The sequence below is a fragment of the Calidithermus chliarophilus DSM 9957 genome, assembly GCF_000430045.1.
Lineage (GTDB): Bacteria > Deinococcota > Deinococci > Deinococcales > Thermaceae > Calidithermus > Calidithermus chliarophilus.
Map to the genome: position 1 here is coordinate 134,961 of NZ_KE387023.1, position 55,647 is coordinate 190,607.

51 protein-coding genes, 1 tRNA gene and 1 pseudogene (1 of these 53 cut by a window edge) are annotated in these 55,647 nt (G+C 69.4%); 30 read left to right on the forward strand and 23 right to left on the reverse strand.

What is annotated here, in order from left to right; genetic code table 11:
* Positions 1-202 precede the first annotated feature (202 nt).
* From MEICH_RS26720 to moaA, 12 genes are all read right to left on the reverse strand, one after another.
* The gene (locus MEICH_RS26720; protein WP_051303817.1) at positions 203-2,485 is read right to left on the reverse strand and encodes a PEGA domain-containing protein; all 2,283 of its coding nucleotides are present in this window, start codon (positions 2,483-2,485) and stop codon (positions 203-205) included.
* 16 nt (positions 2,486-2,501) lie between these two features.
* Positions 2,502-3,284, reverse strand: coding sequence for a hypothetical protein (locus MEICH_RS0100750; protein ID WP_157202539.1), 783 nt, complete (start codon positions 3,282-3,284; stop codon positions 2,502-2,504).
* Positions 3,265-4,572, reverse strand: coding sequence for a CHASE2 domain-containing protein (locus tag MEICH_RS0100755; RefSeq protein WP_027891038.1), 1,308 nt, complete (start codon positions 4,570-4,572; stop codon positions 3,265-3,267). The genes MEICH_RS0100750 and MEICH_RS0100755 overlap by 20 nt, the downstream gene beginning before the upstream one ends.
* Positions 4,573-4,578: 6 nt before the next feature.
* Positions 4,579-6,030, reverse strand: coding sequence for a caspase family protein (locus tag MEICH_RS0100760; protein ID WP_169730615.1), 1,452 nt, complete (start codon positions 6,028-6,030; stop codon positions 4,579-4,581).
* 80 nt (positions 6,031-6,110) lie between these two features.
* Entirely contained in the window at positions 6,111-8,465 is a 2,355-nt protein-coding gene (locus tag MEICH_RS0100765; RefSeq protein WP_084542111.1) for a caspase family protein, read from the reverse strand.
* A 431-nt stretch (positions 8,466-8,896) separates the two neighbouring features.
* Entirely contained in the window at positions 8,897-10,405 is a 1,509-nt protein-coding gene (locus MEICH_RS0100770; RefSeq protein WP_027891041.1) for an AMP-binding protein, read from the reverse strand.
* A complete protein-coding gene (locus MEICH_RS0100775) occupies positions 10,402-11,307 on the reverse strand; it encodes a GNAT family N-acetyltransferase (RefSeq protein WP_027891042.1) in 906 nt (301 codons plus the stop codon). The genes MEICH_RS0100770 and MEICH_RS0100775 overlap by 4 nt, the downstream gene beginning before the upstream one ends.
* 16 nt (positions 11,308-11,323) lie before the next feature.
* Positions 11,324-12,232 (reverse strand): diacylglycerol/polyprenol kinase family protein, encoded by a 909-nt coding sequence (locus MEICH_RS22900; protein ID WP_051303818.1) that lies wholly within the window; start codon positions 12,230-12,232, stop codon positions 11,324-11,326.
* A 325-nt stretch (positions 12,233-12,557) separates the two neighbouring features.
* Positions 12,558-13,667 (reverse strand): BtaA family protein, encoded by a 1,110-nt coding sequence (locus MEICH_RS0100785; protein WP_027891043.1) that lies wholly within the window; start codon positions 13,665-13,667, stop codon positions 12,558-12,560.
* A complete protein-coding gene (locus tag MEICH_RS0100790; protein WP_027891044.1) occupies positions 13,664-16,141 on the reverse strand; it encodes a PEP/pyruvate-binding domain-containing protein in 2,478 nt (825 codons plus the stop codon). Before MEICH_RS0100790 ends, MEICH_RS0100785 begins: the two co-directional genes overlap by 4 nt.
* Positions 16,138-16,965 (reverse strand): UbiA prenyltransferase family protein, encoded by an 828-nt coding sequence (locus MEICH_RS30395; protein ID WP_027891045.1) that lies wholly within the window; start codon positions 16,963-16,965, stop codon positions 16,138-16,140. Before MEICH_RS30395 ends, MEICH_RS0100790 begins: the two co-directional genes overlap by 4 nt.
* Before the next feature lie 69 nt (positions 16,966-17,034).
* Complete coding sequence (moaA, locus tag MEICH_RS0100800; RefSeq protein ID WP_027891046.1) at positions 17,035-18,009, reverse strand: GTP 3',8-cyclase MoaA; 975 nt, start codon at positions 18,007-18,009, stop codon at positions 17,035-17,037.
* 347 nt (positions 18,010-18,356) lie between these two features.
* Between moaA and MEICH_RS0100805 the strand changes: the two genes are divergently transcribed.
* A complete protein-coding gene (locus MEICH_RS0100805; protein WP_027891047.1) occupies positions 18,357-18,755 on the forward strand; it encodes a thiol-disulfide oxidoreductase DCC family protein in 399 nt (132 codons plus the stop codon).
* A 217-nt stretch (positions 18,756-18,972) separates the two neighbouring features.
* On the opposite strand, the gene MEICH_RS0100810 is transcribed toward MEICH_RS0100805, so the two are convergent.
* Together MEICH_RS0100810 and MEICH_RS0100815 are read right to left on the reverse strand one after the other, a co-directional pair.
* Entirely contained in the window at positions 18,973-19,659 is a 687-nt protein-coding gene (locus tag MEICH_RS0100810) for a hypothetical protein (protein WP_027891048.1), read from the reverse strand.
* Between the two features lie 248 nt (positions 19,660-19,907).
* Positions 19,908-21,773 carry a peptidylprolyl isomerase gene (locus MEICH_RS0100815; protein ID WP_027891049.1) on the reverse strand — a complete coding sequence of 622 codons (1,866 nt, stop codon included), beginning with the start codon at positions 21,771-21,773 and terminating at the stop codon, positions 19,908-19,910.
* Positions 21,774-21,814: 41 nt separating this feature from the next.
* On the opposite strand from MEICH_RS0100815, the gene MEICH_RS0100820 reads away from it, so the two are divergent.
* From MEICH_RS0100820 to MEICH_RS0100835, 4 genes are all read left to right on the forward strand, one after another.
* Positions 21,815-21,891 (forward strand) — tRNA-Arg (locus MEICH_RS0100820).
* Positions 21,892-22,129: 238 nt separating this feature from the next.
* On the forward strand, positions 22,130-23,287 hold the full coding sequence (locus tag MEICH_RS0100825; protein WP_027891050.1) for an MFS transporter: 1,158 nt from the start codon (positions 22,130-22,132) through the stop codon (positions 23,285-23,287).
* The gene (locus MEICH_RS0100830) at positions 23,287-23,805 is read left to right on the forward strand and encodes a GNAT family N-acetyltransferase (RefSeq protein ID WP_027891051.1); all 519 of its coding nucleotides are present in this window, start codon (positions 23,287-23,289) and stop codon (positions 23,803-23,805) included. The genes MEICH_RS0100825 and MEICH_RS0100830 overlap by 1 nt, the downstream gene beginning before the upstream one ends.
* Positions 23,806-23,922: 117 nt before the next feature.
* A complete protein-coding gene (locus MEICH_RS0100835) occupies positions 23,923-24,360 on the forward strand; it encodes a CBS domain-containing protein (RefSeq protein ID WP_027891052.1) in 438 nt (145 codons plus the stop codon).
* A gap of 40 nt (positions 24,361-24,400) precedes the next feature.
* On the opposite strand, the gene MEICH_RS0100840 is transcribed toward MEICH_RS0100835, so the two are convergent.
* The 5 genes from MEICH_RS0100840 to MEICH_RS0100860 all read right to left on the reverse strand — a co-directional run bounded on the left by MEICH_RS0100840 (position 24,401) and on the right by MEICH_RS0100860 (position 28,576).
* The gene (locus MEICH_RS0100840; RefSeq protein WP_027891053.1) at positions 24,401-24,754 is read right to left on the reverse strand and encodes a phage holin family protein; all 354 of its coding nucleotides are present in this window, start codon (positions 24,752-24,754) and stop codon (positions 24,401-24,403) included.
* A gap of 127 nt (positions 24,755-24,881) precedes the next feature.
* The gene (locus MEICH_RS0100845; RefSeq protein WP_027891054.1) at positions 24,882-26,303 is read right to left on the reverse strand and encodes an alpha/beta hydrolase; all 1,422 of its coding nucleotides are present in this window, start codon (positions 26,301-26,303) and stop codon (positions 24,882-24,884) included.
* 144 nt (positions 26,304-26,447) lie between these two features.
* Positions 26,448-27,110 carry an HAD family hydrolase gene (locus MEICH_RS0100850; protein ID WP_027891055.1) on the reverse strand — a complete coding sequence of 221 codons (663 nt, stop codon included), beginning with the start codon at positions 27,108-27,110 and terminating at the stop codon, positions 26,448-26,450.
* On the reverse strand, positions 27,091-28,158 hold the full coding sequence (locus MEICH_RS0100855) for an MFS transporter (protein ID WP_027891056.1): 1,068 nt from the start codon (positions 28,156-28,158) through the stop codon (positions 27,091-27,093). Before MEICH_RS0100855 ends, MEICH_RS0100850 begins: the two co-directional genes overlap by 20 nt.
* A gap of 43 nt (positions 28,159-28,201) precedes the next feature.
* Positions 28,202-28,576, reverse strand: a complete 375-nt coding sequence (locus MEICH_RS0100860; protein ID WP_051304184.1) for a helix-turn-helix domain-containing protein — start codon at positions 28,574-28,576, stop codon at positions 28,202-28,204.
* Positions 28,577-28,681: 105 nt separating this feature from the next.
* On the opposite strand from MEICH_RS0100860, the pseudogene MEICH_RS22905 reads away from it, so the two are divergent.
* A pseudogene (locus tag MEICH_RS22905) lies at positions 28,682-29,728 on the forward strand (YifB family Mg chelatase-like AAA ATPase); the annotation flags it as partial.
* Here MEICH_RS22905 and MEICH_RS29905 read toward each other — a convergent pair.
* Both MEICH_RS29905 and MEICH_RS27605 read right to left on the reverse strand, forming a co-directional pair.
* Positions 29,676-31,214, reverse strand: a complete 1,539-nt coding sequence (locus MEICH_RS29905; protein WP_084542115.1) for a recombinase family protein — start codon at positions 31,212-31,214, stop codon at positions 29,676-29,678. The pseudogene MEICH_RS22905 and the gene MEICH_RS29905 overlap by 53 nt on opposite strands.
* Entirely contained in the window at positions 31,211-31,924 is a 714-nt protein-coding gene (locus MEICH_RS27605) for a helix-turn-helix domain-containing protein (protein WP_018465416.1), read from the reverse strand. Before MEICH_RS27605 ends, MEICH_RS29905 begins: the two co-directional genes overlap by 4 nt.
* 89 nt (positions 31,925-32,013) lie before the next feature.
* On the opposite strand from MEICH_RS27605, the gene MEICH_RS27610 reads away from it, so the two are divergent.
* The 10 genes from MEICH_RS27610 to MEICH_RS0100925 all read left to right on the forward strand — a co-directional run bounded on the left by MEICH_RS27610 (position 32,014) and on the right by MEICH_RS0100925 (position 39,783).
* Positions 32,014-32,256 carry a helix-turn-helix transcriptional regulator gene (locus tag MEICH_RS27610; protein ID WP_084542116.1) on the forward strand — a complete coding sequence of 81 codons (243 nt, stop codon included), beginning with the start codon at positions 32,014-32,016 and terminating at the stop codon, positions 32,254-32,256.
* Positions 32,257-32,452: 196 nt separating this feature from the next.
* A complete protein-coding gene (locus tag MEICH_RS0100885; protein ID WP_027891060.1) occupies positions 32,453-32,863 on the forward strand; it encodes a hypothetical protein in 411 nt (136 codons plus the stop codon).
* Positions 32,823-33,779, forward strand: a complete 957-nt coding sequence (locus MEICH_RS0100890; RefSeq protein ID WP_027891061.1) for a toprim domain-containing protein — start codon at positions 32,823-32,825, stop codon at positions 33,777-33,779. Before MEICH_RS0100885 ends, MEICH_RS0100890 begins: the two co-directional genes overlap by 41 nt.
* A 71-nt stretch (positions 33,780-33,850) precedes the next feature.
* Positions 33,851-35,860 carry a DUF927 domain-containing protein gene (locus tag MEICH_RS22910; protein WP_245587581.1) on the forward strand — a complete coding sequence of 670 codons (2,010 nt, stop codon included), beginning with the start codon at positions 33,851-33,853 and terminating at the stop codon, positions 35,858-35,860.
* A gap of 49 nt (positions 35,861-35,909) precedes the next feature.
* Entirely contained in the window at positions 35,910-36,194 is a 285-nt protein-coding gene (locus MEICH_RS26725; protein WP_245587582.1) for a hypothetical protein, read from the forward strand.
* Complete coding sequence (locus tag MEICH_RS0100905; RefSeq protein WP_245587583.1) at positions 36,188-36,541, forward strand: hypothetical protein; 354 nt, start codon at positions 36,188-36,190, stop codon at positions 36,539-36,541. Before MEICH_RS26725 ends, MEICH_RS0100905 begins: the two co-directional genes overlap by 7 nt.
* Complete coding sequence (locus MEICH_RS0100910; protein WP_084542117.1) at positions 36,525-36,755, forward strand: hypothetical protein; 231 nt, start codon at positions 36,525-36,527, stop codon at positions 36,753-36,755. The genes MEICH_RS0100905 and MEICH_RS0100910 overlap by 17 nt, the downstream gene beginning before the upstream one ends.
* Positions 36,756-36,759: 4 nt before the next feature.
* Positions 36,760-38,325 (forward strand): hypothetical protein, encoded by a 1,566-nt coding sequence (locus MEICH_RS0100915; protein ID WP_027891064.1) that lies wholly within the window; start codon positions 36,760-36,762, stop codon positions 38,323-38,325.
* A 37-nt stretch (positions 38,326-38,362) separates the two neighbouring features.
* Positions 38,363-39,187 carry a hypothetical protein gene (locus MEICH_RS0100920; RefSeq protein WP_027891065.1) on the forward strand — a complete coding sequence of 275 codons (825 nt, stop codon included), beginning with the start codon at positions 38,363-38,365 and terminating at the stop codon, positions 39,185-39,187.
* Between the two features lie 77 nt (positions 39,188-39,264).
* Positions 39,265-39,783, forward strand: coding sequence for a hypothetical protein (locus tag MEICH_RS0100925; RefSeq protein ID WP_027891066.1), 519 nt, complete (start codon positions 39,265-39,267; stop codon positions 39,781-39,783).
* A gap of 403 nt (positions 39,784-40,186) precedes the next feature.
* Here the strand turns inward: MEICH_RS0100925 and MEICH_RS0100930 are convergent, their stop codons facing one another.
* Together MEICH_RS0100930 and MEICH_RS29910 are read right to left on the reverse strand one after the other, a co-directional pair.
* On the reverse strand, positions 40,187-40,774 hold the full coding sequence (locus MEICH_RS0100930) for a hypothetical protein (RefSeq protein WP_027891067.1): 588 nt from the start codon (positions 40,772-40,774) through the stop codon (positions 40,187-40,189).
* A complete protein-coding gene (locus tag MEICH_RS29910) occupies positions 40,737-41,225 on the reverse strand; it encodes a TraB/TrbI/VirB10 family type IV secretion system protein (protein WP_245587584.1) in 489 nt (162 codons plus the stop codon). The genes MEICH_RS0100930 and MEICH_RS29910 overlap by 38 nt, the downstream gene beginning before the upstream one ends.
* A gap of 1,395 nt (positions 41,226-42,620) precedes the next feature.
* On the opposite strand from MEICH_RS29910, the gene MEICH_RS0100940 reads away from it, so the two are divergent.
* The 14 genes in view from MEICH_RS0100940 to MEICH_RS0101005 are tightly spaced (at most 18 nt apart) and all read left to right on the forward strand, a layout consistent with a single transcriptional unit that may run on beyond the window.
* Positions 42,621-42,962 carry a TrbC/VirB2 family protein gene (locus tag MEICH_RS0100940; RefSeq protein ID WP_027891069.1) on the forward strand — a complete coding sequence of 114 codons (342 nt, stop codon included), beginning with the start codon at positions 42,621-42,623 and terminating at the stop codon, positions 42,960-42,962.
* A 9-nt stretch (positions 42,963-42,971) separates the two neighbouring features.
* A complete protein-coding gene (locus MEICH_RS0100945) occupies positions 42,972-43,280 on the forward strand; it encodes a hypothetical protein (protein WP_027891070.1) in 309 nt (102 codons plus the stop codon).
* Positions 43,270-45,795, forward strand: coding sequence for a TraG/VirB4 family ATPase (locus MEICH_RS0100950; protein ID WP_036218101.1), 2,526 nt, complete (start codon positions 43,270-43,272; stop codon positions 45,793-45,795). The genes MEICH_RS0100945 and MEICH_RS0100950 overlap by 11 nt, the downstream gene beginning before the upstream one ends.
* 2 nt (positions 45,796-45,797) lie before the next feature.
* Positions 45,798-47,165, forward strand: coding sequence for a hypothetical protein (locus MEICH_RS0100955; RefSeq protein ID WP_027891072.1), 1,368 nt, complete (start codon positions 45,798-45,800; stop codon positions 47,163-47,165).
* A gap of 9 nt (positions 47,166-47,174) precedes the next feature.
* The gene (locus MEICH_RS0100960) at positions 47,175-48,605 is read left to right on the forward strand and encodes a hypothetical protein (RefSeq protein WP_245587585.1); all 1,431 of its coding nucleotides are present in this window, start codon (positions 47,175-47,177) and stop codon (positions 48,603-48,605) included.
* A gap of 14 nt (positions 48,606-48,619) precedes the next feature.
* Positions 48,620-48,859, forward strand: coding sequence for a hypothetical protein (locus MEICH_RS0100965; protein ID WP_245587586.1), 240 nt, complete (start codon positions 48,620-48,622; stop codon positions 48,857-48,859).
* A 4-nt stretch (positions 48,860-48,863) separates the two neighbouring features.
* Positions 48,864-51,191, forward strand: coding sequence for a type IV secretory system conjugative DNA transfer family protein (locus MEICH_RS0100970; RefSeq protein WP_027891075.1), 2,328 nt, complete (start codon positions 48,864-48,866; stop codon positions 51,189-51,191).
* Positions 51,181-51,390, forward strand: a complete 210-nt coding sequence (locus MEICH_RS0100975; RefSeq protein WP_027891076.1) for a hypothetical protein — start codon at positions 51,181-51,183, stop codon at positions 51,388-51,390. Before MEICH_RS0100970 ends, MEICH_RS0100975 begins: the two co-directional genes overlap by 11 nt.
* Complete coding sequence (locus MEICH_RS0100980) at positions 51,377-51,922, forward strand: phospholipase D-like domain-containing protein (protein WP_027891077.1); 546 nt, start codon at positions 51,377-51,379, stop codon at positions 51,920-51,922. The genes MEICH_RS0100975 and MEICH_RS0100980 overlap by 14 nt, the downstream gene beginning before the upstream one ends.
* 2 nt (positions 51,923-51,924) lie before the next feature.
* Positions 51,925-52,185 carry a hypothetical protein gene (locus MEICH_RS22920; RefSeq protein WP_051303819.1) on the forward strand — a complete coding sequence of 87 codons (261 nt, stop codon included), beginning with the start codon at positions 51,925-51,927 and terminating at the stop codon, positions 52,183-52,185.
* An 18-nt stretch (positions 52,186-52,203) separates the two neighbouring features.
* The gene (locus MEICH_RS0100990) at positions 52,204-52,668 is read left to right on the forward strand and encodes a lytic transglycosylase domain-containing protein (RefSeq protein WP_027891078.1); all 465 of its coding nucleotides are present in this window, start codon (positions 52,204-52,206) and stop codon (positions 52,666-52,668) included.
* Positions 52,668-53,597, forward strand: coding sequence for an AAA family ATPase (locus MEICH_RS0100995; protein WP_245587587.1), 930 nt, complete (start codon positions 52,668-52,670; stop codon positions 53,595-53,597). The genes MEICH_RS0100990 and MEICH_RS0100995 overlap by 1 nt, the downstream gene beginning before the upstream one ends.
* Entirely contained in the window at positions 53,597-55,219 is a 1,623-nt protein-coding gene (locus MEICH_RS0101000; protein ID WP_027891080.1) for a hypothetical protein, read from the forward strand. Before MEICH_RS0100995 ends, MEICH_RS0101000 begins: the two co-directional genes overlap by 1 nt.
* Positions 55,220-55,222: 3 nt before the next feature.
* On the forward strand, positions 55,223-55,647 hold the 5' portion of the coding sequence (locus MEICH_RS0101005) for a hypothetical protein (protein WP_027891081.1). Its footprint extends 172 nt past the window's final position; 425 of the gene's 597 nt are visible here — the first part of the coding sequence; the start codon lies at positions 55,223-55,225; the stop codon falls past the right edge of the window.

Here is a 55,647-nt window from a genome sequence, read left to right on the forward strand (position 1 = left end):
TGCGCCACCCCGCCCACCCCCTCCCGCGTGAGCCGCACACCCCGGCCGGGGCACGGCAGCAACCACCGAGCGGGTGTCCACTGGGGCGTGGGGCTGTAGTTGGCCTGCGGGGCGGGGCACAACCCCAGCGGATGATTTATCCCAACAAGGCGTTTGGCGTTCAGCTATCGGCGTTCGGCTATCGGCTATCGACCATCGACATTCACCTCACCCGCACCAGCGCAAAACTCGTCCCCGAGAACTGCTGCTGCGGCGTCTGCTTTCCGTCCGTGAGCTGCTGCACGCGGCGCACCACGTAGTCGAAGAGGCGGGCGGGGGTGACTTCGCCCCTCGAGTCCACGGCGTCGGCGGCCTTGCCGCTCAGGGCCTCGACGAGGGCGAGGGTGAAGGCCCCGTTGCCCCAGCGCTCGTCCTCGAGGGCGAACTCGCTGCCCGAGCTCGCGGCCATGATCATGCGGTCGCCCAGGGCGCTGGCGTTGAGGCCCTGGACCAAGGAGTTGGGGCTGCTGCTCTTGACGTCGCGCACGCCGATGGCGCCGCCCGAGTAGCAGGTGTCGATGAAGACCATGATGCGGCCCTGCACCCCGCGCATGAAGAACTCGAGGTCGCGCTGGGGGAGCGCGGTGGCCGAGAGGCGGTCGTACTTGGAGTCGTGCATGGGGATGTAGTAGTCGGGGCCGTCGTTGAAGCCGTGGCCGGAGAAGAAGAGGATGGTGGTGTCGTTCTTGCTCGAGGTCTTGCGGAAGGTGTCGAGGGCGAACTTGACGTCCTCGAGGCGGGCCTTCTCGTTGGTGAAGAGCTGGACCTCCACCTCGTCGTAGAGGCGGCCCTTCTGGCTCTGGAACAGCCGGGTGAAGTCGGCGGCGTCCTTGGCCGAGTAGCGCAGCGGCCGGATCACCGGGTCGCTGTAGCGGTCGATCCCCACCGCCAGGACGCGCAGGCGGCGGGCGACGGCCTGGGGCTGGGCGCGGGGTTTGTAGGTGACCTGCAGGGGCTGGGGCTCGCTGGGGGCGCCGCCCTTGGGGGTGACGATCACCGTCAGGAACACCACGCCCTCGGGGGTGCCGGGGGGCAGCCGCACGGTCACGTTGACGGTGCTGGCGGCCTGGGGGGCGATGTTGCGGGCCTCGAGCTTGGTCAGGGGCTGGCCGCCGGCGTCGAGCACCTCGATGTCGAGCGGGGCGCCCGAAGGGTTGAGGATGCGCAGGCTGAGGCTGAACTCCAGGCCCTCCACCTCGCTGCGGGGGGCGGGGGCCACCACCCGCACCACCGGGGCCTGGGCCACGGGCGCGGGGCCAGAGGCGGCGGCCTGGAGGGCGAGGCTGACGGTGCTGGTCTTGCCGGGCTGGAGCGCGACGGTCTGGGTCTTGGTCTGGTAGCCGGGGGCGCTCACCACCACGGTGGCGCTGGGGGTGTTCAGGCTGACCTTGAGCCCGCCCGGCGGGATGGCCCCGTAGGCCTGGCCGTTGACCGTGGCGGTGGCCCCGGGGGTGGGGCTCTGCACCACCAGCGTGGCGGGCTGGGGGGCCGCCGCCTGCAACGCCGCCGTGACCTGGGCGGTCTGGCCGGCCTGCACGGTGACGGTGGTCTTGTAGAGCCGGTAGCCGTCGCGGCGCACCTCGAGCGAGTACTTCCCGGGCTTGAGCTGGAGGGTGAGCGGGGTGGTGCCCACCGCCTTGCCGTCGAGGAGGACCTGGGCCCCGCTGGGGCTGGAGCGCACCGCCAGGGTGCCGGGGCGCTCGAGGCGGGCGAGGGTGGGGGCGAGGCGGGTGGTCTCCCCGGCCTTGACGGTGACGGCGACCTTGTAGGTCTGGTGGCCCTCGAGCCGCACCTCGACCTCGGCGCGGCCCGCCGCCAGGCTGAGGGTGAGGGGGGTGGTGCCGGCGAACTTGCCGTTGACGAAGACCTGCGCCCCCCTGGGCGTGGACTCCACCACCAACTTGCCGGTGGCGGCCTGGGGGGCGGGCGGGCCCCGGGCGGCAACGTACTCGGCCCCGCCCAGGCCGTAGTCGGCCTCGCCGAGCCCGGCGGCCAGGATCAGCACGCCCAGCGCCTCGCCGAGCTCCTGGGCGCCGCTGACCATCACCTCGCCGCGCTCGACGTCGGCGATCTCTTCCAGCGCGATGGGCCGGCGCGTGGCGAGCACCAGGATGGCGCTCTCCCCCTCGGGCTCGCCGACGGTGATGGCCCAGCTCGCCCCCTTGGGCGGGATCTGGAAGGTCTGGTTGGCCCGGGCGAGGTTGCGCTTGTCGAGGGCGTTGGGCAGGACGAGGTCGATGCTCTCGTCGGAGTTGACGTTGAAGACGTAGAGGTAGGCGTCCTTGGCGACGCGCACGAAGATCTGGCCGTTCTCCCCGATGCGGTAGGTGGGGACGGGCACCGCCGCGGTGGCCTTGTCGAGGCTGACCTGCACCGCCAGCCCCCCGAACTGCGCCAGGGCCAGGCCCCACCCCAGGCCCAGCAGCAGGACTAGCCAGCGTCTCATCCCCGCCTCCTCCGCCTCACGGCGCCGACCCGCCGAAGGCCGCGCGGATCTGGGCCTCGATCACCGCGGCCAGCTCGCGCTCCCCGGCGGCCAGCAGGTAGCTGTAGGCCGCGGGCGCGAAGCCGACCTGTTCGCTGAGCAGCAGCCGCAGGCCCTGCTCGCGGGGCTTCTGGGCGATGCCGTCGGCCTCGAGCGCCACCCACACCACGGGGGCGGCGTAGACCACCCCGCCGGGGCCCGCGACCTCGAGGCGCTGGGCGAAGCGCAGGGCGCTGGTGGGGAGGGTGAACACCCCCGTGGCCGCCTCCTGGCTGAAAAGCTCCTCGCCGCCCGCGCCCAGCAGCCGCACCCGCCGCCCGCCCGCGACGGGCAGGCGCAGCTCGGGCAGGGCGTAGTCGGTGGGCAGGTAGAGCGCGGGGGCGTCGCCGTTGCCCCGGCTGGTGGCCGGCTTGGCGAAGGCCCGCGCCGCCTCGTCCTTGCAGATGCCCACGTCCTTGCACGCCTCCGTCAGCCGCTGCCACAGGCTGGGGGAGGGGGCCAGTTGGAAGCAGGCGGTGGCCGCGCCCAGGTTGTACACCCGCACCCCGTAGGTCAGGCGGGCCTCGCCCCGCTCCACGCACAGCCGGTCGCCCGGCTGCAGGTCGAGGGTCAGGGGGCTGCCCCCGGCGCGCTCGTAGGTCTGGGCCACGCCGCCCTTGCGCTCGAGCCGGGCCTTGCCGTTGAGCTCGAGCTTGACCTGTGCCCCCAGCGCCAGGCCCAACACCGCCATCAACGCGACACTAATCCGCCGGTGCGTCATGCCCTTTCGCCCCCCTCCACACCTTGAGCCCCAGCAGGGCGAAGTGCATCGCCACGACCGGGAAGAGATAGTCGAGGAAATAGCCGAAGCGGTTGACGATGAACGCCCCCACCCAAAACAGCAGCCACACGATGATGGTGGGCTCCAAGAGCCCGTTGATCACCTTGCGGAACCTCGAGCGGCCCAGCAGCCCGTCGGTGATGGCGTAGGTGAGGAAGAGCGCGACGAAGACCAGGGTGGGGACCATGAACACCAGCAGCCAGCGGTTGAGCCCGGCGCTGAAGTGGCCGTAGGTGACCAGCGTCATGAGGGCGTTGACGTGGATGTCGATGCCCTGCAGCCCCGAGGAGGCCGCCCGCACCGGCACGAAGTGCTGGTCGGAGTCCAGCGGCCAGGTGCGGCCCAGCAGGAAGACGGCGCCCTCGGTGCTCTCGCTGCGCACCAGCCCCCCGCGCAGGAATTCGGCGGCGCTGATCACGGCGAGGCCCTTCCACAGCTGCTCCCCCTGGACGCCGCTGCCGAAGCGCCGGATCTCGCGGAAGACGATGCGCTCGCCCACCCCGAAGGGCCCCACGCTCAGGCGGCGGCAGGCCTCGAGGTCCTCCGGGCGGCTCAGGTCGCGCCCGACGCCCAGGCAGTACAGCGCCAGCGCCGCCGGCAGCGGCTGGCCGGGCTCGGCCTTGGGCACCCAGCGGGTCACGCCGTCGCTGTCGTAGAGCACGAAGGCGTTGACCGGGAAGATCTGCGGGTTGAGGCGGCCCATGGGCCGGCCCAGCACGCTGGGCTCGGGCACCTCGGCGTCGGAGAGGACCTCCGGGGAGCGGCCGTCGGCCAGCAGCAGCGGGTAGGGGAAGCGGGCGAGCACCCGCAGCAAGCGCTCGTCGCCCTCCGAGAGCGCGGCCTGCTCGTTGGAGCCGAAGGAGAGGTCGAAGTCGACGAGCACCCCGGCCGGGCGGTACTCCGCCACGCGCAGGAGCAGGTCGGCCATGCGGCCGCGGTGGAAGAGGTAGCCCTGCACCCTGAGCGCCTCGAGGCTCTGCCGGTCCACCTCGACGAGCACCACCGGGGGGAAGGCCTGGCGCGGGGGCGGGGCGTCCCAGCGGTAGACCACGCGGGTGAGCTGGTCGAGCGGGGCGTTCTGCTCGACGTCGACCAAGAACCCCAGCGGCCCCAGCAGGTCGTAGCGGTGGATGAGCTGCAGCGCCCCCATCACCAGCAGGATCAGCGCGGTGCGGTGCAGGGCCTTGCGGGCGACGGGGCTTTGCCAGAAGCGGGACAGCGGGCGCATCCGGACCTACTTCACCACTTCCACCACCACCTCGGCGGCGCCGTGCTCGAGCGCCGCCTGGCGGTTGCGGTCGGGGTCGGCGGCGGGGGGAGGGGGGTTCTGGGCGGCCGGGGGGGCCGCCACGCCGATGTTGCGGCTCATGGTGGCGGCGAGGTCGGGGAGCTGGCGGCCGGTGAAGTCGAGGGTCTTGAACTGGCCGCTGAGGCTGCCCGGCCCGGAGCGGTAGAGGTTGAGCGGGGCGGTGGTGACGATGGCGAGCACGCGGCTCGTGCCCGCCGGCTCGACGGCGCGGAAGTTGAAGCTGCCCACCTTGCGCCCCGGCACCTCGACGAGCTCGTTCTCCTCGACGCGGTTGTCGGAGTTGAACTCGTTGGGGAAGATCACCGTGAGCTTGCCGTCGGCGCCGAGGTCGATGAGGTTGAGGTAGCCGGCCTTGGAGCTCACCAGCCGGAAGCTCACCTCCTCCCCCAGCTTGTAGGTGCGGCTGGGCTTGTTGGCCGCGATTTCCACGCGGAACTGGCTGTTGCGCAGGATGCGGTCGAGGAGTTCGGCGGGGGTGGCGGCCTGTTCGACCGCGCCGGTGTAGGGCTGGGCCGGGGTGGCGGGCTGGTCCAGCTTGCCGAAGGCGTAGATGTCCTTGGCCAGCCAGGCCGGGGGGCCGTCGAGCTGGGGGGTGTGGGGCAGGTAGCGCTGCAAGCGGCTCACCGCCAGGCGGATGGCGTCGGCGCTGCGGTCGCGCAGTTGCAGGAAGGAGAGGTTGGCCCCCTGCTGCATCACCAGGTTGTAGAGCGCCTGGGTGAAGGCGCTGCCCTGCCCCACCGCCAGCGCCCCCAGCGCCACCTCGTTCTGCGCGGCGGCGCTGAGGCTGATGACGCGGGGGCCGGCCTTGTCCTGTTCGACGCCGATGGAGCGCACGTTGGCGGGCTTGGCGCAATTGGGCTGCTGGGCGGGCTTGGGCCACAGCTTGCCCTCGATCTCCCCGAACAGGGCCGACTTGGTGGCGGTGCCGCTGAAGCAGCTATCCAGGATCACCCAGATCTCGCTGGCCGCCACCTTCTGCAGCAGCCCGTCTATCTCGTCGTCGCTGACCACCCGCCCGTCCTGCCCCACGATGGCCTCGTCGCAGCCGTCGTCCTCGTCGCCGTTGAGGTCGCGCAGTTGGGTGCCGTGGCCGCTGAAGTAGAAGATGGCGCGGTCGCCGGCCTTGGTGCCCCTCACCAGCCACTCGTCGGCGGCCTTGAGGATGCCCTCGCGGGTGGCCTCGCGGTCCTTGAGCAGCCGGACCTGCGCGGGCTGGAAGCCGAGCTTGAGGGCCACCTGGCGCATGAGCTCGAGGTCGCGGTCGGGGCCGGGGAGGGGCTTCTCGTACTCGCGGATGCCGATGATCAGGGCCCGGTCCTCGGCCAGGGCCGCACTCGCCAACGCCAGCGCCAACACCGCCAATGCCCATCGCCTCATACGCCCAGCCTCCTGTAATGCGCTCGTGCAGCCCATTGTGGGCCGCCCACGGTTAATCCGGCGTTACACGTTCGCTGCCATTATCGCACCCGGGCCACCGGGAAGTCCTCCCCCACGAAGCGCTGCTGGGGGATCTGCTGGTTCTGGGTCAGCTCGCGCACCCGGCGGCTGACGTAGGCGAAGAGCTGGCTCGAGGTCACCATCCCGCTGCTGTCGGCGGCGCCGCCCTCGAGCGCCTCCAGCAGCGCCTTGGTGAAGGCCCCGTTGCCCCAGTCGGGCTTCTCGAGCGCCGGCTGCCCGCCCCGCGAGGCCGCCATCACCAGCCGGTCGCCCGAGCCGGCCGCCAGGCTCTGCACGAAGCGGTCGGGGTCGGGGTTGTTGCTGCGCCCGCCCACCACCGCCCCCGAGTAGCAGGTGTCGATGAAGACCATCACCCGGCCGCGGGCCTTGCTCACGAAGTCCTCCACGTCCGACTGGCGCAGCGAGTCGCTCTCGAGGTCGCTCAGGCGGCTGTTGTACATGGGGATGAGGTAGACCTGCCCGTCGTTGAAGCCGTGGCCGGAGAAGAAGAGCACGGTGGTGTCGGCCTCGCCGGCGTTTCGGCGGAACTCGCCCAGCGTGCTCTTGACCTTCGACAGCAGGGCGTCCTTGCCCAGCAGCCGCACCACCTGCACCTCGTCGTAGGCGCGGCCCTTCTGCCGCTCGAAGACCCGCGCGAGGTCGGAGGCGTCCTTCTCGGCGAGGCCCAGGGGGCGGATGTTGGGGTCTTCGTACTTGTTGATCCCCACCACCATCACCCGCAGCCGCTTGAGCACGGCCTGGGGCTGGGAGGGGCGGGCGGGCTGGTAGTTGACGGTGGCGTAGAGGGTCTGGGGGACGCCGCCCCTGGGCGTGACCACGATGGTGAGCTGCACGACCCCCGGCGGGGTGTCGGGCGGCAGGCGGAAGTTGTAGGTGCGGGTCTCGGAGGCCGCCACCCCCACGTTGCGGGCCTCGATCTTGGTGAGGGTTCGCCCGGTGCTCGCGTCGACGAGCTCGATGTCGAGGGGCACCCCCGAGGGGTTGGCGATGCGCAGCACCACCGAGAAGTCGAGGCTGTCGATCTCGCGGCTGGGCGGGGAGATGAGGGCCACGGTGGGGGCCGCGGCGACGGGGGGCGGGCCGGGCTGGGGTTGCGGTTGGGGTTGCGGTTGGGGCTGCGGCTGGGCGGCGGCCGCCTGGGTCAGGCGGGCCTCCACGGCCTGGACCCCGCCCGCCGGGACCGTCACGCTCACCTCCTCGCTCGCGTAGCCCTGTAGCCGCAGGGTGAAGCGGTAGGTGCCGGGCTCGAGGCCCTCCAGCGTCAGGGGGGTGGTGCCCAGCACCTTGCCGTCGCGCAGCACGGTAGCCCCGCTGGGGGTGCTGGTGATGCGGACCCCGCCCTTCTGCGGCTCGGGCGGGCCGGCCTGCACCGCGCCGGCCCGGAACACCGCCGTAGGGGCCACCCAGGTGAAAACCTGCGTGCCGGAGGCGGCCACCAGCCCCGTCCCCGAGGGCAGGAAGGCCAGGGCGGCCACGTCGCGCGGGTCGCCCCAGGCCGGGAGCAGCTTGCGGCTGGCGACCTCGAGCAACTGCACCCCTGCCCCCCGCACCGCCACCCCCACGTAGGCCCCGCCCGGCGCGAAGGCGAGGGCCTGCACCCCGCCGGGGGCCCGCGCCGCGCTGTTCTGGCTGAAGGCGTTGGCCGGGTGGAGGTAGACCAGCCCGTTCTCCAGGCTGTAGGCCAGCCGCTGCCCTGCCGGGTCGAAGGCCACCCCAGAAACCGGGACCCCCTCGCTCTTGGAGGCCAGGGAAGCCCCCTTGGCCGCGTCCCACAGCCGCACCGTTCCGTCCCTCGAGCCCGACAGCAGCACGCTGCTCCCCGGCTTGAAGGCCAGGCCGCGCACCTCGCCGCTGTGGCCCTGGAGCTGCGCGACGGCCTCGGCCCCGCCCTGCCGGAGCTGGAACACCTGGATGCGCCCGTTGTCGGTGCCCACCGCCAGCAGGCCGCCGCTGGCCGCCAGCGAGCGCACCCGCCCCTGGGTCCGCAGCACCTGCTGCTCGGAGGCGCTCCTGGTCTCGAGCACGCGCACGCTCTGGTCGTCGGAGCCGGTGAAGAGCAGGCTCCCGTCGGGGCTGAAGGCCACCGCCGTCACCGAGTCGGCGTGCGCCCCGATGGTCTTCTGCAGCTTGCCCGAGACCCCCGCCCACAGCTTGCCGGTCTCGTCCACCGAGCCCGTGGCGATGAGCCCGTCGGCGCTCACCGCCAGCGCCAGTACCGGGCGCAGGTGGGCCCCCCACGACCCCGCCTTGAACACCCCCAGGTTCAGGGCAGCATTCTGCGCCCGGGACGAGGGCAACCCCCAGGCCAACACGGCTACGGCGAATAAAAAGCCCAATACCCCTGCGCCACGCATCCCGGACCTCCGACCCGGTCTCCGAACCCACGCCCCGCGAAATGCCGAACCCCTTAAGTGTAGTGCAATTCACCCCCTGCAGCGATTCCGGCGCCGCAGCCGGGTGCTACCCGCAATAGGCGGTCGTCCGTGACAAGCGGTCAGCGGTCAGCGAAAGGCTAGTGGCTCGTGGCGACCCCTCCCCAACCCTCCCCGCACGCGGGGAGGGGGTATCCCCCCCAGCCCCCCTTGTTAAGGGGGGTGAAGAAAAGGCGTTTAGCGTTTGGCGTTTGGCGTTTAGCGTTTAGCGTTTGGCGTTTGGCGTTTGGCGTTTGGCGTTTGGCGTTTGGCGTTTGGCGTTTGGCGTTCGGCGTTTTGCGTTTGGCGTTTGGCGTACGACGTAGGACGTACAACGCACGACCCGCGCCCGGCTATCGGCCACCGACCATCGACTATCGACGTTCCCGGCACATCTCCCGCAGCTTCGGATAGTCCACCTTGGTGGCGAGCCTCGAGTCCAGCGGGATCCGTGCGACCGAGCGCACCTCGTGCAGGCCGGCCCACTCGAGCGCCCCCGCCAGGCCCGCCTCGTCCGGCGTGCCGCGCCACTCCACGAACAGCACCCGCCGCTCCCCGCAGCCCGCCAGCGCCGCCCGCTCCACGCCGGGGAAGAACTGGGCCGCCACCTCCACGGCGAAGGGGTAGAGGTCGCCCGCGCGGGCCGAGCAGCGCCCCAGCAGCCACAGCCGACCCTGCGCGTCGAAGTAGCCCGCGTCGCCGGTGCGGTGCCAGACGGTGCCGGTGGCCGGGTCGCGCCACTTGGTCTCGGCGTCGCCCACGCCCCCCACGTAGCCCTCCAGCACGTGGCCCCCGCTCACCACGATCTCGCCGGGCTCCCCCGGCGGCAGGGCGCCGGCCAGGAGTTCGGCCTCGCAGGCGTAGGGCAGCGGCTGGCCGAAGCGGTCGGGGAGCACCCGCAGCCGCACCTGGGGCACCGGGAGTCCGGCGACCAGGCCCCCGCCCCGGCGCATGTGCCCGAGGTCGGCCTCCCCGACCCCCGCCCAGTCCTGGTGGGCCATCGGCTCGGCTTCGGTGGAGCCGTAGACCAGCGTGGGCCGGGCCTGGGGGGCGGCTTCGCGCAGGCGCTCGAGCACCTGCGGCCACACCGGCCCCCCGCCGATGAACACCCGCCGGAAGGGCAGCCGCCGGCCCCGCGCCAGGGCCCCCCGCACCAGCTTGTCGAGGTAGGCGGGCGTGGCGGCCAGCACCTCGGCGGGGTGGGCCTCGAGCTGCCGCAGCACCCGCTCGGGCCGCAGCCTGGGGGGCTGGGTGGCGTGGGGCAGCAGCGCGGTCCCGCCCGAGGCCAGCACGGTGAGGGCCACGATGGGCAGGGTGCACAGCTCGAGCTCGCCCTTCGCCCCCAACAGGTCCTGCAGCGCCGCGTGCTGGGCCAGCAGGAAGCCGTGGGTGCGCTCGGCGGCCTTGGGCTTGCCGGTGGAGCCTGAGGTGAAGGTGACGAGCGCGGGGGCGGAGGGCTCGAGGGGGAGGAGCCCAGGGGCATCCCCCCTGGCCGGGCGGGTCGCCAGCAGCTTGAGCGGCACCCGGCGGAAGCCCGGCGAGAGCGGCCACAGCAGGAAGGCTTTGGGGACCCCGATCAGGGCCCTGGGCCGGGCCAGCCCCAGGGCGTGTTCGAAGGCGGGCCGCCCCAGGCCGGGGTCCACGAACACCACCACCGCCCCCAGCGACCACAGCGCGGCCAGGGTCAGGTAGAGCTGCCCGCTCATCGGCACCAGCACCAGCACCCGGTCGCCCTGGCCGATGCCCCTCGCCCGCAGGTGCGCCGCCAGCCCCGCCGCCCGCGCCACGAGCTCCCCGTAGCTCAGCGTGCCCCCCTCCTCGAGGATGGCGGGCTTGTCGGGGTGGGCACGGGCGCGCTCGAGCAGCAGTTCGACGAGGTTCATAGTTCGCGTGCGAACAGCGCGTAGCGCCGGATCACCCGCCCGTGGCCCTGCAGGTTGGTCGAGCGGTTGGACTCCCACATCAGCGCGTGGATCACGCGCCGGAAGCCCGCCCCGAAGGCCTGGCGGTAGAAGCACTCGGCCAGCCAGCGCCCCAGGCCCGCGTACTCCCGCCCCGGCGCGATGGCGAGGGTCTTGGCGAGGAGGGTTCCAGGCTGGGTGGGGTCGGGCAGGCTCAGCAGGAAGCCCACCGTGCGGCCCCCGTCCTCGGCGATCCAGACCCACTCCGGCGGCACCCTGCTCACCAGCGGGCGGTAGAGGGCCTCGAAGGAGGGCCAGTCCAGCGGGCTGAACAGCGGGTTACCCACGAAAGCCGCGTTGGAGAGGGCGTGGATGCCGCGCAGATCGGCCTCGAGCGTCTGGGGCGCGGGGTGGCGCAGGCCGAGCCGGGCGAAGCGGGCCTCGAGCTCCGCCGCCCGGGGGTCGGGGACGTGGACGGTGTGCAGCGTCGAGCGGTAGGTCTGCCAGGCCGTGAAGCCCGCCTCCCGCGCCCAGCCGGCGTACTCGAGCGGGTTGCGCGGCTCGAGCAGGAAGGGCGGCTCGTCCGAGGTCTCGACCACCCAGCGGTAGCCGAACCAGGTGCTCCCGTCCAGCGGGGCCACCGCCCGCACGCAGCCCTGCTGCCTCAGGCGCTCGCAGGCCGCCCGCAGCAGGCGCACCCCGCTCTCCCGGCCTACTGCGGCGAAATGCCCGATGGCCCCCAGCCCGCCCTGGCCCCACAAGCCGGCCCGGGCCACCAACACCCCCTCCTGCACCACGCCCAGGTAAGCCGGGGCCGGAGGAAGGGGCTCGAAGGGCGGCAAACCGGGGTGCGGCGGGTAATCCAGGCCTGAAACGATCTGCATGGCGCGTCTCCTGCGTTCAACCTTTGGCCCCGGGCTTGCGCATGGGCGCGGGCCAGCGGAAGGTCCAGCCGTACCACCAGCCCCACAGCCCCGCCAGCGCCCCCAGCCCCAGCATCCCCGGCCAGCCCAGCCACACCAGCCCCAGCAAAGCCCCCAGGATCAGCGCCACCCGCGCCGGGGCGTTGCGCTCGGAGCGGGTCATGGTCCAGGCCACCAGGCCCGCCAGCACCACCGCCAGCAAGGCCATGAGGGCCAGCTCGCCCAGCCCCGGCTGCTGCTGCAAGACGCCCAGGCTGATCACCGGGACCAGCAGGTTATCCAGCCCCTCCACCGAGACCCCCTCCATCAGCGTGCTCACGCTGGCGACGAGCAGCGCGTAGAGGCTGGCCTCGAGCACGCCCTTCTCGAAGAGCAGGTAGCCGTAGCCCAGCCCGAAGGCCACCAGGAAGAACATCAGGCTGCCCTCGAGGCTCTTGTACCGCCCCTCGGTGCCGTAGCGCACACGCCCGTACGCCACCCCCACCAGCGCCGCCAGCCCGTCGGCGAAGGTCAGCACCAGCAGCGGCAGGTAGTACTCGACCGGGTTGTGGGCGAAGGCGAAGAGCAGCGCGATGCTCAGCAGGAAGTACACCTCGCCCCACCCCTGCCGCTCCACCGAGCTCAGCACGCTCCCCAGCACCGCCCTCGCCGAGCGCAGGAAGCGCAGCGCCACCATGGTCAGGACCGCCACGCCACACACCCACAGCACGGGCTCGAGGTTGCCCCACCCGAACAACCGGGGAAAGGCCAGCGCGATCACCCCCACCCCGATGTGCATGACCTTGCGCGCCACCTCCGCGTGCGGCTGCACCCGCCGCTGCCAGAGCTTGACCCCCACCAGCAAAGCCCCCAGCGCGAGCATGACGGCGAAGGCGGTCCAGGTCATGGGCGGCCTCTGGCGGCGAGGGACAGCCGAACGCCGGACGCCCGACGCCGATAGCCGAACGCCGATAGCCGAACGCCAAACGCCTTGTTGGGATAAATCATCCACTGGGGTTGTACCCAGCCCGACAGCCGACTACAGCCCCACTTCCCCGTGGAAGGGCGCCCGACCCGCGGGCCCGTCCCCGGCCGTGAATCGGTGGCTTGCTCGTGGGGGGTGGTGGGGGTGTCGGGGGTGGCAGGGGGGCGGGGGGCGAACCCCGCCCCCATACACCCCTGACGGCGGAGCGATCCCCGCCAAACCAAAGCACCAAGCCCCGCCCTCTCCCTCATTTCCGCTCCTCAATCACCAACCGGGAGTAGAAGAACGCCTTGTCCTGCCGGTGCAACCGCTCGGCCTCCTCGAGCCTCGGCTCCAGCAGGTGCGCCAACGACTCCGGCCGGCTGCGCGGCACGATCATGTTCCAGTACACCAGCCGCCCGCCCGGCCTCAGGTGCGCCGCCAGCGCCCCCAGCAGAGCCTCGGTCGCCTCCTCCGACATGTACTCGAAGACGTCGGAGAGGTTGGCCCGGTCGAAGCCCTCGGGGTGCTGGGCGAGGTAGTCCTCGAGGCTCAGCCGCTCCCAGCTCAGCCGGTCGAGGTTGGCCCGGATGGTGGCGAAGTGCTCGGGCCGCAGGTACAGCGGCAAAACCGAGTCGTGGCGGCCGAGCAGGATCCAGTGGAGGTAGGGGTTGTGGGCGGGCTCGAGCTCGGTGAGGGCGTGGCGGGCGCGGGCCTTGACCTGCGCCGAGACGCTGCCCTCGGCGTGGTAGAAGAAGGCCGGGTCGCGCCCCAGGCGGCCCATCACGAAGCGCGAGAAGAAGAGCTTCATGAGCAGCCGGTAGCGCCCTGTGTTGAAGTGCCGCTCGAAGAAGGCCACCCGCTCAGCCTCGGGCTTGGGCGTGAGCAGCTCGCGCACCCTGGCCCCTGAGAGCAGGAAGGGCAGCACGAAGCGGCGGAAGAGCGCGAAGTAGCGCTCGAACTTGCCCAGCCTGCCGATGCCCTCCTCCACCGGCTGCGCGTCCCAGAAGCGCCGGGCCTCCGGCGAGAGCAAGGGGCGGCAGCGCTGGTAGAGCCCTCGCCGCCGCGCGCTGGGCACCGAGCCGACGAGCTCGAGCAGCTCGGGGTGTTCGAGCGCCCGGAAAGCCGCCACCCGCAGCTCGAGGCAGTGAATCTGCGGCGCGCTCAGGTCGAGGGCCACCACGCTGGCGGGGTTCTGGGTGAGCATCGCCAGGGCGTTGTCGCCCGCCGAGGCGATGGAGAGGCAGCGGTCGCCGGGCCGGATCCGGAGGGCCTCGAGCAGCACGTCGGCGTCCTCCCAGACCTGGGCGTAGCGGATGCGCGAGAAGTCGGCCTTGGCCTGCACCTCGCTGCGGGGCCGCCCTAAGCGGCGGATCACGGGCTCACCTCCGCCTTCAACAGCCGCACCGTGCCCGCGCTGCCGTCGAGCTCGACCTCGTCGCCGTCGCGCAGCCAGCGGGTGGCCCCGCCCAGGCCCACCACGCAGGGGATGCCCAGCTCCCGCGCCACGATGGCCGAGTGCGACAGCAGGCTGCCCCGCTCGACGATCAGGCCCCGCGCCAGCGGCAGGACCAGGATCCAGCCGGGGTCGGTGCGGGGAGCGACCAGGATGGCGGGTTCTTCGAGCCGCGCCGCGCGGGGGTCGAGGATCACCCGCACCCTGCCCCGCACGCGCCCCGGCGAGCAGGCCAGGCCCTCGCGGAGGTCGGCCGCCTGCCCCTCGGCCTCCTGGCCCACCGGCTCGGCCTCGTACACGCTCCCCAGGCTGCGGAAGCGGCCGGGCGGCTCGCCCGCGGCCCGGTGGCGCTCGAACTCGGCCTTGCGCAGCGCGACCAGGCCCCGCAGGTCGAGGCTGACGGCGGTGCCCTCGGCGTAGCCCAGGATCTCTTCGACCGTCAGGTAGAACACGTCGCCCTCGTGCTCGAGCCGCCCCATCTCCCGCAAGCGCTGCCCCATCGCCCGGAACAGGCGGCGGGCCTCGCCGAAGACCCGGGTGCGCTCGAAGCGCAGGTTCTCCCGGCCCCGCACCCGCGCCCGCGCCTCGCGCAGCACGTAGGCGAAGATCCGGCGCCGCCACCCCGAGAGCTGCCCCAGCGCCCGCGCCTCGGCGGCCCGGCGGCGGGCCTCGGCCTCGCGGAGGGGGGGCTCGGGGGTGCGGGCCAGCTGCGCGACCGTCCGGGCCAGCAGTTCGGGCTGGTCGGTGAGGGTGGGGCTTTCGAGCTTGAGCTCGTCCAGGCAGCGGTCGCCGAAGCGCTCGAGGTAGGCCCGGAACTCGCGCCCCAGCTCGGGGTGCTCGTGCAGCGCGGAGGCGGGGTCGGCCTCGAGGCGGCCGATCAGCCCCGGGTTCCCCCGCACCAGCGCGGCCATGGCCTGCAAGCGCTGGGCGGGCTCCGCGCTGACCATGCCCCCCTCCCCCGCCACCAGGTCGTTGTGCAACGCGCCCTCCTCGCCCAGCCAGCGCTGGCCCAGGCGGCGCAGCAGGCCGTAGAAGACCATGCAGAAGAAGTCGTTGATCAGGGGCGCGTCCCAGCGGTTGAGCAGGCTGGCCTCGAGCCGCCGGTAGCGCCGGGCCAGGCCCACGAAGTCCAGGCGCGAGAGGTCGGCCTTGTCGAGCGCGGCCTCCAGGCGGGCGTAGAAGGCCCGCTCGTAGCGGGGGAGCAGGAGGTAGCTGGTGAGGAGCCCCAGCACGGTCCGGGCCAGGTAGAGCGCGTCCTGGGCCCTCGAGCGGCTCACCTCCACCCGCAGGCCCTCGGGCATCCCCTCGGCCACGCCCATCATCTGCTCCATGAAGCCCCGGTTGACCGAGAAGCCCGGCAGCAGGGCCAGCGCCTTGTACCAGTGGCTGAGGTTGTAGTACACCCGCCCCTTCACCAGCCCGATCATGCCGTCGAAGACGTGGCCGTTGGCCTCGATGAGGCCCTGCGGCACCCCGAACAGGCGCACCAGGCGGCGGTAGACCTGCCGGTAGGCCCGGCTGGCGAAGGAGAAGGTGAGGGGGGTGGTCACGCCGCTGTAGCTCTCGATGATGTTGGAGTTGTCCCACCAAGTGGGCTCGCCCGCCTCTGGTTGCGCCGCGGGCAGCGTGGTGATGGGGCGCGACTGGAGCAGGTAGAGCCTGCCGCCCTGCATCGCCCACTCGATGTCCTGGGGGCTGCCGAAGTGGGCCTCGCAGCGCAACGCCAGCGCGGCGACCTCGAGCGCCCCCTCCCGGCTGAGCAAAGCCCCCTCGGGCATCTCTACCGCCCCGTCCTGCACGCGGTAGGTCTGGCCCTCCGCCTCGCCCGAGACCAGCTTGTCGCCCAGCCCCGCCACCGCCGCGATCACGCAGGCCCTCGAGCCGTCCAGCGGGTCGCGGCTGAAGCAGACCCCGGCCACCTCCGCCGGCACCATGGCCTGCACCAGCACCGCCGGGGGCTTACCGCCCGGCGGCAGGCCCCGCGCCTCGCGGTAGGCCCGGCTGCGCTCGCCGAAGCCCGAAGCCCACACCTTCACCACGAACTCGGGCACCTGCTCGCGGGGCACGCTCAGGAAGGACTCGAACTGCCCGGCGAAGGAGTGCCCCGGTGCGTCCTCGTCGGCGGCGGAGGAGCGCACCGCGTAGGACCCGGCCTCGGGGAGGGCCCCCAGCAGCGCCTTCGCCAGGCCGGGCTCGAGCCGCAGGCCCTCGAACAGCGCTTCGAACCGCCCGGCCTCGAGGAGCTCGAGCTGCCGCGGGCCCAGGCTGCGGGCGAAGGCCTCGGGCGTCACGACCACGAAGGGCGGGACGGGGAAGCCCTCGAGCCGGCTCAGGGCCCAGGCCTTGCCGCCTAAGCTCGAGCGTTCTGCGGGGGAATCCGGGGGAATGAGCTTCATAAGCGGAGTGCCAGCGCGAGATACAGCACGACCACCCACAGCGCGGAGATAGCACTGATTGTAGACAGCCCGCGCTCAGGACGCTGGTATATCTGCAAAATCGCTAGCAAAAGACCGGCCAGCGCGAAAAAGGGCCAAGCTCGCCCGCTGGCCCAGGCCGCCGCCATCGCCCCCGCCGTCGCCACCCCGGCCCACACCGCCAGTGCCCGCCGCCAGCCCCACAGGGCGCTGTAGGTCTGGACCCCGGCCTCTTCCTCCTGAGGCAGCCGGATCTTGCGGCCCAGCTCCATCAGCGCCCCGGCGCAGAGGCTCAGTGCCACCAGCCCCGGCACCCCTTCGGCCCGCAGGCCGCCCCACAGCCCCACGAAGACCTGCATCAGCGGCACGACGAGCAGGTGGCTCAGCAGGTAGGCCACCGGGCGGGCCACCAGCCAGCGGTGGGCGAAGAACTCCTTGCCCATCAGCGCCATGTAGGCCCACACCAGCGCCAGCATGGGCAGCGCCGACGGCATGAGCCAGGCGCACAGCAGGGCTTGCAACGCCGCGGCCCCCAGGCCCAGCCAGGCCAGCTCGCCCAGGCGGATCAGGCCCCGCGCCACCGGGCGGTAGGGGCGGTGGGCCAGGTCGTCGCGGTAGTCCTTGAACTCGTCGAGGACGCGCAGTTGCAGGTAGAGCAGCAGGCTGACGAGGCTCACGGCGAGGTAGGGCAGCCAGCCGGGGAAATCGCCCGCGTAGCGCAGCACGCAAAAGCTGGTGACGAGCACCAGCGGCGCGTACTGGGCCAGGGGGAAGCGCTCGCGTTGGTAAGTGAGCCAGCGCTGCATTGGAGGTGATTATGAGGGGTCGGGGTACAGCGGGGCTACAGGAAAATTACTCAGCACGCCCGGGCCGTTTCAGCCGCCGATGCCCACCATCACCCGCTCGCGCAGCGTCGGCAGGGTGTTGCCGAAGGCGGGCTTGCGGTCGGTGGCGATGAGGATGGCGTCCACGAGGGCCTCGAGCGGGTTGGGCGCTTCGAAGGCCCAAGCGATGTCCATCTCGAGGTCGGTGAGCAGGCAGGGCCGCAGCTTCTTGTCGGAGGTCAGGCGCAGGCGCGAGCAGTTGGAGCAGAAGGGCTCCATCACCGGGTTGATGAAGCCGACCGTGCCCACCGCGCCGGGGATCCGGTAGAGCCGCGCCGGGGCGCTGGGGTCGTCCTCGAGCTTCTCCAGCGGGCCGAAGTGCCGCTCGATGACGGTCTTGGTCTCGCTCCCGGCGATGAAGCGCTGCCGGTAGAGTTCGGGGTTGGAGTTATCGAGGTGCATGTACTCGAGGAAGCGCACGTGCAGCGGCTTGTCCAGCGAAAGCAAGGCCAGGGGGATCACCTCGCCCTCGTTCATGCCCCTGATCATCACCGCGTTGAGCTTGACGGGCCCCAAGCCCAGCTCAAAGGCGGTCTCGATGGCCTCCCAGACGCGCCGGACGTCGCCCCCGCGGGTCATGGTGCGGAAGACCTCGGGGGTCACCGAGTCCATGGAGAGGTTCATGCGCTTGAGGCCAGCGTCCTTGAGCTCCTTGGCCTTGCGCTTGAAGAGCATGCCGTTGGTGGTGATGGCGATGTCCTCGATGCCCAGCTCGCGGGCCGCCGCGATCATCTCGGGCAGCTCCTTGCGCACCAGCGGCTCCCCGCCGGTAAAGCGCACCGACTCGAGGCCCAGCAGCCGCATGGCCCCCAGGAAGTTGCGCACGTCCTCGACGCTAATGGTGCCGGGCGGCTCGGTCATCTCCCAATCCAGCGGGTGACAGTACAGGCAGTGCAGGTTGCAACGCGGCGTCACCGACAGGCGCAAATCCTTGATGAGGCGGCCATAGTTATCGAATAGTTTCATGCCGGTCGCTCCCTGGGTCGTGTCGCATGATACTGCAACACGCTCAGCTTAGGGGGTTGGGGGGGTTACAAATATCCCGTGAGGGGGTTGATGGTCGATGGTCGATGGTCGATAGCTGATAGCCGATAGCCAAACGCAAAACGCGGGTCGTACGTCGTACGCAAGACGCAAAACGCAAGGCGCCTTGTTCCCCCCTTAGCAAGGGGGGCTAGGGGGGATATTCCTTCCCCGCCCGCGGGCAGGGCCGGGGAGGTTGAACCACGAGCCGCGAGCCACGAGCCTCAGGCTTCCCACCCTCTACCCCTCGAGCCACTTTTCCACGCCCCAAACCGCGCTAAGCTCGAGCCATGGAGACCATCGTGCTCTTCGACGGGGTGTGCAACCTCTGCAACGGCACGGTGCGGTTCATCCTCGAGCGCGACCCGCGGGGGCGGTTCCGCTTCGCTGCGCAGCAGTCGGAGGCGGGGCAGGAGCTCTTGCGCGAGCACGGGCTGCTCGAGCGGGGCGGCCTGGCCGACAGCGTGGTGGTGCTGGAAGGGGGGCGGGTGTACCTCGAGTCCGACGCGGCCTTGCACATCCTCCGCCGGCTGGGCGGGGTCTGGCGGCTGGCTTATGCCCTGTGGGTCATCCCCAAGCCGCTGCGGGACAGGGTGTACCGGCTCGTCGCCCGGCACCGCTACCGCATCTTCGGCAGGCGGGAGCAGTGCATGGTGCCTACGCCCGAGCTGAAACGGCGCTTTTTGTAGGGTTTATACCGGATTCAAAAAGATAATCATCCGATCCGAAGAGCCCCAGAGGCTATCTTTTTGAACCCTAGAGCACACCCCTCCCCGGCGGCCGGCGAAGAAAGCGTATCCCTTCCAAGGGGCGCTACCGCCCTCCGCCACGCGGATAACTTCGGTCGGCCGCCCCGCCAAGGCGGGGCGGCGTCACCGAACGGTGACGGACCAACCGAATCTGGTATTATTTATCCTTGGGCTCAGGGCCGCCCAGGCGGCTCTTGAGGAAGAGCATGAGGTCCTCGAGCTGCGCCCGCAGGGCCCGCTGTTCGCGGATGAGGGCCTCGATGCGGTCTTCGGGGGCGCTGAAGGTGAGGGTTTTGTACAGCAGGGTGGTGTTGCCGCACTTGGGGCAGGGCAGCCCGGAGGCCGAGACGCCGGGGGCGTAGAAGAGGCGGGTGTTGTCGCGGGGGCACAGCAGGTACTTCGCCCCCACCGCCTCGCCCTTGCGGATGGCCTCGGCGAGGTCGCGGGCCTCGTTGCGGCTGAAGCCCAGGAAGAAGTCCCCGCCGATCTCCTCCACCCCGCCCACCATCTCGCGGGTGGCGGTGAGGTCGGCCTTGAAGCCGCGGGGGGCCACCCAACTGATGCCGTTCCACTTGAAGTGGCGCAGGTGGCGGCGGCGGCTCTTGTCCTCCACCTCGACGATGAGGGTGACCTCGGGGTCTTTGGGGTAGTAGAAGAAGCGCACGGCGTTGACCCCCTCGAGCCCGTTGTCCTTGGGCAGGCTGTAGGAGAGGGGGCCGTCGCTGCGGCCGGGGAAGCCGACGAGCTCTTGCAGGTCGTAGAGGGTCAGGCCGGGGTGCTCGAGGTCGCCCTCGAGGATCGCCCGGACCTTCTCAAAAGCCCGGTCCAGCCCGGCATCCACCATGAGGCCAGTCTAGCATGGGCTCTAGGGGGCCTGATACTGGATTCGGTCAGCCCGGCGCCGGACGGCGGCGGGCTTGCAGGGCCGAAGGGAGTGCTCTGGGATCCCAAAAGATAGCCTCCGGGGCTCTTTGGTTCGGGTGATCATCTTTCTGGACCTGTTTTTGAACCCGGTATGAAAGGACGAAACACCCCGGGGGCGACGAAAAAGGGCGGCCCGGAGGCCGCCCAAAGGGTCGCCGAGCGAAGCGCTCAGGGCTTGGCGGGCGTGGCGGGCTTCTCTTCGGGTTTAGGGGCGGTCTGGCCGCCGGGCTGCTTGGGGTCGGCGGGCTTTTCTTCCTTCTTGGCCGGGGGCGGGGTGAGCTGCTTGAGCACCTCCTGCAGCTTGTTCTCCACCTTGGCCGTCTTCTTCAGGCTCTCGACCCACTTGCTGCCCGCCTCGACCTTCTTGGTGCGGATCACGTTGTCGCGGGCCTCCTGGGCCACCTCGGCGAAGGGCTTGACCCGTTCGGGGGTGCGGGCCTTGATCAGGAGAACCTGGAAGCTGCCGTCCTCGAGCTTGACCACCTCGCTGACCTCGCCCAGGCTGCTCTTGGGGAAGGTGGCCTTGGTCTCGAAGACCAGTTTGTTGGAGACGGGGGGCAGGGTGCCGGAGGTCACCACGCCGTAGTCCTGCACGTTGCCGCCCTGGGCCTTGGCGAGGTCCTCGAGCTTGCCGCCCTTGAGCGCCGCCGCGCGGAAGGCCTTGGCCTTGGCCTCCTGGTCCTTGGTGAAGTTGACGACGGTGACGGTGGCGGTGGCGGGCTCGGTGAAGAGGATCTTGTTCTCGTTGTAGTACTTGCGGGCTTCCTCGTCGGTGGCGGTGACGCCGCGTGCCTGGTAGCTCTCGGCCTGCTGCACGATGGAGTCCTTGGTGCCGAAGAAGGGCTGGCCCATCTTCTTGGCCTCGGCCAGCACCACCTCGCGGGTGATGAGCTGGTCGAGGGTCTGCGGCAGGAAGAACTGAACGGCCAGGTCGCCCAGGCCCTGCGCGACGAAGTTGGGGAACTGCGGGTTGGCGAAGGCCGGCTGCAGCACCTGCGAGAGCTTGATCTCGCTGTCGCCCACCTTAGCCACCACGGGGTCGCTGAGCTTGATGCTGGAGCCCTTGGCCGGCTCGACCTTGGCCTTGGCCCGCACCTCCTCGATGTAGCGCTCGAGCGCCCCCTCCTTGAGCAGGTTCTTCACGTCCTCGGTCACGCGGTCCTTGACCTCCTCGAAGGAGGACTCGCCCGCCGGGAGGTACTGCTCGACCTTGACGATGTAGTAGCGGCCCGCCGACTCGACGGGCTGGGTGATGCCGCCCTGCTTGAGCTTGAACACGGCCTCGCCCACGGCGGTCGGGAAGATCACCTTGGTCACCGGCTTGGGCTCGCTCTTGCCGGTCTCGGCGCCCAGCGCGCCCGACTGGTCGGCGCCCACCTTCGAGTTCTTCTTGGCCAGCTCGGCGAAGTCGGCGCCGGCCTTGGCCTCCTCGTAGAGCTTCTGGGCGGTGGCCTTGTCGTCGACGACGATCTGGCGGGCGATGACCCGCTCGTCGTTGCGGTAGGTGGTCTTGTTGAGCTCGTAGAAGAGCTTGAGCTGCTCCTCGGTGGGCTTAATGTCGCCCTGCACCTGCTCGATGCGCTTGTTGATGCGGATCTGGTCGCGCAGCTCGTTGCGCACCTGGGTCTCGGTGTAGCCGATGCGCTGCAGGGTCTCCTGCCACTGCTTGTCGCTGGTGATGCCCAGTTGTTGCTTGATGCGCTCGAGCTCCTTACGCAGCTCGTTGCTGGAGACGCGGATGCGCGAGGCGTCCTGGGTCACGGCCTGGTAGAGCACGAGGTTGTTGTAGAAGTTCTGCTCGGCCAGGACCTTGAGCACGCCCTCCTGGTCGGCGGTAGCCGAGAGCACCTGATCGCTGGAGCGGAAGCGCACCAGCTCGGTCTCGTAGATCGGCTTGCCGTTGACGGTGAGCTCGACCTTGCCCTTAGCCTGTTGCTGGCCCTGCGGGGTGAACAGCAGGATGGCCCCGATGGCGAAAGCCACCACGAGCAATCCGAAGATGACGGCGACGACCCTTTTACTGATTCCAAACACTTGACTGCCTCCTTGAGCGGTGCTACCCTACATTTCTGCGTGCGCCCGTAGCTCAGCTGGATAGAGCGTTGGCCTCCGGAGCCAAAGGTCACAGGTTCGAGTCCTGTCGGGCGCGCCACTTCTTTTTAATCGCCCTTGCTTAGGTCCGGATTAGCGTGGTCGAGCGAGGCCGCATGCAGTACCGCAACCTCCGGGATTGTAGCACAAACCCTCGGGGCCTGATGCCGCCCCCCGAGCGCGAGGAATTGCCTCCTTGAACGGGCAATTCCTCCGTGCCAATTTCACCCGGGGCCGCCAGCCTAGAATAGTCCCTTGTTGACAATCCGCCTCCCCCACCGGGGGGTATGCTCGGCGGCATGTTGCCCTTGCTGCTCTCCTGGCTTCACGCCACCAACGACCTCTTCGGGGCCTTCCTCACCCCGCTGCTGCCCAAGCTGCAGGCCGCCTTCGGGGTGAGCTACGGGACGGTGTCGGTGCTGGTGGCGGTGTACTCCCTCACCAGCAGCCTGCTGCAGCCCGTGGCGGGCCTCATCGCCGACCGCTTCGACCGCCGCCTGCTGGCCGCGCTGGGCCCGGTGCTGGTGGCGCTGGGCGGGGGCCTGATGGGCTTCTTCCCCACCCCTTTGGCCCTGGCGGTGGCTTTGGGCGTCTCGGGGCTGGGCTCAGCGCTGTTCCACGCCGCCGGCGCGGCGCTGGTGGGGCAGTACGCCAGCCCGGAGCGGCGGGGCTTCTGGCTGAGCACCTTCGGCTCAGGGGGCTACCTGGGCCTCTCGCTCGGGCCCATCGTCTCGCTGGGGGTGGTCAACGCGGGCGGGCTCCAGGCGCTGGCCTGGCTGATCCCCGTCGTGCTGGTCCCGGCCTTCCTGCTGCTGCGGCAGGCCCCGCCCGCCGCCGTGAAGGGCAAGCCCTCGAGCTTCACCGACCTGGCGCGGGTCTTCCGCGGCCAGGTGGCCCGGCTGTGGGCGGTCTCGACGCTGCGCAGCATCACCTTCATGAGCTTCTCCACCACCATCCCCTTCTGGTTCGCCCAGCGCGGGCTCTCCGACGCCCAGACCGCGCTGGCGCTGTCGGTGTACAGCTTCTCGGCCACCGCCGGAGCCTTCTTAGGCGGCACCCTCTCCGACCGCTTCGGGCGGCGCAACGTGCTGGTGGGAACCATGGCCTTCGCCATCCCGCTCTACGTGGGGCTGCTCAGCCTCCCGCCCGAGAGCCTGTTCTACGTGCCGCTGCTGGCCGTGACCGGCGCCCTGATGAACGCGGGGATCCCGGTGGCGGTGGTGATGGCGCAGGAGCACGAGCCCACCCAGATGGCCACCGTCTCCGGGCTGCTGATGGGCTTCACCTGGGGCTTCGCCGGGCTGCTGTACGGGGTGGTGGGGCCGATCATCGAGCGGGTGGGGGTCATCCCGAGCCTCGCCGCGCTGGGCCTGCTGCTGGTGCCCGCGCTCACCCTCTCGCTGGCGGTGCGGGAGGCGAAACCCCGCGGCACCCCGGCGCGGAGCCCCAACGCCTGATGGTCGTCCTCGAGACCCGCCGCCTGCTCCTGCGGCACCTCGAGCCCCGCGACGCGCCCGCCCTGCTCGCGGTCTTCGGCAACCCCGAGGTGATGCGCTTCAGCGACCACGGGGTGCGCGACCTGCCCTGGGTCGAGGGCTGGCTGGCGGGGTGCCTCGAGAGCTACCGCCAGCGGGGCTTCGGCCCGTACGCGGTGGTCGGGCGGGAGAGCGGCGAGGTGGTCGGGTACTGCGGGCTCACCCATCACCCCGACCTGGGGGGAAGGCCCGAGGTGGCGCTGGGCTACCGCCTGGCGCGCTCGAGGTGGGGACGGGGCTACGCCAGCGAGGCGGTCACGGCGCTCCTGGCCTACGCGCTCCATACCCTACGGCTGCGGCGCGTGGTCGCCCAGATCGACCCGCACAACCTGGCCTCGGTCCGCGTGGCCGAGAAGGCAGGGATGCGCTACGAGCGCGACCTGCTGCTCGAGGGCTACACCCACCCCGACCGCCTCTACGTCGTCACCGCCCCGTCCTGAGCCCCGCCGCCCCAGGCTTTGCTAAACTGGGAAGCACCAAAAGCCTGAGATCGCGCGTCGTCCCAGAGGCCACGGCCTCCCGTCGCCCGCCCCGCTCAGGCAGAGGAGGTTTTGGGTATGACCTCGAGCGTGCGGCAACTCATCCTGGCCAAAGGCAACCGGGTCCACACCATCAGCCCCGACGCTACCGTGTTCGAGGCGCTCGAGCGCATGGCGATGTACGACATCGGGGCGCTGGTGGTGATGGAGGACGAGCGGGTGGTGGGCATCTTCTCCGAGCGCGACTACGCCCGCAAGGTGGTGCTGGTGGGCCGGGTCTCGCGCGAGACCAAGGTGCGGGAGATCATGACCGACGAGGTCATCACGGTCAGCCCCGACACCACCGTGGGCGAGTGCATGGCGCTCATGACCGGCAAGCGCATCCGCCACCTGCCGGTGCTCGAGGGGGGGAACCTGGTGGGCCTGATCTCCATCGGCGACGTGGTCAAGGCCATCATGAGCGAGCAGGAGTTGATGATCGCCGAGCTCGAGTCCTACATCACGGGCTCGCGTTAGGCCTGAAAGACCGCGCCGGAGGGTCCGGGGTGCCCGCAGGCTACCGCTTGTCCCCGAAGACCAGGTTGAGGAAGTAGCTCACGACCGTCAGGAGCACCGCCCCGACTAAGGCCGAGATGAACCCCCCGACGTCGAGCGAGGTGAAGGCCGCGACGATCATCAGCACCACGGCGTTGATCACCAGCGTGAACAGCCCCAGCGTCAGGAGGTTGATGGGCAGCGTCAGCAGCAGCAGGATGGGCCGGATAAAGGTGTTGACCAGGCCCAGCACCAGCCCTGCCAGCAGGTAATCCCCCAGGCCGCTGCCCGGGGCGAACCTCACCCCGCCGTACACCGAGCTGACGACCCACAAGGCCACCGTGTTGACGATCAGGCGAATCAGGAGGTTGCGCATGGATCTTAGGGTAATACGGGGTGGCGGGGCGGGCGCAATGGGTGTCGGGTAAAGGCTGATGGGGAGGGGGATCGGGTGTCGGGCAGCCCGTGGCCCGTGCAAAGCCTGGGCCATAGCCCGGATAGCCCTAAGGCACCTTGAACCACGGCCTGAGTTGCTCCGTACAGGCGGCATCGGGCCGGGCAGACGGGTCGCTCAGGAAAGCCCTGATGACAGAGTGCCCGCACTCGCTGCCCAGTCCTGCCCCGTGCGACTGGCCCGGCAACTCGAAGGCGTAGGCGTTGGACAGTCCCTCGGCAGCCAGCGCGAGCCAGCGTGGGGGGGTCACCGGGTCGAACTGGCCCGCTAGCAGCAGGGTAGGCACGTCGCTTTTCACCGGGCTGTTCTCCTCGCCGCTCGGCTGGGTCAGGCCCCAGGCCCGGCACGCGGCGAAGCCCCGCTCGCTCGAGACGCCGGGCCTAGTGCCCAGTGAGCCCCGCCAGCGGGGGAACTCGGCATAAGCCGCCCGCAGTCCCTCGAGGCTGCTGTAGGCCATCTCGCCCCGGCACTCGTGGGCGAAGAAGGCCCCGACAGTGATGACCCCAGAAACGATCTGAAGAAACCGCCAGACGGTCGAACGGGCCAGGGCCGCCGTCTGGCCCTCGCGCAGGGCGTAGACCAGGCTCGGCAGCTCGGCGATGGTCAGGGGGCTATAGAGGGAGAGGAGGACGAGTGACTGGAATCCGCCACCGTCGATTTGGACGGTAGAACTGCCATAGGGCACGGTGAGGGGCTGGCGGTTGAGCCGGTCATAGACCTCGGCGTGGGCCTGCTCGAGGTCGGGGTAGGCCGCCTGGCACCGCGCGTCGGCACGACAGGCGGCCAGCACGCCCAGGAAAGCCTCCTCGACGGCACGGACGGTCTCGACGGGGCGGTCTACCTGCGGCGGGATCACCGCGTCGAGCACCACCGCCCGCAGGGCACCGGGGAAGCGGCGCATGACCTCGAGCGCCAGCCGGGTGCCGTAGGAGCCCCCGACCAGGTTGATCTTCCCATAGCCCAGCGCCCGGCGGACATCCTCCACGTCGGCGGCGCTCTCGGTGGCGTTGTAGGCGGAAAGGTCGACGCCCGCCGCGCGCAGCCGCCGCCCGCAGGCCTCGAGGGCCCGCAACGCCTCCTCCGCCTCCTCGCCGCCGGGGAAGCTCGGGCTCGAGCCCGCGTATTCTTCGGTACAGTCCAGGGCAGGCTGCGACCGCCCCACCCCGCGCTGGTCGAAGGTCACGAAGTCGCGGTCGTCGAACAACCCTGCCAGGACGGTGTACATCGCGGCATGCTCCCCCGGCCCGCCCGCCAGGAAAAACACCGGATCGGGCGCCTTTCCAGGGGAGCGGTTCTCCACCACGTAAACGGACAGCCGGATGGTCCGGACAGGGTTGGCCCGGTTCTCCGGAACCCGCACGTAGCCGCAACGCGTAGCCCGGATCCCCTTTGGGCAAGGGACGGCCTCGAAGGCGGGGGCTTGGGCGAGGGCTCCGGTTGCCAGGATCACGAACAGCAGGGTCAACCACATCCGGTTCGGCATGATGAGTCCTCTCGGGCGGCGCAGCACTGCACACGCCGCCACCGGCCCGGCGTGGGATGGAGTATGTCCAGCAGCCGGCTATTTAGAGAGGAATTCTAGTCGAATTCTAGAAGAAAATAAAGGGGGTCTAAATTACCCGCTCGGCACATCACCACAGAGTTTTTCCAGGCACTCCCACAGCCGCCCGTCGCTGAAGTCCCGGATCAGCAGGAAAGCCCCGGCCTCCTCGAGCCCCCTCGGGTCGTGGCCGGTGGTCAGGCCCACGGTGGGGATGCCCGCGCCCACGGCCGAGCGCACGCCGGAGGGGGAGTCCTCGAAGGCCAGGGCCTCGGCGGGAGCCAGCCCCAGCCGCTCGAGGGCGGTGCGGTAGGGCAGGGGGTCGGGCTTGCCGGTGGGCAGTTCTTCGGCCAGCACCACGAGGTCGAACTCGAGGGACAGGGCCCGCAGCAGGAAGTCGACGTTGCGGCGCGGGGCGTTGGTCACCAGGCCCCGCGCCACCCCGCGCTCGCCGGCCCACCGCCACAGCTCGGGCAGCCCGGGCAGGCCCTCGAGGCCCTGCGCCAGCTCGCGGAAGCGGTGCTCCTTGGCCTCGACCAGCGCGGCGCGCTCGGCCTCGGGGAGGTGGGGCAGCAGCCGCGCCGCGATCTCGGGGTTGAGGCCGCCGCTGATGTGCTCCTGGTAGAAGGCGTGGTCGCCCTCGATGCCGTAGGGGCGGAGGGACTCGAGCCAAGCCCGCTCGTGCAGGCGGTCGGTGTCGGCCAAGGTGCCGTCGAGGTCAAAGAGCAGTGCGCGCATCGAGCCTCCTCAGGCGCTGGGTGAGGGCCAGCAGGGCCAGCCCCACCAGCAGCAGGCCCCAGGGGATCCCCGCCACGGGCAGCAGGGCGAACAGCGCAGGCACCAGGGTGCTCCCGCTGGCCCCGGCGTAGAGCGCGTAGGCCACCGCGGCGTTGCCCACCCGGCCCTGCCCCAGGGCCATCAAGGTGGTGAACACCGGGCCGATGAGGAAGCCCGCCAGGGGAAAGAGCAGCGGCAGGGGCGGCAGGAAGTACAGCAGGGCCACCCCCACCGCCCCGCAGACCAGCCAGGTGAGGTGGCGCAGGGGGTCGCGGGCCACCCAGTAGGCCATGAGCAGCCGGCCCGCCGTGAAGGCCACCCAGTAGGCCGAGAGCAGGGCCCCGGCCAGGGCCGTGGGGTAGCCCAGCTCGGTCAGGTAGGCCCCGGAGAAGGTGGCGAAGCCCTGCTCGAGCCCCGCGTACAACCCGATGGCGAGCACCAGCAGCCACAGCCAGCCGTTCCCGGGGTGCCCCCCATCCGGCGCCGGGGGGCTGCTGGCGGGGGCCTTCCACACCAGCGCCGCGCCCAGGAAGGCCAGCACGGCGAAGGCCGTCAGCACCTCCCGCCAGGGGAAGAAGCTCACCAGGAAGGGCGTGGCGATGGCGCCCACCCCGAAGGCCGCGTTGACCTGGCTCAGCACGATCATGCGCCGCTCGGGGTAGAGGTCGCCGGGCAGGCTGTTGCCGCTGAGGTTGATCGCGCCCACGCCCAGCCCCAGCGGGAAGGCCGCCCAGAGGACGGCGTCGAAGCTCTGCGCCGAGGCCACGCCCAAAAGCCCCAGCCCCGCCAGCACCATCGCCATCGGGAACCAGGGGTGCCGCACCGGGGTGAGGCGGGCCAGGGTCAGGCCCAGCAGCAGCCCGCCCAGGTACAGGTTGAAGTAGAGCGAGAGCCTCGAGCCCGGGTCGAAGACCTCCTGCCACTGCGGCAGCAGGCCGCCCGGGCTCGCGGCGATGATGCCCGAAAGGAGCAGGGAGAGGGCACTTCCGAGGGTCAGCCGAAGGCGCATCCCGCCATTCTACTGAGCCCGCGCGCCCCATCAAGGACCGCGCTTACTTCTCGAGCCACTCCCGCAGATAATCGGCCACCATCGCGCTGGGGTTCCGCCCCTCCCGCAGCGCCTGCATCTTCTCGAGCAGCCGCTCCTTCTCCTCCAGGCTCAGCGGCAGCCACATCGCCACGTGCTCCCGGCCGTTCTCCACCTTGTACTCCCCGCCGAACTTGTCGAGCTGCACCACGCCTTCCTTCACGCCGTCCTCCTTCGCCGGAGCCCTGAGCCACTCCAGCAGCGCCGAACGCAGGAAACGCCACTCCCGCCCCACCTTGCGCCCCGGCAGGCTGCCCGAGCGCGCGAGCTGGTACACCAGCGTCTCGCTGACCTTGAGCAGGGCCGCGGCTTCCTCGAGGGTCAGCACTTCGTCATCCATCATCAAAACCCCCTTTTCGGCAATTAAATTGCACTATCCGATATTATCTGTCAATATCCTCACAGAGCGACAGGGCGGCATCTTTCGGATAAACTCTGGAATCGGATGCTTGCCCAAGTACGAACCTATAGCCTTTACGGCCTCGAGGCCGTTCCCGTCACCGTCGAGGTGGACGTATCCGCGGGGATGCCCAGCTACACCGTCGTCGGCCTGCCCGACAAGGCCGTGGAAGAGTCGCGCGAGCGGGTGCGGGCGGCGCTGAAGAACGCGGGGCTCCCCTACCCGCAGGGGCGGGTGGTGGTCAACCTGGCCCCCGCCGAGCAGCGCAAGGAGGGCAGCCACTACGACCTGCCCATCGCCTTGGGGCTGCTGTGCGCCCAGGGGGTGGTGCCGCAGGCCAGCCTCGAGGGCGTCGCGGCGGCCGGCGAGGTGGGGCTCGACGGGGAGCTGCGCCCGGTGCCCGGCGCGGTCAACCTGGCCCTGGGCGCCCTGGCCGAGGGCTTCAGGCTGCTGATGCCCGCCGCGTCGGCCCGGGAGGCGGCCCTGATCGAGGGCGTCGAGGTCTATGGCCCCCAGAGCCTGCGGCAGGTGGTCGAATTCCTCACCGGGGAGCGCCCCCTTGAGCCCACCCCGCCCCCCGACGCCGTGGAGTCGCTCGAGGCCGTCCCCGACCTGCTCGACGTCAAGGGGCAGGCCAAGGCCAAACGGGCGCTCGAGATCGCCGCCGCCGGGGGCCACCACCTGCTGATGGTCGGCACGCCGGGCTCGGGCAAGACCATGCTCGCCAAGCGGATGCCCGGCCTGCTGCCGCCGCTGGGGCGGGAGGAGGCGCTCGAGGTCACCCGCATCCACTCGGCCGCGGGCAAGCTCGTGGGCGGGGGGCTCATCCGCACGCCCCCCTACCGCGCGCCCCACGCCACCATCTCCGACGTCGGGCTCATCGGCGGGGGCTCGGTCCCCAAGCCGGGCGAGATCTCGCTGGCCCACCGGGGCGTGCTGTTCATGGACGAGTTCCCCGAGTTCTCGCGCGACGCGCTGGAAGTCCTGCGCCAGCCCCTCGAGGACGCGGTCGTCACGGTGTCGCGGGCCAGGGCCAGCTTCACCTTCCCGGCCCGGTTCCTGCTCCTGGCCGCGATGAACCCCTGCCCGTGTGAGGTGCAATCTGCCCAAACCGGTAACGCACCTCTACCTGAACCTCACCCCTGCCCGGGCGCACCGTCACCACCTCTACAAGCTCCCGTGCCACCGCCTGCCTCTCTTCCGGGGTGAGCATGTCTATCCTCTCCCGCAGGTGAGAGGCCAGCTCCTCGAGGGTAGCCAGGGACTCCTGGCGTCTATGCTCTTCGATCACCTGCCGACGGGCCTCGTCCAGAGCCGCCTGGACTTCTTTGACCCGGGTGTCCAGCTCCTCGAGGCGGCCATAGTAGCTCTCCTTGTCCACACCTCCCTCCAGGTACAGGTCCAGCAGCCGGGCGCGGGCATCGAGGAGGGAGCGCAGGCGTTTCTCCAGCAGCGCGGCCTCGTTCTCCTCGCGAGACTCCCCTTTCAGAAAAGCCTGAAGCGCCTCACCGGGGTTGAGCAGAAACGAGCGGATGTCACGCCAGATGGCCTCCTCCAGGTCTTTCCGGCGCACGTGGGGAGCGGTGCAGCGCATGGAGGGGATAGGTGAGGCCTGGCGGCTAACCCGCCCCACGCAGGCGTAGTAATCCGTTGAACCGACGTAAGCGCGTCCGCAGGTTCCACAGCGGATGAGCCCCTTGAGCATGTACACGCTGCGGGCGTTGCGGGCGGCGAAGAGGGCGTTGCGGGAGAGCTGTTCCTGCACGGCCTCGAAGAGAGCAGGTTCCACGATGGGCGGCACGGCGACCTTCACCAGTTCCGGCTGGGTTTTGCGGGTTCGCTTGCCATAGGTGTACTCGCCAATATAGGTGCGGTTCTTGAGCAGCCGTAGCACCCCGCCCCCTCGCCAGACTCCGGCGGTGCGCTTACCCCGTACCCCGCGACCGTCTCGCCGGTATTTGGGGGGGATGCCCAGGCGGTTGAGCTCCCTGGCCACCCGCTCGGTGCTCCAGCCCCGTTCGGCCACCCAGGTGAACATCTGCTGCACCACCACCGCCTCCTCGGGGTGGGGGCTGAGGCGGCCACCTTCGACCGTGTAGCCATAGGGCACGATACCCCCCAGGTACTTCCCGCTCTGGGCGGCCTTGCGCAGTCCCAGGCGGCTGCGCTCGGCAAAGGTGTCCCGCTCCCACTCAGCGAACACGGCCATGATCCCCAGCACCGCCTTGCCGATGGGGGTGGTGGTGTTGATGTTCGGCTCGGAGTAGCTCATGAGCCCCACCCCGCAGGCCTCCAGGCGCTCGATGAGGTCGTAGGCCAGGCGCACCTTGCGGGCCAGGCGGTCAAGCCGGTAGACCAGCACCACACTGAAACGCCCTTCCCGTGCGTCGGTGAGCAGGCGGGCCAGGCCGGGCCGGTCCTCCTGGGCTCCTGAGTAGCCGGGGTCAGTATAGGTGTCAGCGACCTCGTACCCCAGCGCCCCTGCCCAGCGCTCCAGGACCTCGCGCTGGGCCTCGAGGGAGTAGCGCTCGACCTGCTCCTCGGTGGAGACGCGGGTGTAGAGGGCACAGCGCTTCATAACGAGCGAAACTCCCCGTGGACGACGCCCACTGGGACGGGATATATGGCGGCTTTCTTACCGGCGGGGAGCTGGAGGGCGCCGTCCGGCAGGAGCCAATACACCTCTCCTACCCCACTGACCGGCCGTACCAGACAGGGCTCAGTGGGCAGGCGGTACAGTAGAGGCCGCCGGGTACCCTCGATAAGGCTGAGCAGGACGATGCCCCGCTCTCTGGCAGGCCTACGCTCTACTACCAAAACCGAGCCCTCTTTGATTGATAAATCCTCGCTACAGAGGGCATCCCGCCCCAGCTTGGCCAGGAAGAAGTCGGTATAGCTGGAACGGGTAGGAAGGAACCGGGCATCAATGTGACCATGACCGGGCGCTGCCTCTCCAACGCAGGCTGGAAGCAGCGCTGGGTAGTAGGACAGCAAAGCAACGCCAGGAGTGGAGGGTGTGAACTCATTGGAATTGTCTTCGCTGAGCAGGAAATCCACTGAAGGGAGGTGGAGCGCCTGCAGCAGCGAATGCAATCGGCCCACGCTCACATCACGAATGTCGTGAACACCGCGCTCCAGCTTGGCTACGAGGGAAGGGGAAATGCCCGCAGCCAGGGCTAACCCCTCACGTGAAAGGCCGAGCTTTTCTCGTCTTGTTTGTAGGAGGCGTGCCCAGTTGGGGGTTGTGAGTGAGGGGGTGGTGGAGGTGCGAAAGCTTTTTTTTGCCATGAGGGGATTCTATTACAAAGAGTTACCAGTAACTCATTACTGGTAATGTATTGTTTACAAAAAATAATAACGTATTGTAAAGTGAGCGCATGGCAAATGTTGTGCGGCAATTGCGGGTTCAGGCGGGTTTAAGTCGGGAAGCGCTGGCAAGGGCTTCCGGAATTACGGTCTCATTGCTGACCAAATGGGAGCGGGGGGAGGTACGCAGTCCATCGCTCGTGTACAGCCGTCAGTTAGCGAGGGTGCTGGCAGGGCGTTTGGGTGTGAGCGAGGAGCGGTTGCTGCTCCAGATCGCGGAGGGATTTGAGTGCCCGCCCAGCCACGGCGCATAGCTCTGGTGCGCCGGTTTTCTACAAACGAGGGGGACTTGACGGCTCAGGTGCGGGCAGTCGGGATTGTCCTCGGCAGAGAATGGCGCGCGAGTGGGTTTGCAAACCAGAACCAGGGTGCGTGTGACGCACCAAAAGAGCAAAAGGCGGTTTCTCATAAATCAAAAAAGATGAGAAGCCTTGAGGCTACATTGGAACTATGACCGAGCGAGAATTTTTCTTGGCATCCCCGCGTGAGTGCGGCATCGCGATCTCGCTGCCTGTGGGGACGGTTGAGGGGTTGCGGCGCTTTGCCAGGGAAGTTCCGTTCCCCGCGGAAGGTCCCAGGCTCGAGGTCGCCTTTGAACTCGAGGGAATGGGAGTCCGGCTGCACCCGCTGTCATTGCTCCCTGACCGCCTTCAGGACGTGCTGGAGATGGGAGGAAGGGCCCGGTGGGCCTCGCAGGGCATCTGCGGCATGGAAGCGGGGGGGCGGCTGCTGGTCATTGAGAGGCTGGCCTGGCTCGAGGTGCAGATCCGGCGAGGAGGGAGGATGGAAGTGCTGATCCACGAACTGGAGGAGGAAGGGGATGACGAGCGACGCCCTGACGCGCTGCATCGAGACGGTTGACCTCCCCGGCCTGGTGGCCCGGCTGTGGCCGGAATCAGGGGCCAGGCCAGGGCGGGCCGGGGTGTGCCGGGCGGTGTGGCGGGGGGATCGGAACCCCTCGCTCTCGCTCTTTGTGGCCCGTGGCATGTGGTTCTGGAAGGACCATGCGACGGGGGAAAGTGGTAACGCATTCCACCTGCTGCTCGCGGCGGGCTTGAGCAGGGAGGAGGCGGCAGAGCTGATCAAAGAGGCCGCTCGGTCCACACCTGCCACCCCGCAGGTTCTACGCCGCAGCCTGCCCGAACCCGCGCACGGCCACAAGGTACGGGCTACGCCCGTGACCAGCAACAGGGAGAAAGCCGCGCTCCGGGCAGCCCAGATGCGGCTTGACGGGGAGGCCATCCGGGGGCGGGGCATCACCCTCGAGCAGGCCCGGCGGGTGGGGCTGGGGAGGAGCAGAAAGGGCGACCTGGTGATCCCCATCCTGGGGCCCTCGGGCGAGATTCAGGCCATCAAGGTGCGGCTGAAAGAACCCAAAGACTACCGCTACCGTTACCTCACCCCTGGCCGGGGTGCTCCGGCGTGGCACTCGCCCGGCTTCGGCCAGGGGGCCGGGCGACCGGTGCTGGTGGTGGAGGGTGAGCTCAACGCGATGGCCGCCTGGTTCGCCCTCGAGGGGGAAGCGGACGTGCTGGGTATCCCCGGCGTTGAGGGGCACATCCCCTGGGGACACCTGGAGGGGCGGAAGGTCTATTTGCTGGCCGACGGCGATGAGGCCGGGCGGGAGGCCCTCACGCGCTGGAGGGAGGAAGCCCGGCAGGCGGGGGTTGCGGCCTTCCCTCTCCTGCCCCTGGCGGAGGGCCTGGACGCCTGCGAGCACGCGGAGCGCTACGGCCAGCGGGCGCTGGGGGAGGCGCTGAGGAGACGCATGAAATAAACCCCACCTGGCGGGGTGGGGCAAGGGAGGTTGGTGTGGAGAGGATTATACCACCTGAGCGTCAGGGGGTTGTGGAGGGGGATGAAATCCTGCCCGGCTATCCCCGCTACCGCATCCACCGGGGGCGCATCGAGATGGCCCGGCTGGAGGGCCGGGGCGAAGACCGCGCGGTGACCTATGTGCCCCTGGCCAACTTCGCCTGCACCATCCGCCGCGAGGTGCGGCGCACCGATGGGGTGCAGGAGGAGCTCCTGTTCGAACTCGAGGGCCACACCCCGGCAGGCCCCCTGCCCGCTGTGCGGGTGCGGGCGGCGGAGTTTTCCGCCATGGCCTGGCCGGTGCGGGAGTGGGGGGCCAGGGCTATCGTGTCCCCGGGGAACGGGGTGCGGGATCGCCTCCGGGCCGCCATTCAACATCTGAGCAACCCCGAGCGCACCACGGTCTACGCCCATACCGGCTGGATACGGAGGGGGACGGAGTGGGTCTACCTGCACGCTGGGGGAGGCATTGGGCAGCGAGGGAGCATAGAGGGGATTGAGGTGGATTTGCCCCCCGAACTGGCCGGGTTTATTCTGCCTGACCCACCCACTGGCGAGGCCGAGCGGGAGACCCTTTCGCTCCTTCTGAGTATGCTCGAGGTGGCCCCCCGTCGGGTGACCTGGCCGCTGCTGCTCTACGCCCTGGCCGCCCCCATCGGCCACCCGATGGGCAGCGTGTACCTCTCGGGCCGCACCGGGGCTCGCAAGACCAGCCTGGCCCTGCTGGTGCAGGCCCTGTGGGGCCACACCGCTCCGCACCCCCCGACCAACTGGGAGGGGACGGCCAACGCCCTGGAGGCCCTGGCGTTTGCAGCCAAGGACGCGCTCTTGCTGGTGGACGACTACGCCCCCACCGGGCACGAGGGGAAGCAGAAGGAGCTCCAGGCTAAAGCCGCACGGCTCCTGCGCAACCAGGGCAACGCCACCGGGCGGGCGCGGATGCGCTCGGATGGCCGGATGCAGCCCGACCGGGCTCCCATGGGCAGCCTGCTGGTCACGGGCGAGGACCTGCCCCCCGGCCACAGCGTGCGGGCGCGGTGCCTGTTCCTGGAACTCAACCCCGGAGAGGTCAACCTGGCAGAGCTTTCACGGTTGCAACTCGAGGCCGCCCGCCTATCAGAGGCCTATGCCGCCTGGATACGCTGGCTGGCGGGGCGGCTCGAGGAGGTACGGCCGTTGGTCAGGGCACGGATCGCCGAGCTCCGCCCACACTACCCCGCGCCCCACGGACGTACCACCGATGCCCTGGCTCGGCTGCATGCGGTGTGGGAGGCCGTACAGCAGCACTGGCTGGAGGTGGGCCTCATCACCCCCGCTGAGGCCAGCCGGTTGACCCTGGAGATGGAGGGCGCGTTGCGGCAGGTAGCCGCCCAGCAAACCGGATACCAGCAGGACACCGACCCGGTGGAGCGGTTCATCCCGCTCTTGCTGGCCCTGCTCGCGAGCGGACGGGCCCACCTGGCCCACCGGCACAGCGCCGAGGAGCCTCCCCCAGCCCCTGAACGTTGGGGCTGGCGGGTGCAGGCGGGTCAGTGGATACCCCAGGGGCCGCAGGTGGGGTGGGTGGACGGACAGGGGGTTTACCTCGAGCCTACCGCCCTCTACGCCGCCCTGAACCGCCTGGCCATGGAGTCCGGTGAACCCCTCCCCACCCCCCGCACGCTGTGGAAGCGATTGGGCGAGCGCGGGGTGATCCGTACCCAGGAGCGGGGTGGACGGGTGCGCTACGGGGTGGGGGTGCGGATCGGGGGGGTGGTGCGCGATGTGGTGCAAATCATAGACCCCCATATCGCCAGAACTCCCAACAGTCCCAACGGGGCAGAAAACCCTGTCCAGGACGATGAAAAAGGTGTTGGGAAAAATCCGCCTGTTGGGAATTCCGTTTTCCCAACAGAAGCAGATGGGCTCTGGAGTCCCGGCGGAGAAAACAGCGTTCTGCGCGATAGAAAAGCGCCGGTAGCGGTGGGTGTTGGGAGGGTTGGGAGTCCTGAGGAGGGAGGCTATGAGGTCGAACTCGGAGAGTCCCTGGGGGGCCCTGATTGAAGCGGCCCCGAGGCTGGTGGAGCGGTTGAGGCGGACAGGCTGCCGGAGGGTGCGGCTGGTGGTGGACGGCGAGGTGGTCTACTGGGGGCTGCTGGTGCCGAGCGAGGCGGAACTCGAGGCGCATGGGCGATGGCCGGGAATGCCCCGGTGGACGCTTCAGGACTGGTTGCTGGACACCCTGCGGCGCTTCGAGAGGGGCTGGACCCAGGCGAAGACGGTGGAAATACTGGCGGTTGGTCAAGAGCGCACCGAGCGGCTGGCGCGGGTCTTCCCCAAAGGCGTATCCACGGAAGAGAAGGGGGTTTTTCCTTCCGAGGAGAGGGGCCCATGCTGATCCGGCCCAGGGCCAGAATCGTGGCCCTTTCCCTGAAGATGCCGCCGGGAGCGGTCGTGGTGCGGGCCTGTCATGACCGCGAGCTTTTCCTCTCGAGGGCCGTGGAAGCGGGAGGGGAAGTCTGGCGCGAGGTGCGGGTGCGGGAAGCAGGGGGCTTTCGCACGCTCTACGAGCTGGTGGCCGAGAGCCCCTTTGAGGAAGCGCTGCTGAGGAGCCGACCCCAGTTCGAGAAAATACAGGAAGGTTCCAGGGTACACTACGTGTGGCGGCTTGGGCGACCCCGTGGGGTGAGCGACAGGGAGGTGGACGGTGATCATACGAATGAACGGGATGATCCGAGAGCGTGAGGTCTTCCAGTCCTACCGGGGGAAGGGGGTATGGTTCGTGCGCCAGCCGGATATCCACACCTTCCAAGCCGTGCACCGCAGCGAGGAGGGCCTCGAAACGGTGCTGGGAAGCTATGGCAGCTTCGACGAGGCCTTCTGGGAGGCTACCCGGCTGGCCGACGAGGCCCACCTGGAGTTTGCCGGGGAGGAGTGGGGCGATCCGGAGATAACGTAGCAACATGCAGAGCGTCAACGACATCGCCGTTGGGTACGGCCGGCAGGTAGAAGCCCTGCTCGAGCGGCTGGGAGCCAGGGGCCCGGTCAAGGGAGCCGGGGAGCTTCTGGATCAGGTTAAGCACCTCATAGACCCCGAGGGTCTGCGCAAGGTGCGCTGGTTCCTGAAGCTGCGCAACCGGGTGGTGCACGGCAAACCCGTGGAGATGCCCCTGCCCTCGAGGGAGGAGGTCGAACGGGCCGGACGGGCGGCGGTGGCGGTACTCGAGGGGGTGCTGGCGGCCAGGGCTAGGCAGGCGAATGCGACTTTCCGCCTACCGCAGGAGAACGAACGGCAGGCTTCAGGGAAAGGGTTTGAAGAACCCCCCGGCCCGGTCTACCGCATCCAGGAGCGGGACGGGGCGTATGAAATCTGGGTAGGCCCTGGCGGGGTATGGGTGGTGGCAGAAACGCGAGAGGCCCTCGAGCAGGCCCGGCTGGACGCGGAGGTCCGGTTGGTCCCCCGTTTCCCCCGGCTCGCGGTGAGGGGTGCCCTGCGGATGCGGCGGGAGACCCTGGAGGCCCGTGTCCGCTGCGGCAGGAGACGGCTCTCCCCGGAGGAGACCCTGGAGGCGGTGCGGATGCTCTCCCGCAGAGAGCCGGTACAGCGTGGGGACGATCCCCTATCGGGACGGGTTACGCCCATACACCAGAAAGCACGGTCTTCCGATGGTGCGAAGGGGCAGGAGCATCGGATGCGCCAGGTGACGCTGGAGAGGGTTCCCGCCACCTTCTACGTAGGCCCGGCGGGGGTGCTGGTGGTCGCGGAGTTCCCCCTTATCGCTGAGACCGAGGCCAGGCGGGTCTGGGAAGGCTCAGGGAGGGCGATCTCCGCCCTGCCGGTGGTGCTGAACCCCAAGCTGAAGGAACCCCAGGGCCGGGTGGACGGCGTGCTGGCCCTACGCGACGAGGGGGCCATCAAGGACTACCTGCGGGGAAAGCGCCTGCTGGACAACGACGAGGTAGACCTGGTGGCGGGTTGGTTGCAAAACCGCACCTGCCCGGCGCCCTCCATCCGCCCCAAGGGAGGGCGGTATCGCCTGCGGGAAGAGGAGGTGACGGAGGGGCGCACGAAGGCCCCGCCTGCGTTCGTGGTGGAGCTCGTGCCGCCAGGGGCTCCGCCCAGACCCCACCTCGGGCAGGTCGCTTGGAGGGCCTTGGGCTGGCGGGTGGTGTTCCTGCCCGAGTTGGCGATGTTCGTGCTCCCGGCACTGGATAAACGCGGCGCTGAAAGTCTTTTGCTGTGGTTGCTGGTAGGCGGGCTGCTGTTGCGCTTTTGGGCCTCCTTCGGGAACGATGATCTTCTGGGGTGGAAGCGGCGGGTGCTGCTCGCGGCAGGGGTGCTGGAATTGGCTTTTGTCTGGACAGCGATGTCTGACGTGGCCGCGCATCCGGGGAAGCTGCTCTCGATGTGGTACTGGGTGGTGATCCTCGTGCCGGGCCTGATCTCCCTCTTCCGGGGAATCTGGCTCTTCTGGTCGGGTAGGAAACCCTTCAGGGTGTACTTCCCTCCCCGCAGCCGAGTGCGCTAGCATTTTCGGCAACGAGTTGTTGTCATATAATGCCTCCATGAAGGCAATAAATTACCGCAAGCGGCTGATCTTCCTGTCCATGGTGCTGGCCGTCGGTCTCGCCCTGGGTCAGTCGGTGCTAAAGACCTACTACGCCGATGACCTGGTGCGCGTACCCGGGGTCATCGAGGTCTCCCCTGGTTTCACCACCGTGATGGACTTCTGGGACACGGTGAGCACCCTGGCCTCGGCCAAGGGGGAGCTTTTGCGGGTGGAGAGCGCCGGGCCGCGCATCCTGATCTCGGCCACCCAGAAGGCCGGGCAGACCGATTTGGTGGTGGAGGTGGCCGGGCGCACCCTGCTCTTCACCCTCAAGATCGGGCCGGGAGTGGGGCCACGTCGGTACGTGATCGAGCTCAGCCGGGCCAGAACCCAGGCACCGACTCCCACCTACGTCCCGCCGGTGAGCAGCGCCCCGGCCCCAACCCCGCAGCCCCAGGCGAGCGGCCCTGCTCCGCAGGCGGCCCCGGTGAATCCCGAGCTGGTGCGGTTCACCACCACGGCACAAGTACCTTCGGACGGGAAGGGCACGGTGACGATCTTCTTCACCCTGGAGAACCGGGGGAACCGCACCATCGCGGCAGACCCTGGCCGCCTCGCCATCACCCAGGGGGGCAACCGGCTCTCCTACAGCCTCAAGCGGGAGCCGCTGAAGACCCTCATCAACCCCGGTGAGGCCCTCTCGGGCCTCATCACCCTCGAGGGGGCCCGTCCGGGCGAGATCAACCTGGAGTGGGGGCTGGTGGAGATCGGGAGCGGGCGGCAGTTTGCCCTCAAGCGCTCGGTGATGGCCGGGACGCGGATCGAGCTCGAGGGGCGATGAGCCCTGGGGATTCCCCACCGGTACGCCTGGCGGAGAAGCATCAACGCTTTATCCGCAACCTCCATCTGCGGGGGCCGATGTTGATAGACGAGGCCCTGGAGTGCATCCCCAGGGCTACGTTTTACGACCTGGTGCGGCGACGATACCTGGCAATCATCCCCACCGTGCTGGGCAGGGCGGTGGTGGTGGGCTCCAGGGGACGGGTGGAGGTGCTCGCGATGACCCGCTTCTACCGCCCCAGGGCCACGGCGGTGGCCGATGCGGTGCTGCTGCGCCGCGCAATCCGCATCGCGGAGCGGGAGGGTTGGCGCTTCGGGGGGCGCAACCCCAGGGGACGCATCGCGTTCATGAGCCGGAGGGTTGAAGAAGTTTCTGAGGGGGCCGGGCTGCGCAGCGAACAGATGATGGTGGTCGCGAGCTTGCGGGCCTACACCACCCGCAGCCTCAGGAACACCCTGCTGCGTATGGGGTGGTACAGCCGGAGGAGGCTCGGGCAGGCTGAGTTCATACGGGTGTACCACCCCTATCCCCGTCGCTTCGAGCGCATGGAGCAGGAGGGTGGGCTGGAGGCCAGGGATGTGAAGGAGCTCTTATAGTGCTTCACCAAGGTGGGCTGGCCAACCATGTCAGCAGGCTGGACATAGCTGCAGTTAGCTTGGTTGACCCACACGACCGACTCATAGCAGGCGTCGGTCATGCGCCCGAGGATGCCCACCCATCTGCCCCAGCAGCCCCTGGGGCAGCGCGGCGGGGCTGTGGCGGCCGAGCGGCTCCGCTGGACGGCGACTCCAGGGCTCGCGCTGCCGCCATAGCGGGCCAGCTTGGGCTTGGTCGCGCCCACAGTTCCTCCCAAAGGCGCACGGGTTCTGGCGCATCCGAATGGAATCTGCCTGCGGTCCAGGGGCCGTGGCCCTCTCCTGCCCGGCAACAGGAGAAGGAGAAAACCCCGGTCCCCCGCGGACCGGGGCTCGGGTCCGGGGGTCCACTCGGCGGCGAAGTCTACCACCACGGGGCCACGATGACGAAACGCGGCTCCAACCCATACCCCCCCAGTTTCGCCCTGAGGCTCGCGGCCTTCTTCTCCGTGGGAACCCCCCAGTACTGCCCCACGAAGCGCAGGGCGAAGGTCTGTACCTTGCGCTGAAGCAGGGGCAGGGCGTAGCTGCCCGCGTCGTACTCGATGGCGATGGGGCCGATCTTGCTGTACCAGTAGGCATCCGGCTGCTCGCGGTAGTGGACGCGGTGGGTGTCGGTGCGCCACTCGTGGGTTGGCACCCCCAGGAGGTGGCGCATCTCCCCCACCCCGGCCAGGTGGCGCAGCAGGGGCGGCCCCAGGCGGCTCACCCAGAGGTGGGAGGTGAAAAAGCGCACCTCCATGAGCCGGTTGGCGTGGTGCGAGGGGTTCAGGACCGCCCTCACCACAAAGAGGCCCACGCCCTGGGCCTCTTTCTCCGAGGGAACCATCCCAAAGTGGCGCAGGAGCTGGCCCTCGGTGAGGGCCAGGTCGCAGCGCAGGGCAAGGGCGATGCGCTCGAGGGCCCCCTCACGCTCACTTCCCCGCAGCGGGGTCCTGGTTGGGGACAACAAGGATCACCACCTCCGTTCCTTTATCGGCCTGGGCCACCCGCACCACCGCCTTCTTGTCCTGCTGGAGGGCGAAGAGGTTGGCCAGGCTACCGGCCATGAAGAGCTCGAGGGGTGGGGTTTGCGAGGACTGGGCCACCCCGCCCCCCGGCAGCACGGTCACGCTCTTGGCCTGTGAGGCGGCGGTGACGTAATCGCTCACCCCCCGCAGGCTTCCCCGGATGAGGTCAGCGGCGATGGAGGGGGCTTCCTCGCGCACCTTAGCCGCCACACCGAGCGTCCCCTCGGCATCGAGCAGGGTGGCATTGACCGCATACTCCCGGCCGTCCTTGATGACCCGCATGAGCCGCCCCTTGAGGCGGCGGGTCTCATCCAGGGTGACCTCCCCCACCCAGGTCGAACCGTCCTCGGCGTCTATCGCCACCGCCCCTGGAGTCCGCTCGGCAATCAGCACCCCCACCCCCAGCCGTCCCTTGAGGCGGGTGCCCAGGGTGTAGGGGGCAGCCGGTAGGGTTGGAGCGGCTTGCGCCTGTGTCGGCGCTGACGCGGGCGGCGCAAAGGGTGGGGAGGAGGCAGGGAAAGCGGGAGTCGGGGTGTTGGTTAGATTAGGTGCCCCGCTGCCCTGGGGGGAGGCATTCTGCGGAGCCTGAGCCTGAGCAGGCCCCCCTACCAGATAGAAGCTCCCGCCCTGGCCGCCCTGTCCCTCAACTGCCCGTACCGCGAAGGTGGATTGGGTCTCCTTCCCCAGGGTCAGGCCCCCGCCCTTCGCCCCGGCCGCGGCTGAGGCAGAGGGCGCAGGAGCCCCCTGGAGGGTGGCGGCCACGTCATCGGCCACGCTGCCCGTGACGGGGCGGGAAGAGGAGGTAGCCGCACCGGACGGACGAGCGCCCAGGGTGAGGGGACGATCCCCTGTCGGGACGGGACTCATGTCCCGTGCACCCGGGGGCCCTGCGGAAGCCTGAGTGCTCCCACTGCTGGCCAGGGTGAGGGGCGCAGGGGTAGCCGCAGCCTGCGCGGCCCGGGGGCTGTAGGCGTAGAGGGTGAGGGGAGGGGGGGCCGCCTGGGGAGTGGGGCTGCCCGCCCCCGAGGGGGCCGCGCCGGCGGAAGGATACCCCGCAGAGGAATAGCCAGGAGGCGGTGGGGGCACCTCGGAGTAGCCGGAGGGAGGCGGGGGCGTGGGGGCGGCAGATTCCCCTTGAGTGCTGGGATCGGCGGACGCCGGTGTGCTGGAGGGGGCAGGCTCAGGCTGAGCCCCCTGAGTACCGGCATCGCCGGGGGCCTGGCGGCCCTCCACTTGAGCTTGAGTACCGGCATCGCCCAGGTTACCGGCAAAGCCGGGATCGCCTTTGGCGACCCCCTCGGGTCGCTGGGGTGACACGGGCTTCTGGCCCGTGGCAGAGGCCACGGGCACGGGCAACCCTCCCGAGGCGGGCTTCGTCTCGCGGGTGGAGAAGGCGAACCACAGCGAGGTGGCCAGCACCAGCCCCACGAAGCCCACCGCGACCTGCTTGGGCCGCGAGGGAACCCACTCCCCGGTGAGCTCGTCGTAGCGGTCGAGGAGGCGGTGCTTCAGGAGGCGCAGGCCCTCCCGCCGGGATACCGCCCGCTGGGTCTCCTCCTCCGGGGTGGGGAGGTCGTCGAAGATCACCCCGGATTCGAGCAAATCTGCCAGTTCGGGGTTCTCCTTGCGTAAGCGGAGCAACAGCTCATCAAACTCGGGCTCGGTAGGCGAAGGAACGGGCCCTTTAAGCGCGGCTTCCACCTGCTTCTTGACTTCCGGGTCGAGGCGCATATGGTAGTATTATATTGCCCACAAAGGGTAATAAAAGATCGCAATGAGGTGAGTGAGATGCGCAAGATCGGAGCTACGGTGAAGAAGCTGGCGGCCCTGCCGGAGGTGCGCGGTCTCTTGATGGGCCTGTTGCTGGTGGGCCTGGGCAACGTGGCCCACGCCCAGGCAGACCAGGCCTTCAACAACCTGACCACTGCCATCTGCAACATCTACAACGCCATGAAGGGCCCCTTCGGGCTGGCGCTGGTGATCATCATGTTCGCCATCGGCGGCATTTCGCTCATGATCGGCGGCAAGAAGGCCGTGCCGCTGATGATCGGCGCCGCGGTGGGCGGGGTGATCCTGGCGGCGGCCCCCTCGTTCGCGCGGATCTTCGTGAGCAGCACCTCTCAGTGCTAAGGGGGTAACGTGCGCCGCCGGGTGTACCGCCTCTACCAGCCCATCACCATCGTGGGCCTGGAGCTATGGCAGCTTCCGGTCATCGGGATGGGTTTCGTGGTCGGGCTGCGGCTCATGGAGGGGATGCACCCGGCGGCAGGGCTGCTGGCCGGTGCGGTGACGGGATACCTGGCGCTGGTGCTGGCAGAAAAGCTCAGGGAGCGCTACCCCGGAGCCTCCCTGCTGCACGAGGCGCTGTGGCTCACGCAGAGCGACCGCTACGCGCCGGGGAAGGACCAGGAGACCACGCCACTCTTCACGCGAGATCATGACGGCTAAGAGCGCAAATCTTCTCAACCGGCCTCGGGAGCGCTCGCTCACCGAGGAGTTTCCTTACTGGGAAATCCACGAGGGGGTGATGTTCCTCGAGGACGGGCGGTGCGAGGTGGGGGTGGAACTCCTGCTCAAGCCCACCCTGCTCCTGCCGCAGAGCGAGCTCGAGGGGCTGCTCTTCATGGTGCGCAGCGTCCTCAGGAACGGGGTGCCCCAAGGGGCACGGGCGCGGCTCATCGTTGAGGCGTCCCCGGCTCCTGAAGCCGAGGTGGAGGCGTACCGGGAGGCCTTCAACCCCACTCACCCGGTGGCCCGCGCCATCGGGGAGGAGCGCTACCGCCACTGGCGGGGTCTGTGGGAGCGCGGGGAGGTGATGGGTCGGCGGGCCTTCCTCACCGTGGCCTACGGCCACAAGCGCCCCCGGCGGCTCCCCTTCGGGGGGGCCGAGCTTACTGAGCGGGTGAAGGAGGGGGCCAAAATCCGCGAGCGCATCCGCATGATCGCCAGGGGGCGGGGGGTGGAGGTGCGGGAGATGGACTCCCAGGAGGTCTTCGGCCTGGTCTACCGCTACCTCAACCCCGGCCTGCGGCAGGCCGGGGTGCCCCGCTACCGCCCCACCTGGCAGCGCTACCCGAGGAGGGCGGTGGAGCGGATGCCGGGCCTGCGGCCCCCCACCCTGCGCACCCAGCTCCTCCGGAGCGAGGTGGACAACTCCCGGCGTGACGCACTCTACGTGGGCGGGCGCTGGCTCTCGCTGTTCACCCTCTACACCATCCCCGACGAGACCTACACCGAGATGGGCGACGTGCTGGCGCTGGCCGGAGGGGGGGAGTTCTACCTGGTGGTGGACTTCCACCACGAGCCCTACGAGCGGGCCCTGAAGGCCCTCAAGGCCAGGGCGCGGCGCTTCTACGCGGCCAGCGCCAACACCGAGACCTATGTGGACCCCAACATCATCGTGGGGCAGAAGGAGACCGAGGGGGCCATCGCCCACATCTCCCAGACCGGCGACCACGTGTACCGGGTGGGGGTGGCGCTGGTGCTCATCGAGCGGGAGCGGGAGGTCCTCGAGCGGCGGGCCAGCCAGATCGTGGGCAAGCTCTCGGAGATCCCCGGCAACCCCTTCCGTCAACTCAAAAACGGCCTCTTCGAGCCCTGGAAGAGCCGGGCCCCCTTCGGCGGGGGGACGAGCGACGAGGTGGTGAGCCTCTTAGAGTCCAACGCCGCCGACCTGGTGCCCCTCACGGGGGCCTGGCGGGGGCACGAGAGGGCGGTGGTGCTCTTTCACAACCGATTCCGCTCGCTCACCCGCTTCGACCCCTTCACCCCTGTCACGACCAACTGGAACGGGATCATCGCCGGGGGATCGGGCTCAGGGAAGACCTTCTTCACCCAGTACGTGCTCGCGGATTTGCTGCGCCGGGACGAGGTGGACGTGGTGATCCTGGACCGGGGGCGCAACTACGAGGCGCTGGTGGAAGCCTTCGGGGGGGCCTTCATCGACGTCCGCCCCGGCGGGCAGACAGCGGTGAACATGTTCGACCTGGAGGAGGGCGAGGCCGAACCCGGCCCTGAGAAGCTCCAGGACGTGCTGCGTTTCCTCAGGGCCACCCTCCCTCCGGGGGACGATAAAACCGAGGAGGCGGTGGAGAACGCCATCCTCGAGGCGGCCATCCTCCAGACCTACAAGAGAGCGAGCCCCGACCTGCCCCAGCCCGACGGGAGCTACAGGAAGGTCTACGGGGGAGCGAGGCTTTCCGACCTGGTGCAGACCCTCGTGCTGCTGGACGAGGTGGGCAGCCGCCCGGCCTCACCCTCGGAGAAGGAAGTGGCCCGCAACCTGGCGCTCAGGCTCCAGTCCTGGGTGGGGGATAGCCCCAAGGGGCAGTTCCTCGACCGGCCCACCAGCGTGCCCCTGGCCGAGGCGCGGGTGGTGTGCTACGAGCTCGAGGGCCTCAAGGACGACCTGGAGATCATCGGCACCCTCCTGATCGCGGACCTGGTGTGGAAGCGGGCCAGGCGGGGGCAGGGGCGGCGGGTGCTGGTGGTGCTCGACGAGGCCTGGAAGGTTTTCCAGAGCCCCTACGCCAGCGCCCTCATCGAGGAACTCTACCGCCGTTTCCGCTTCCTGGGCGGCGGCATCTGGAGCATCACCCAGAGCCTGGCGGACTTCGCCGGGGAAGGGCCCAGGGCGCTGTTGCAAAACACCAGCTTCCACTTCCTGCTGCGCCTGTCGCGCAGCGAGGCCGAGCTAGCGGTGATGCGGGAGGTGCTGGGGATGCCCGACCGGGCCATCGCCGTACACGGCGGGCTCACCGGGGTCAGGGGGGTCTACTCCGAGGCCCTGGCCTGGATCCGCACCGGGGAAGGCCGCGAGGGGGAGGTCATCGTGGTGCGTCCCAGCCCGGCGGACTACTGGCTGTTCACCTCGACCAGGGAGGAGGTGGCCCGGCGGCGCGAGGCGGTAGAGCGCTACGGGGACGTGATGCGGGCGGTGCGGGCGCTGGCCTATGGAGAGTGAATATGCGTAGGGGAATCGCCCTTTTCCTGCTGCTGGGCCTGGGAATGGCCCAGAACTACTTCATCGACCTCTCCCCCACCCCGGTGAGCATGGCACCGGGGAAGGGGGCCAAAGCCACCCTGGCGGTGCTGCCGGAGGGATTCACCGGGACGCTCCCCATCACCATCACCGGGCTGCCCCAGGGGTTGACCTACAGCCCCACCAGCATCACCGTGGCCGACCCCAAGAAGAACGCCACGGTGGAGGTGGTCTTCACGGCGGCGGCGAACACCCCGACCGGCTCGGGGATGGCTACCCTCACGGTGGGGCAGAAAACCTACCTCTTCAGCGTGGTGGTGGACCCGGCGGCGGAGCCCCCCTCCCAGAACCCCGCCTCGCTGGAGGCCATCTGGTCGCAGGTGCGGCAGTGGGGCAGCGCGACCTGCGCCACCATCAACAGCTTCAGCCTGGAGAGCGTGCGCTGGGTGTGCACCCTCTACCGCACGCTCGACCGGGCGGTGGGGATGTGGGACGAGGTGAAGGCCGACTTCGAGATGCTCAAGAAGGAGGGCTTCATCACCGGGGTGAGCTACATCGCCAACGCCCTGGGAGCGGAATTGGGGCTGGCGCAGGCCAACGTGCAGACCGACGAGCTCGAGCGGGACTTCCTCAGCCTGCGGCGCAACTACCGCCAGATGGTAGCCAAGATTTCCAACTGGATGGCGCAGGTACGTGACAGGCAGGTGCAGGCCATCCGTGATAACCCCTACCCCAACGGCAGCCCCTCGTGGTGGGCGGTGGAGGCCCTCAAGCTCAACCCCAACCTCATCGGGGCGGAGGTCATTACCAGCCAGCAGGCCGAAGGGCTGGCCCAGCTACGGGGCAAAGTCGAGGCGGTCAAGTCGGCGGCGGAGGATCAGATCGAAAAGTCCAGCACGGGCCGCACCCAGGAAGAACTGGCGAAGGCCCTGCAGGTCACCAACCCCCTGCCTGCTCAGGAGGGCGAGGCCGAGCAGGTGGTGCGGCGGGCCAAAGAGGCCAACTCCACCCGCGAGGTGCTGGAGATTCTGGTGGACGCCCAGGCCAAGATCATGCGGCAGAACCTGGCCAACACCCAGGACGTGACGCAGGCGGTGCGGGAGGGGGCGGTGCAGCAGGCCTACACCACCCAGCAACTCTCCAACCTCATCGAGATCGAGCTCCAGCGGCGGGCCGACGAGATCGCCGCCTGGAAGGGCGAGGTGGAGCGGACCATGGCCCAGGTGAGCGAGGAGGCCGAGAGCCAGACCGCCAACCTCAGGATGCTGGCCACCCTCTCCCGCACGGTGGCCTGCCCCGACGGGGTGCTGGGGCCGGGGCAGGACGGGAACATCACCTGCCTCCGTCCATAGGAGGGTAGTGTGCACAGGATCAGGATTCTTCCCTTACTCGTTCTGGTTCTGGCCCTGCTCGCGGGGCTGGCCCTGGCCGAGGAGCCTCAGATACCCCCCCCCAGCGGCACGGCGCAGCAGCAGAACCTCTTCCAGGCCTTCTTCGACCTCTCGCGCTGGTTGCAGAGCATCAGCCGGGACATGACCCGCCTCGCGGGGGGTATCTCGGGGCTGGCCCTGGCCCTGGTGATGCTGGGCTTCGTCTACGGCATTGTGCAGGGCATCGTGGGCGGCGGCCTGGAGGCCATCAAGGGGGCCTTCGTGCGGCTGGCGGTGGTGGGACTCCTGCTCTCGCTGTGGAACAGCGGCTTCGTGGGGGGAACCCTCGACCGGGCCATGACCGCAGCGAGGGAGTGGGGCACCGACGCCTCCGCCGCCACCCTCTCCGAGGCGGCGGACAACCTCGACGCGCTGGCCTTGCGGGTGGTGCCCTTCATGGGGGCAGTGGGGGCGCTCAAGGTCATGGCCGCGAGGACCGCCGAGAACGCGGCCAAAAACGCGGCTGCCAGGACGCTCGCCTCCGGGACGAGCGCGGGAGCGGCCAGGGCGCTCCAGTACCTGAACTGGGCCACGCTGCTCCTGATCCCGATGATGCTGTTCTTCTTCGTCATCATCGTGGTGGCCTCCTTCACGGTGGAGGTGGGGGTGGCCCTCTTTCCGCTGGCGGCGGCCTTGCTGATCTTCCCCAAAGGCGCGGCGGCGGACTGGTTCGGCCGGTGGGTGGCGGCGGTGATGGGGGCCCTCCTGATCGTGATCCTGCTGCCGGTGGGCTTCAAGGCGGCGGTGGATTTGGGGGTGAACCGCCCGGTGTACCAGGTCAACGCCTACGTGGACCAGGCCCTCGACCGCATCGAGGCTCAGAAGGACGCGGGTCTGGCGGCGATGGAGGGGGCCATGGATAAGTGTGGCTTCGGGGACGTGGGCTGCGTTCTCGGGAACAATCTGAATGCCCTGTGGACGCAAGTCACCGCCGTGCTGCAACAGATTGGCACGGCGCTGCAAGCCTGGCTGCTGGGGGTCATCCTCATGCTCTCGGGCATGGCGGCGGCGGCCTACATCCTGTTCAACGTCGAGCGGGTGGCCATGAGCTTCATCGGCGGGTTCGTGGCCACCGGCGTGCGGCAGGTGATGGGCACGGCGAGCCTGGGTGGGCGAATCTACAGCGGAACTCCGGCGGCCAGGGCGAGCGTGGAGGGAGCGGCAGGGGCGCAGGGCGGGACCGCAAGCCAGCCTGTGGCTGCCCAGACGATCCATCCGCGCCCGGTGGCCTACGACATCCAGCCCTACTACGGTGGGGGTTACCACCCGCAGGGCGAGGTGATCGAGGCCGAATGGCGGCAGGTGAGCGGGCGGGAGTTGTCCGCGCCGCGCGGGATGCCCAGTCCCTCCAGCGACGACTGAGACGAGGAGTAAAAGTGGAACTGAACGCATTGAACGCATCGGACCTGATCGAAGGGAAGGAGCTTCTTGGACGCTGGTTCACCCACCGGGGCCGCGACTGCGTGGTGCGGGCGGTGGGCGAGGTGCGGGAGGCCCCCGGCAGGGCCGGGCGGGAGGTGGGCACCTGGCAGCTAGAGGTGGACGGGCGTCCCCTCGAGCGGGTCTACGGCAGCCTGGACGCGGCCACCCGCAGGCTGGTGGAGCACCTGGGGTGAGGCCATGAGCGTCGCACGCCGTCCGGGCTCGCTGCTCGAAGTCCGCGCCTCCCACAAGCTCCTGCGCCTGGGAGGCGGGTTGGTGATGCTGTCCACCCTGGCCCTGGTGGGCTGGCTCGGCTATCAGGCGGCGATGGAGGTGGCTCGGGAAATGCTCCGGGCCGGGTGGGGGGCGGCGCTGAAGGCGGCCACGCCGGGCGAGCTCCTCCTGCGCTGCTATGGCGACTTCATGGGTGGCTGTACCCAGGTCTTCAACAGCCTGTGGCAGAAGGCCCTTCCCCTGGACACCCTGCGGCTGGTGGTGGCGGGGGGCTTTGCCCTGGGGATGCTGCCCTTCCTCATCCGCCCCCACCGCCCGCGCAAGCTGCCGGGGCAGGGGCGATGGGCCACCGCCAGAGACCTGGCGGGTTACCTGGGCGAGAAGGGAACCGGCTGGTACGGCCTGTTTGAGGGCAAGCCCCTGCGGGTGCCGCACATGGAGCGGCGCACCGGGACGCTGGTGGTGGGCAAGCCCGGCGGGGGTAAAACGACGGGCTACTTCCAGCCCAACCTCCTGCTCGACGCACGCGACGGCTGGAGCGCCGTCGTCTTCGACCTGAAGTGGCCCGACGAGGGCGGGCTGATGGAGGCCGGGCGCTACTACCGCTACTTTGGCCGCCCGGTGTACGCCTATACGCCCTTCGCCGCAGGCTCGGCCCGGATCGTGCTCCTGGAGGGGGCCGAGAACCCCCAGGAGGCGAGCCACATCGCGGACATCATCGTGCCTCGAGGGGCCGACGGGGGGGCGGAGTTCTACGCCAACCTCGAGCGGATGCTGCTGGCCGGGCTGATCTGGGTCGAGGGGCAGGAGGGGCGCTACTCCCTGCGGCACATCCTGGAGGTGTTGCGCCAGGGCAAGGAGGAGCTCAAAGCCTACGCTGAGGTCAGGCCCCACCTCAAAGAGCGCATCGGAGCAGTGCTCCAGACCCGCGAGGACATCATCGCCGGGGTGGTGGCGGGGCTGGCGGGGAAGCTGGCCCTGTTCGAGAACGACCACCTGGATCGCTCGAGCCTGCCCGGTGAGGGGGCTATCCCCTGGGAGCGCTTCTTCAGCGAGCCCAGCCTGCTGTACATCGGGATTCCCCAGGAGCACCTGGAGGGCGGGAAGGGCACGGCCCTCCTGTGGCTGGTCAAGCGGATCATGGACCGGGAGATCCACCGCGCCGCAGCCCGGAACGGGGGGACGCTGAAGACGCTGACCTCGGTCTACCTCGACGAGTTCACGGCCTTTGGGAAGCTCCCCGGCATCGAGGACAACCTCAAGACCATGCGCTCGAAGGGGGCCGCCTTCCACGTGAGCGTGCAGAACCTGGCGAACGGGCGCTCGGTGTACGGGCGGGACGTGTGGGAGAGCATCCAGGGAACATTTGGGCAGCAGGTGTATCTGCTCGAGCGGCTCTCGGAGGAGGATCGCAAGTGGCTCGCGCGCACCCTGGGCTATGAGACGGTGGTGGGCTACTCCCGGAGCTCTTCCAGGAGCGGCTTCCTCTCGGGCAGCGAGGGCGAGGGGGAACGGGAAGAGGCCCGCTTCCTCTTATCCGCTGAGGAGATGCGGGAGGTGAAGAAGGGCGAGACCGTGGTCATCCTCGACGGCAAGCCGCCGGTGCGTACCTACCTCGGAGGGATGTGGGAGAAAAAGCACCCGCTGCACGGGCTGTACGAGAAAGCCCGGAAATCGGGCGAGCGCCCGGCCACCGCAAGCCCAGCCGTAACCGCAACGGTTTCCTCTTCCGAGGCTTCTCCTCCAGCGGCCACGGACGATCCCCTGGTGGGACGGGCTGTGCCCGTACATCGAACGGACGATGCCCTATCGGGACGGCCTCCGGCCGTACACCGGACGGTAAAACCGCAGCCCGCCGCAATCGAGGCCAGTGACCCGCGCAGCCTCGAGGACTACATCCGCCGACTGACTTCGGTCATGCCGGTATTCCAGCGTTACTACCACAAGAAGACCACCACGGGCCTCCGCTTCGTCCTGCCGGAGGGCTTCCCCCCACCCAAGACCGCCTGGGTGCGGGAGGGATGGGTGGAGGTCAAGGGGGCCAGGGAGCTCTCGGTGAACCTCACCAGCAAGGGGCTGGAAGTGCTGGAGAAGGGCTTCGTGGCCGCCTTGGTGCGCTGGTGCAGGGTACGGGAATGGGCGAGGCGGCAGGGCCTGGACGGCCAGGCCGAGGTGATGATGAGCGAGGCGGAGGCCGAGACCGTCCTGCGGGAGTTTGCCAAGCGGCTGCCCAGGGTAGAGGGGCGGGTGCGGGTGGCGGTTTCGTTGGAGGCGCTGGGCGATGAGGCTTGAGGCGCGGGAGTTCTGGCGGCTCCTGGAGGACGCCACCTGGGTGGTGTGGGACGAGACGTTGCAGCACTGTCTGGTCGGGGTGGCCGGGGAGGGCTACCGCCTGTACCGCTACGGGAGGGAGTGGGTGCAGGTGGTGGCCGAGGGCCAGGAGGCCGAGCGGATCGCGCGGGCGGTGGGGGTGGGGGATGCTGCGGCCTAGGCTGACGGTGGCCCTCCTGATGGGCCTGAGCGTTGCCCTGAGCGCTTCCATGGACGATCCCCTATCGGGACGGGCTTCGCCCGTACACCAGGAGGCCCCTACCCTCTCCGAGGCGGAGGTGACCCGCCTGATCGCCACCGCCCGCAGCGAGGTGCTGCTGGAGATGGGCGTCTTCGACGACCGGGCTATTGCCGAGGGCTACCGCGTCGCGGTGGTCGAGCGGGGGGCTAAGGGCTACATCCTCACCCGAGCGGATACGGCGGAGATCGGGGCCTCTTACCTCCCCTGGGCTTCTGTTCTAAGCGGAACGGGGGCAAGATTGTTAGCCTATACCCGAGGGGACTACGCGGTGGTGGATCGCCGGGTAGCGGTCATCCGCGAACAGCGGATGGGCCTGCCGGTCTACCGCCTGGAGGAGAACCCCAAGCGGGTGGCCGCGCTGGTGCGGCAGTTTGTAGAGGCCTATGGGGTAGCCCGCCCCTACTCGGTGGAGGGCCTGGTGCGGCGGGCCGCGCAGAAATATCTGAGGTGACGATGGAGCGTGCGATACGGGTCATCGGTTGGGCAGGCGTGATCGTCGGCCTTTCGGGCGTGCTGCCGGGGATTTTCCTCCTCCGGGGCAGCATGATCGAGTTCGGGATGCTGGTGCTGCTGCTCTCGGCCCTGGTGCTTCTGGGGCTGGGGGCGCTGGAGGAGCTCCGCCACATCCGGCGGGGGATTGCGCGGCTGGCGGTGCGGGCCGAGCAGGTTGCTTCCCCGTCAGGGGAACACTCGGAGGAGCAGCGTGCGGAATAACTGGCGGCTGGAGGGGGGATGCGCGGCCTGATGGTGAGTCTGGTGCTGAGCCTGGGGATGGGCCTGGCCTGTGGCCGCATTCCCCCCGACCTTGCAGGATGGGCGGCCTACTACGCCAGAGGCTACGGCCTCGACCCCGACCTGCTCATCGCGCTGGTCTGGGTGGAAAGCCGTTTCTGCCCGGATGCCGTCTCCCCTGACGGAGCGGTAGGGCTGGGGCAGATCATGCCCGCCACGGGGCGGGCCATCGGCATCTCGCGGGAGCGGCTTTTCCATCCGCAGTGGAACCTGTGGGGCGCAGCCAGGCACCTTCGGCAGTTGTGGAACAGCTTCAGGGACTGGCCCCTGGCCCTGGCCGCCTACAACGCCGGGAGCGGGGCGGTTCGCAAGTACAGAGGGATTCCCCCTTATCCGGATACGCAGAAGTACGTGAGGGACGTGCTATGGGTGTACCGGTGGTTGAAGCGGAACAGAAAAGCGTAGTGCGGGTACACGAGCGCTTCCCCGAGGAGTTCGCCCGCCTCATGGAGCGGCTGCCCCCGTGGGTGCGGGTGGAGGTGGAGGGACATCGGGACAGCCTGGACGAGATCGTGCTGGACCTGGGGAAGCCCCTGATCTACACGGCGGGGGATCAGGTTCATGTCCTGGAGGGCCGGGCGGTGGGCAAGGACGACCTCTCCTACCTCACCCACCGCCTGGGCGGGTTCAAGGAGAACAACCGGGCCGGCCTCGAGGGCACCCTGCACCGCATCAGCCGCATCCAGGACGCCCACGGCGAGACCGTGGGGGTGACGGTCCGCATTGGCCGCTTCGTGATGGGGGTGGCCGAGGCCCTGAGGCCCTGGCTCGAGCAGACCGGCTCGCTGCTGGTGGTGGGGCCCCCCAGGACGGGCAAAACCACCCTGCTGCGCGACATCGTGCGCATCCTGGCCCAGCGCTTCGGCCCCCGGGTGGCGGTGGTGGACACGAGCAACGAGATCGGGGGCGACGGGAAACTCACCCACCCCGGCATCTCCCCGGCCCGGCGCCTCCAGGTACCCGACCCGCCCTCGAAGAACCAGGGCTGGGTGATCTACCAGGCCATCGCCAACCACTCCCCGGAGGTGGTGGTGGCCGACGAGATCGGCTACAACGAGGACGTATTCCAGTGCTTGACGGCCTCGAGGCGGGGGGTGCGGGTGGTGGCCACCGCCCACGGCGAGACCATCCTGGACCTGCTGGAGAACCCGGTGCTGCTGCCCATTTTGGGCGACCCGGTGGAGGGGAAGCGCAGAAGCCGCCCGTCCTTCGCCATGTGCCTGGAGGTGCGGGGCAAGGGGAAGTTCGTGCTGTACCCCGACTTTGCCGAGGCCCTGGACACCCTGCTCACAGGGGGTGAGCCCGAGGGCCTGCGTTTGGGGAGGTGGGATTGATGCGGTGGATCTGGATGGCGGTTTTGTTGGTGGGGGTGGCGCTGGCCCAGGACCCGCGCTACCCCGAGACCACGCGCTATCTGGTGAGCGCACCGGACTACCGACTGGATCGGCTCACCCTGCTCAAATGGCCCTTCGTGGAGGTGCTCAGGACCGACCGCTGGAAGGAGAACCAGGCAGCCCGCGAGGGCGGGAAAGCGCCGGTGGCCCACGAGTGGCGGCTGCCCATGAGCGACCTCGCCACCACCCAGGAGGTGGCCCGCGACCTGAGGCGAGCCTGGCAGCGCTTCGAGGAGCGCTACTACTGGCACGTGATCACCCGGCTCAACAACCCCGCGCTGTACGCGGTGTACTGCTGGGCCGGGCTCAAGGGGCCTGACCTGAACCCGCCCCTGCCGGAGGTACGGGTGGACGTGCCCTCGGGGAGCGTACCCCAGGGGTTCGACCCAGGACTCGGCTGGCCGCAGCCCGCCGCCCAGGGGCAGCACATGCTGGACGCCTACTGGCCGGTGCCGCAGGTGGACCCTGATGACTTCTGCGACGACCTCAGCCTGCAAATCCTGCCCCTGATGTACGTGCCGGGGTTCTGCATCGACATCGACGCCATCGGCTTCTCCTGGTGCACGCCGGGGTACGAGGGGGGCGAGCCCCTGTGGTTCAACGACGCCGAGGCGCAGAAGCGGGCCTCGGACGGCATCGCCCACGCGGTGAGCGCCTACTACCCGGACTACCAGAAGGATGTGCTCACCGCGTTGCGGCCTCGAGTACCCACCGACCTCTCCGACCCCACGCGGCTGCGGGTCTTCGCCCCCATGCCCTGGCAGGCCCACGTGCTCGAGGGGGGTGCGGTGGTCACGCCGGTGATGCGGACGCTGGACGGCCTCACGCCGCAGAACCTGGTGAACGAGGCCCAGGGGATTCTGCAAACCCTACGGCAGGGGCTCCCCCGGCTCCCCGAGGCCGAGCGGCTGGCGGGGACGGCCTACTACTACCAGGCGGTGCGGGGCCTGGCCCGGCTGCCCTTCTTGCAGCCGGTGAGCGGGCAACTCACGGGCCTTATCGCCGAGATGGACGAGAAGGTGATGAATCAGGTCTTGCAAACCCTGGCCGCCACCGACGAGGGGAGCAAGCTGGTCCAGCGCGACCTCTTCATCAACGCCAAGAACGCCCCCGGTGCCTGGCGGCTGGAGGAGCTCAAGCGCTGGTTCCCGCCCTCCAACCCCTACATCTACGAGCGATTCGGCTACCTGAGCTTCTTCCAGGTGTGGGACCGGGCTGAGGTGACCACGGTGCCCGACTTCCGCGCCGACCGCAACCCGCTGGGGGTGGCCGCCAGCCTGGGGATGCGGGCGCTGTTCTACTGGTGGGTGCCGGTACGGATCAAGATCACCCTGATGCCCAGCCCGCCTTTTATTTCGCTGTCAGGGGCGCTGGACTGGCCCAAACCCGTCCCGGTGCCCCCTTACGTGCTGCCCTTCGCGGGGGAGCGCACCTACTGGGGTTGGGTGAGCGTACCGGAGGGCTATGAGGTTCCCAGGGTCAAGGGCGTACCGGGGCTGGGGGTGAGCGGGGTGAGCATCCCCGGATTCGGGCCGGAGGTTTACAACCTGCTGCTGAGGTGAAGGATGCGTTGGAGCTATGCGCTCATCCTGACGGTGACGGTTTTCCTCGGAGGAGGAAGCCTCGCCCTGGATGCGAAAGACTACAAGACCGCCTACGACCTGTTGCGAAACGGGCTGTGCAGCCTCAAGATCACCTGTTTGCTCCCGGCGGACATGATCTACCCGGCGGACTGGAAGGGTGACGTGGAGGCGCGGCTTTCGCGCTCGAGGGAGGTGCTCCTCATCGGGGACGTGCAGTCTTTCCAGCCGGTGATCTCCTACCTGGACGCCTGGCTTCGCACGACCGACCCCACCCGTCAGCAGAACCGGCCCCAAATCTTCGCGGTAGTCCCGCAGGAGCAGATGGTCTGGTTCCGGGGGTGGACGGAGAACCCCGAGCTCGCGGGCTTCGTGAAGGTGGCTGCCAGCAGCAACGAGAACGAACCCCT

What these genes read in the sequence shown, in the direction of transcription:
- MEICH_RS26720 (WP_051303817.1), bottom strand. Translation starts at nt 2,485, where the DNA reads ATGAGACGCTGGCTAGTCCTGCTGCTGGGCCTGGGGTGGGGCCTGGCC.
- MEICH_RS0100750 (WP_157202539.1), bottom strand. Translation starts at nt 3,284, where the DNA reads ATGACGCACCGGCGGATTAGTGTCGCGTTGATGGCGGTGTTGGGCCTG.
- MEICH_RS0100755 (WP_027891038.1), bottom strand. Translation starts at nt 4,572, where the DNA reads ATGCGCCCGCTGTCCCGCTTCTGGCAAAGCCCCGTCGCCCGCAAGGCC.
- MEICH_RS0100760 (WP_169730615.1), bottom strand. Translation starts at nt 6,030, where the DNA reads ATGAGGCGATGGGCATTGGCGGTGTTGGCGCTGGCGTTGGCGAGTGCG.
- MEICH_RS0100765 (WP_084542111.1), bottom strand. Translation starts at nt 8,465, where the DNA reads ATGCGTGGCGCAGGGGTATTGGGCTTTTTATTCGCCGTAGCCGTGTTG.
- MEICH_RS0100770 (WP_027891041.1), bottom strand. Translation starts at nt 10,405, where the DNA reads ATGAACCTCGTCGAACTGCTGCTCGAGCGCGCCCGTGCCCACCCCGAC.
- MEICH_RS0100775 (WP_027891042.1), bottom strand. Translation starts at nt 11,307, where the DNA reads ATGCAGATCGTTTCAGGCCTGGATTACCCGCCGCACCCCGGTTTGCCG.
- MEICH_RS22900 (WP_051303818.1), bottom strand. Translation starts at nt 12,232, where the DNA reads ATGACCTGGACCGCCTTCGCCGTCATGCTCGCGCTGGGGGCTTTGCTG.
- MEICH_RS0100790 (WP_027891044.1), bottom strand. Translation starts at nt 16,141, where the DNA reads ATGAAGCTCATTCCCCCGGATTCCCCCGCAGAACGCTCGAGCTTAGGC.
- MEICH_RS30395 (WP_027891045.1), bottom strand. Translation starts at nt 16,965, where the DNA reads ATGCAGCGCTGGCTCACTTACCAACGCGAGCGCTTCCCCCTGGCCCAG.
- moaA (WP_027891046.1), bottom strand. Translation starts at nt 18,009, where the DNA reads ATGAAACTATTCGATAACTATGGCCGCCTCATCAAGGATTTGCGCCTG.
- MEICH_RS0100805 (WP_027891047.1), top strand. Translation starts at nt 18,357, where the DNA reads ATGGAGACCATCGTGCTCTTCGACGGGGTGTGCAACCTCTGCAACGGC.
- MEICH_RS0100810 (WP_027891048.1), bottom strand. Translation starts at nt 19,659, where the DNA reads ATGGTGGATGCCGGGCTGGACCGGGCTTTTGAGAAGGTCCGGGCGATC.
- MEICH_RS0100825 (WP_027891050.1), top strand. Translation starts at nt 22,130, where the DNA reads ATGTTGCCCTTGCTGCTCTCCTGGCTTCACGCCACCAACGACCTCTTC.
- MEICH_RS0100830 (WP_027891051.1), top strand. Translation starts at nt 23,287, where the DNA reads ATGGTCGTCCTCGAGACCCGCCGCCTGCTCCTGCGGCACCTCGAGCCC.
- MEICH_RS0100835 (WP_027891052.1), top strand. Translation starts at nt 23,923, where the DNA reads ATGACCTCGAGCGTGCGGCAACTCATCCTGGCCAAAGGCAACCGGGTC.
- MEICH_RS0100840 (WP_027891053.1), bottom strand. Translation starts at nt 24,754, where the DNA reads ATGCGCAACCTCCTGATTCGCCTGATCGTCAACACGGTGGCCTTGTGG.
- MEICH_RS0100845 (WP_027891054.1), bottom strand. Translation starts at nt 26,303, where the DNA reads ATGTGGTTGACCCTGCTGTTCGTGATCCTGGCAACCGGAGCCCTCGCC.
- MEICH_RS0100850 (WP_027891055.1), bottom strand. Translation starts at nt 27,110, where the DNA reads ATGCGCGCACTGCTCTTTGACCTCGACGGCACCTTGGCCGACACCGAC.
- MEICH_RS0100855 (WP_027891056.1), bottom strand. Translation starts at nt 28,158, where the DNA reads ATGCGCCTTCGGCTGACCCTCGGAAGTGCCCTCTCCCTGCTCCTTTCG.
- MEICH_RS0100860 (WP_051304184.1), bottom strand. Translation starts at nt 28,576, where the DNA reads ATGGATGACGAAGTGCTGACCCTCGAGGAAGCCGCGGCCCTGCTCAAG.
- MEICH_RS29905 (WP_084542115.1), bottom strand. Translation starts at nt 31,214, where the DNA reads ATGAAGCGCTGTGCCCTCTACACCCGCGTCTCCACCGAGGAGCAGGTC.
- MEICH_RS27605 (WP_018465416.1), bottom strand. Translation starts at nt 31,924, where the DNA reads ATGGCAAAAAAAAGCTTTCGCACCTCCACCACCCCCTCACTCACAACC.
- MEICH_RS27610 (WP_084542116.1), top strand. Translation starts at nt 32,014, where the DNA reads ATGGCAAATGTTGTGCGGCAATTGCGGGTTCAGGCGGGTTTAAGTCGG.
- MEICH_RS0100885 (WP_027891060.1), top strand. Translation starts at nt 32,453, where the DNA reads ATGACCGAGCGAGAATTTTTCTTGGCATCCCCGCGTGAGTGCGGCATC.
- MEICH_RS0100890 (WP_027891061.1), top strand. Translation starts at nt 32,823, where the DNA reads ATGACGAGCGACGCCCTGACGCGCTGCATCGAGACGGTTGACCTCCCC.
- MEICH_RS0100905 (WP_245587583.1), top strand. Translation starts at nt 36,188, where the DNA reads ATGCTGATCCGGCCCAGGGCCAGAATCGTGGCCCTTTCCCTGAAGATG.
- MEICH_RS0100910 (WP_084542117.1), top strand. Translation starts at nt 36,525, where the DNA reads ATGATCCGAGAGCGTGAGGTCTTCCAGTCCTACCGGGGGAAGGGGGTA.
- MEICH_RS0100915 (WP_027891064.1), top strand. Translation starts at nt 36,760, where the DNA reads ATGCAGAGCGTCAACGACATCGCCGTTGGGTACGGCCGGCAGGTAGAA.
- MEICH_RS0100920 (WP_027891065.1), top strand. Translation starts at nt 38,363, where the DNA reads ATGAAGGCAATAAATTACCGCAAGCGGCTGATCTTCCTGTCCATGGTG.
- MEICH_RS0100925 (WP_027891066.1), top strand. Translation starts at nt 39,265, where the DNA reads ATGTTGATAGACGAGGCCCTGGAGTGCATCCCCAGGGCTACGTTTTAC.
- MEICH_RS0100940 (WP_027891069.1), top strand. Translation starts at nt 42,621, where the DNA reads ATGCGCAAGATCGGAGCTACGGTGAAGAAGCTGGCGGCCCTGCCGGAG.
- MEICH_RS0100950 (WP_036218101.1), top strand. Translation starts at nt 43,270, where the DNA reads ATGACGGCTAAGAGCGCAAATCTTCTCAACCGGCCTCGGGAGCGCTCG.
- MEICH_RS0100955 (WP_027891072.1), top strand. Translation starts at nt 45,798, where the DNA reads ATGCGTAGGGGAATCGCCCTTTTCCTGCTGCTGGGCCTGGGAATGGCC.
- MEICH_RS0100970 (WP_027891075.1), top strand. Translation starts at nt 48,864, where the DNA reads ATGAGCGTCGCACGCCGTCCGGGCTCGCTGCTCGAAGTCCGCGCCTCC.
- MEICH_RS0100975 (WP_027891076.1), top strand. Translation starts at nt 51,181, where the DNA reads ATGAGGCTTGAGGCGCGGGAGTTCTGGCGGCTCCTGGAGGACGCCACC.
- MEICH_RS0100980 (WP_027891077.1), top strand. Translation starts at nt 51,377, where the DNA reads ATGCTGCGGCCTAGGCTGACGGTGGCCCTCCTGATGGGCCTGAGCGTT.
- MEICH_RS22920 (WP_051303819.1), top strand. Translation starts at nt 51,925, where the DNA reads ATGGAGCGTGCGATACGGGTCATCGGTTGGGCAGGCGTGATCGTCGGC.
- MEICH_RS0100990 (WP_027891078.1), top strand. Translation starts at nt 52,204, where the DNA reads ATGCGCGGCCTGATGGTGAGTCTGGTGCTGAGCCTGGGGATGGGCCTG.
- MEICH_RS0101000 (WP_027891080.1), top strand. Translation starts at nt 53,597, where the DNA reads ATGCGGTGGATCTGGATGGCGGTTTTGTTGGTGGGGGTGGCGCTGGCC.